Origin of the sequence: Parablautia muri (assembly GCF_009917485.1) — a bacterium.
GTDB classification, from domain to species: domain Bacteria; phylum Bacillota; class Clostridia; order Lachnospirales; family Lachnospiraceae; genus Suilimivivens; species Suilimivivens muri.
In genome coordinates this window covers 1-57,671 of the sequence record NZ_QZDT01000019.1, presented here as the reverse complement: position 1 = coordinate 57,671, position 57,671 = coordinate 1, and the positions used below count along the sequence as shown (strand labels likewise).

Here is a 57,671-nt window from a genome sequence, read left to right as displayed (position 1 = left end):
AGGGCTTAATATTATTGCAAAAGAGTACAAAAAGCCGATTCCTTATATTAAGACAGAAATTTATCCTGGTTTTCCCACGGATATGCAGTCTCCGCTTATGGCAGTTTTGTCTACCTGCGAGGGGGAGAGTGTTATTGAGGAAACGATTTTTGAAGACCGTTTTCGGATTGTGGAACAGCTTCGAAAAATGGGAGCCTCCATTGAATTAAGAGGAAGGCGCCAGGCGGTGATTCAAGGTGTGGACAGTCTCTTAGGATGCGAGGTGGCGGCTGAAGAACTCAGGGGAGGAGCGGCCCTGGTGATTGCAGGTAGCATGGCGCTTGGAGAAACAGTGGTAAAGAACTGCCATTTCATTGAGAGAGGATATGAAGATATCTGCAGGGATTATCGAAATTTGGGGGTTCATATATTTGGGAAATAAATGTAACAGCTAAAAAGAAAAGACACTGGGTAAGCGGTTTTATGGCTAAGGTGAAGCAAAAAAAGAAAAAACAAATTGATAGGTTAAGAATGGAGCCGCCTGTAAGCCGTAAGGCACAGGAACCGGGGGCGTACTTTAGGAATCACAAAAGCCTGTTTATGATTGGAGGGATGCTTTTGGCCCTTGTAATCGGATTGGCGGCGGCGTATTCTTATATTATTACAAATTATGCGGTTACCACGGTATATGTAGAGGGGACGATTCATTATACCAATGATGAGATCATAGACATGGTAATGGAAGGGCATTATGGGAATAATTCCCTTCTTTTATCTTTGAAATACAAGGACAAGAGTATTACTGGGGTTCCTTTTGTGGAAAAGATAGATGTTTCTGTGGAGGACCCCCATACAATTAAAATTGAGGTTTATGAAAAGGCGCTGGCAGGGTATGTGGAATATTTGGAAAGGTACATGTACTTTGATAAAGATGGTATTGTGGTGGAGAGCTCCTTTGAAAAGACGGAAGGGGTGCCTCTGGTGACAGGACTTCGCTTTGACCATGTGGTTTTGCATGAGCCGCTTCCGGTGGAAGATCCGGGGATTTTTCAGTCTATCTTAAATATTACGCAGCTTGTCAATAAATATAATCTGGTGACGGACAGGATTTATTTTGGCAGTGATGGTTCGCTTACGCTGTATTTTGAAGACGTGAAGGTAGCCCTTGGAATGGGAGAGAATCTGGATGAAAAAATGATGGGATTGCAATATATGCTTCCGGAGCTTGAAGGAAAAAAAGGAACTTTGCGGATGGAAAGCTATACGGAGGGAACAAAAAATACTTCCTTTGAGCCGGAGGCAGCAGATGGGTGATGAAACGTTTGAAATAATTCAAAAAAAGTTTTTAAAATTTCTAGTTGCTAATTCAAAGAAAAGATTATATGATAGTCTATAATGAGTTTAATATGCTGGTATGTTTATGTGTAGTTTTGATAGCGGAATGGTGAAGGAGGAAATACTTTGCTGGAAATAAAGACGAACGATGCTGAATCTGCTGCCAAGATTATTGTTATTGGTGTGGGTGGCGCAGGTAATAACGCTGTAAATAGAATGGTGGACGAGAGTATTACCGGAGTTGAGTTTATTGGAATCAATACGGACAAGCAGGCCCTGCAGCTTTGCAGAGCGCCGAAACTCTTGCAGATTGGCGAGAAGCTGACCAAAGGACTGGGTGCAGGGGCAAAGCCTGAAATCGGGGAAAAAGCAGCTGAGGAGAGCAGCGAGGAGATAGCAGCCGTACTCAGAGGCGCGGATATGGTGTTTGTAACCTGCGGAATGGGAGGCGGAACCGGAACCGGCGCAGCCCCTGTTGTTGCCAAGCTGGCAAAGGACATGGGGATTTTGACGGTAGGGGTAGTAACCAAGCCCTTCCGTTTTGAGGCAAAAGCCCGTATGGTGAACGCCCTTAGCGGTATTGAGAAGATTAAGGATAATGTTGATACTTTAATCGTAATTCCTAATGATAAATTACTTGAGATTGTGGACAGAAGGACAACCATGCCGGATGCCCTTAAGAAAGCGGATGAAGTGCTTCAGCAGGCAGTGCAGGGAATCACTGACCTGATTAATGTTCCTGCGGTTATCAATCTTGACTTTGCGGATGTACAGACGGTTATGAAAGATAAGGGAATTGCCCATATTGGAATTGGTACTGGAAAGGGCGATGATAAGGCGAGCGAGGCAGTTAAGATGGCGGTGGAAAGTCCGCTGCTTGAGACCACTATTTCAGGCGCAACCCACGTGATCATCAATGTGTCCGGTGATATTACGCTGGCGGATGCATCGGATGCGGCAAGCTATGTACAAGAGTTGGCGGGAGATGAAGTAAACATTATCTTTGGTGCCATGTATGATGAATCCCAGGGCGATAGTTGCCGGATTACGGTGATTGCTACAGGATTGGAGGACGCTACCCTGCCTACCAATAAGCCCATATCCTCACACAGTGCTTTTACCAATAAATATATGAAGCCTGTGACGCCTAATATTACGATCAGGAATCAGGGGGGAAGTGCGCCGACAGGTGTAAATAATGCTCCTAATACCTTTACAGGTCAAAACCAGACGGCAGCGCCGCACAGGCCTGTCCAGGGAATTACCAATCCAGGAGAGATTAGGAGCAATGTGGTGGACAAGCATTTGGATATTCCTTCTTTCCTGCAAAAGAAATAAGTGTGTATAATTTATGGGAGAGTGTTTAGGCTGTATACCAGAGGGTGTGCAGCCTTTTCATTCGATAAGCTGGCCTGCGAAGGGTGATGATGCTTGATGTAGTTTTTCACAAGTGGGCTTTTGACAGCTTGCGGTAGAGAATCTGGATAGTTTGCGATAGGCAGGAGGTATCATAATGGAAAAAGTAAATTTGGAGTGGGCTGAAAAATGCCTTGCATTTATTGATAAAAGTGTAAGCTGCTATCATGCGGTAGAACAGGTAGAAAAGCGGCTGTCTGAAAATGGATTTGTGCAGCTTGATGAGAGAAGTTTGTGGGAAGTTGTTCCAGGAGGAAGTTATTATGTGAAGCGCGGTGATTCCTCTCTGGCAGCCTTTCAAATTCCCGATTTGAGTTTAAAAGGTTTTCATATAACTGCCTCCCATAGCGACTCCCCCTGCTTTAAAATAAAAACAAACCCGGAGATGATGCTGGAAAATAAATACCTAAAGCTCAATGTTGAAGGGTATGGCGGCATGATACAGTCTACTTGGTTTGACAGATGCCTTTCGGTAGCCGGGAGAGTGGTGTGTACTGGCGAAAATGGACTTCAGACCGTGACTGTGAATGTGGACGAAGACCTCCTTGTGATCCCCAACCTTGCCATTCATATGAACCGGAGCATCAACAAGGGTGTGGAGCTTAACATACAGACAGATTTACTTCCCTTAATGGGAGGCCCTGGGGCGAAAGGAAAGTTAAAGGAAAAGCTGGCATTTCTTGCAGGGGTAGAGGAAGATGAAATTCTAGGAAGCGATTTATTCTTGTATGTGAGGGAAAAGGGAAAGATTGCCGGGGCAGAAAAAGAATGGATGATCTCTCCAAGACTGGATGATTTGGAGTGTGTTTTCGCATCTGTGGAGGCCTTGCTTTTGGCCGAGCCTAAGGAATATTGTAATATGTGTGTCATTTTTAACCATGAGGAGGTAGGCAGCCACACCAAGGAGGGCGCAGCATCCACATTCTTGAGGGATACACTGGAAAGGATTGGGGAGAGCCTTGGTAAAACGAGAAGTGATTATTTAAGATTTTTGGCAGATAGCTTTATGATTTCTGCCGACAATGCCCATGCCCTTCATCCCAATCACCCGGAAAAAGCAGATCCGGAAAACCGTCCGTTGTTAAATGGGGGCATTGTGATAAAGCATCACGGCGGGCAAAGATATACCACTGATGGAGTCTCTGAGGCTGTTATGAAGTCCTTATGCAGAGAAGCGCAGGTTCCCTGTCAGGATTATCATAACCGTTCCGATATAGAAGGCGGATCAACGTTGGGAAATGTTTTGGCAGGACAGGTGTCTGTTTTGTCAGCGGATATTGGTCTTGCGCAGCTTGCCATGCACTCAGCCGTGGAAACTGCAGGAAGCGGGGATGTGGAATATCTGATACGGGTTCTTAAGAGGTTTTATGAAAAATAGATATTTCTTGACCAGTAAATATATTTGAAAAAATAAAAAGGGGTCGGCAGGAATGCCGGCTCTTTTTATTACAATAAGCTGGAACCCGAGGCGAGGCATAGTTTGTGATAATAAGTCGTCCGGCGAAGTGTGCCGGCATTTATTGTTAAAAGGAATGAGAGATTGATGCGATATTTAACGAATGCAAAGTCAAAATTTAGAGGATTTTACCGTATTGCTGCGATGAATGAAAAGGTATGGGACAATGTTTTGACAAATTATGAATACATTAATGTTTATAATGAACAAGTACAGAATGTACTCGTACAGAATGTACTCATACATCATATACTTGTACATGGGAAATGGAGGTGAAGAATTGCAAGGTGCAATTACAGGGTACCATTTATATTGACAGCATTTTTTTATTAAATATGGTTATGGATTTATACCTGCTTTCTCTTACGGCAAGGGTGCTTGGGAAAACTGCCACTTGTTCAAGAATTTTTGCGGGAAGTGTTACAGGGGCGGCAGGCTACTGCATTATGTTGTGCCTGCCGAAAATACCATATGTGCTGAAGGTACTTTTGGGGATGGTTCCAATCGGAATGCTTATGATAAGAATTGCGTGCAGAGTCAAAAGCTTTGGGGAATTGCTAAGAGGGCTTGGATATCTTTATTTCTTTTCCTTTCTGTTAGGTGGGTTCATAATTTTTCTGAATGGAAGGAGCAATATATTTACAGAATATGGAGATTCCACCATGGTGCTTGCAGGCCTGGGATTTGTGGGATTTGCAATCTGCAGAAGATTGATTACAGTCTGCCAGGGAAAGCGGAAGGAGCATTTTTGCAGGGTCAGCATTCCGGGAGACCAGGGACCTATCACAGTTGCAGCTTTGATTGATACAGGGAACGGGCTGGTGGAGCCCGTAAGCAGGAAGCCGGTGGCCATACTGGAGGCAAAGGAATGGGAGAACTTAAAACTGTGGATGAAACCGGAAAAATATAAAATAATTCCCTATCACAGTATTGGAAAAAACAGCGGCTTGCTGGAAGGATACGAAATAGACATCATGAACGTGCAAGGGAGCATGGGCGAAAAACAGTACGAGAAAGTGATTGTAGCAGTGTTTCAAGGAAAGATTTCCCAAAAGGGCAGTTACCAAATGGTACTGCCTCCGGAATTATCAATATAAAACGATAGAGATTATGAAATAACAAATCATAAAGGAAAAATATAAAAAACAGAGATTGCTAAATTCAGAAACAGGAGGAAATCATAAATGGTGTTTAAAGTAGCAATTCCAGGTAAGCTGCAGTTTAAGCTGTACCGGCGAGAGCCGGGATTTTTATTGACAAAGCAGGGGGATGTGCACTACATAGGCGGTTCGGAGGTGCTTCCGCCGCCCCTTGAAGTGGAGAAGGAAAACGAAGTGATTAACGATCTGGGAACGGAATATGAGGATGAGGCTAAATCCATACTGATTGAGCATAATCTGCGTTTGGTGGTTTACATAGCAAAGAAGTTTGATAACACAGGGGTGGGAGTGGAGGATCTGATATCCATAGGAACAATCGGACTGATTAAGTCTATCAACACCTTTAATCCGGGGAAAAATATTAAGCTCGCCACCTACGCATCCAGATGCATTGAAAATGAAATATTGATGTATCTGCGCAGAAACAACAAAACCAAGCTTGAGGTGTCCATCGATGAGCCCTTAAATGTGGACTGGGACGGAAATGAGCTGTTGCTTTCCGATATCCTTGGGACGGACGAGGATGTTATATACAAGGATATTGAAAACGAGGTGGAACGTAAGCTTTTGCTAAAAGCCATTGATAAGCTCACCGAAAGGGAAAAAACCATTATCAATTTAAGGTTTGGGCTTGGGACACCTGACGGAAAGGAAATGACCCAGAAAGAGGTGGCAGAGCTTCTTGGAATTTCCCAGTCTTATATCTCCAGATTAGAAAAAAAAATTATGAAAAGGCTTAAAAAGGAATTGATTCGGGAAAGCTATTAAAAAATGGAATCCCAAATAAGCCGGGCTGCCGTAAAATGCAGATGCTCCACAAGATGAGAGTAAGTCTTTTGCATTTTACGGCAGCCTTTTCAATTGATAACAAGGGCCTTCCTGTACATGTTTTAACAGCGTATGTCCACAATAATGATATCAGGTCCGATTTGTTTGATATCCTTGTATGGGATGCAGATATCCGGTTCCGTACAGAGTAAATTGAAAAATTTATTGCCGCTGGGAATAAAGACCTTGCAGATTTGTCCACTGCACTGGTCAAATTCCAGATCAGAAATCCTTCCAAGCTTTTTACAGTCCCGCATATTGATTACATCCTTGCACTTTAACTCAGAAAAAAGCATATTTTACCTCATTTCTGCAAAGAGAGCTTTATTCACCTTTGCTTGATTTGTGTATCTTTTCTTTGTCGGCATAATTTATTTTATGCAGAGGAAATAAAAGGGTTCAAAAAGTATGAATATTTTCCGGCTGTTTTGTGAATTATTTTTATTATAAGTCCGGTAAGGAATTATAAATGAAGCAGGAGGAAAATAAAACATGGCCCAGGGAAAAGTTGAGATATGCGGCGTGAATACGGCAAAGCTGCCTCTTTTAAAATCAGACGAAAAGGAGAAATTATTCGAGCAGATAGAATCGGGAGATATGGAGGCAAGGAAAAAGTATATCGAAGGGAATTTGCGGCTTGTTTTAAGCGTAATCAAACGATTTTCAGCCAGCAATGAAAATGTGGACGACCTGTTTCAAATAGGATGTATAGGATTAATTAAGGCGATTGACAATTTTGATTCTTCGCTGAATGTAAAATTCAGTACCTATGCGGTGCCTATGATTATCGGTGAGATCCGCCGTTTCCTTCGGGATAACAACACAATTCGCGTAAGCAGATCCCTAAAGGATACGGCCTACAAAGCAATTTATGCCAAGGAGAACCTGATGAAACAAAATATGAAAGAGCCTACGCTCAATGAGGTTGCATCGGAAATCGGCATTTCCAAGGAGGATATTGTCTATGCGTTAGATGCCATTCAGAATCCCATGAGCCTATACGAACCGATCTTTACAGACGGCGGAGATACCCTTTATGTGATGGATCAAATCAGCGACAAAAAGAATAAAGAAGAAAACTGGGTGGAACATTTATCCTTAAGCGAGGCGATGAAACGGTTAGGAGAGCGGGAGCATGAAATTATAAGTCTCCGATTTTTCGAAGGAAAAACCCAGATGGAAGTAGCAGACATGATTGGAATTTCCCAGGCCCAGGTGTCAAGATTAGAAAAAAATGCATTAAAGGTGATGAAGAATTATTTGACAGCATAATAAAATACGAAATAACGCCGTATATACTGCCCAAAAAGCATTTTTCAGATATGCTTTGGTTGACATGATTTGCAAATCGGAATATAATGGTATTGTTATCAGAATAATGTACAGAAAAATATGCGCTAACCAGTCAGAGAAAAGGACTGGTAGTATGGAGGATTCATATGAAATGTCCGTTTTGCGGTCATGAGAATACCAGAGTCATTGATTCAAGGCCGGCAGATGATAATAATTCCATCAGGCGGCGCAGAGTTTGCGATGAGTGCAGTAAGCGGTTTACCACCTATGAAAAGGTAGAGACCATCCCACTTATTGTAATTAAAAAGGATGACAACAGAGAAACCTATGACAGGTCTAAGATAGAAGCGGGCGTGCTTCGCGCTTGTCATAAGAGGCCCATTAGTGTCAGCCAGATTAAGCAGCTGGTGGATGAGGTGGAAACCGAACTCTTTAGCACGGAAGAAAAGGAAATCTCCAGCCGCGTAATCGGCGAGCTTGTGATGAACAAGCTCAAGGACTTAGAAGCGGTTGCGTATGTGCGTTTTGCTTCCGTATACAGAGAATTCAAAGATATCAATACTTTTATGGATGAGTTGAAAAAAGTATTGGAATGAGGTAAATGATACAGAGCAGTGTTTGAAATGCTTTTGCTCTAGATGGGCAAGAGCTTTTTCTGCTGTCCGGATTGAAAATATCCCAAAGCTGTCCGCAGGCTGTGTTAAAGAGCGATAGAAAGGAATTTGAATCAGATGGAGATGAATCATAATATGGACGAAGTGGTCAGGATGCTGGATGCGCTTACGGCCAATGAAGTAAGCCGCATCAAAGTGGAAGCCTCTGAACAAATGGAGGAAGGACAGGCAAAGAAGACTTATCATCATGGAAGATGCGATGTGGGAAGTCCTTATGCCACCGGGAAACTGTATGATTTAGAGGAGCCGATGTGCTAAAATGTGTTTTGCACATATTATGGAAGATAACACCGGAAAGGAGCACCTATGCTGGAGAGGTTTTATCCTGATATTTATATTAGCTCTACATACAAAATAGATTTTGGCAAATATTATAATGCTGGTTATAGGGGAATTATTTTTGACATTGATAACACTTTGGTTACCCATGGGGCGCCGGCAGATAAAAGAAGCAGGAAACTGATAAAGAAGCTGCAGGATATGGGATTTAAGATTTTATTTCTATCCAATAATAAGGAGCCCAGAGTCAAAATGTTTTGTGATGCCGTTGGAGGCAAGTATATTTTCAAGGCTGGGAAACCAGGAAAAAAAGGATACATGCGGGCTATGGAAATGTTAGGAACGAGCAGGGAAACCACTCTTTTTATAGGAGACCAGCTGTTTACGGATGTGTGGGGAGCCAGAAATGCAGGAATTTTTTCCATTCTGGTCCGGCCAATTAATAAAAAAGAGGAAATCCAGATTGTCTTAAAGCGTTATCCGGAAAAAATTGTACTTGCTTTTTACAGGCATAAATGTCAAAAACAGGGAAAAAAATATTTAGAGGAGGGAACAGATGGAGATTAATGGTCATACGAGAACCTGTGGATTGATTGGGAATCCGGTGGAACATACCATGTCGCCGCTTATCCACAATACCTTAGCCCAAAAGCTTTCCCGGAATCTTGTTTACGTTCCTTTTCATGTGGAGCAGGGACAGGTGGCGGATGCCGTAAAGGGTGCCTATGCCCTTAATGTTTTAGGGCTTAACGTCACAGTGCCCTACAAAAGTGAAGTGATAGCCGGACTTTCGCAGATTGATGAGCTGGCACAAAAAATCGGGGCAGTCAATACGTTGGTGCGGGTTGAAGATGGATTTAAGGGGTACAACACGGATATGCCCGGGCTGTATCGCGCCATGTGCAGTGAAGGGATAGAGCTTGAGGGGGAAGATGTGGTTTTGCTGGGAGCGGGCGGCGCGGCCAGGGCAGTTGCCTTTTTGTGTGCCTCCAAAAATGTTTCCCGGGTTTACCTTCTAAACCGCTCTGTGGACAAGGCCCAGGCGGTTGCAAAGGAAGTCAACGAAAAAACAGGAAAAGAATGCATTTATCCAATGGCCCTTGCAGATTACCGCATGCTGCCGGATAAAAAATTTCTGGCAATCCAGGCCACCAGCGTTGGTTTGTATCCGGATGTAGATAAAGCGGTGATTGAGAACCGGGATTTTTATCAAAAAATACATACAGGTTACGATTTGATTTATAAGCCCTTGCAGACTAAATTTATGAAACTGGTGAAAGATCAGGGAGGCAATGCCTTTCACGGGCTTAAGATGCTTTTGTACCAGGGAATCATTGCGTATGAGCTTTGGAATCAACTGTCGGTTTCGGAAGAAATGGCTTTGGAAGTATACGAAATACTAAAGGAAAATTGGAAATAAAGACATGAAAAATAATGTGATATTAATTGGTTTTATGGGCAGTGGTAAGACCAGCGTGGGAATCAGACTGTCTTATCATCTGAAACGGACCATGATTGATACGGATAAGTGGATTGAGCAAAGACAGAAAATGTCAATATCCGATTTGTTTGCAGAAAAGGGCGAGGCGGCCTTTAGGGAGATGGAGACAGACTGCCTGAAAGAATTAATCCGTACGGCTGACCATCAAATTATTTCTGTGGGAGGCGGCCTTCCCATGAGGAAAGAAAACCATGCTTTGCTAAAAGAATTAGGGAAAGTGTTTTATCTCAAAATAACACCCGAAGCGGTTTATGAAAGGTTAAAGTCAGATACCACAAGACCTCTTTTACAGGTGGAAAATCCAAAAGAAAAAATCCGGGCATTGCTTGAAGAAAGGGCTCCTGTATATGAGGCCTGTGCAGATGTGGCAGTGGAGGTTTCGGACAAAACCTTTGAACAGATTATAAAGGAAATATGCGCTGAAAGTAGGTAAAAAACGAAATGGAATGAGAGAAAGGAAAAGCAAAAATGAAGCTGCTGGTTATAAACGGACCTAACATTAATTTTCTTGGAATCAGGGAAAAAAGTGTTTATGGTACACAGGACTATGATTCTTTATTAAAGCTGATTGCGGAAAAAGGAAAGGCATGCAATGTATCGATAGATGTTTTTCAAAGCAACCATGAGGGGGCTGTGATAGACAGAATCCAGGAGGCTTATTTTGACGGAACGGATGGAATCGTAATCAATCCGGGGGCCTATACCCATTATAGCTACGCCATCAGGGATGCGCTTGCAAGCATTACGGTACCAAAAGTGGAAATTCATATTTCAGATATTACAAAACGGGAAGAATTTCGGAAAACGTCTGTGACTGCGCCGGCATGTGACAAACAGATCTACGGGCATGGTCTTGACGGATATTTGGAAGCAATTGATTTTATATTAGAAAATGGTTGAAAAATATCATTTTTTATATTACACTGGTAAAGAATTATAACGTGAAAATTTGAGGAGGAATATTTTATGATTTCTGCAGGTGATTTCAGGAATGGTATTACGATTGAGTTAGATAATAATGTTTACCAGATTATTGAGTTTCAGCATGTTAAGCCTGGCAAAGGCGCGGCATTTGTTAGAACGAAACTGAAAAACATCAAGAACGGCGGCGTAGTGGAAAAAACTTTCAGGCCTACTGAAAAATGTCCACAGGCACGTATTGATAGAAAAGATATGCAGTACTTATATTCAGATGGAGAACTGTATAACTTCATGGACGTTGAAACATATGATCAGATTGCACTTAATGGTGAGGCCGTTGGGGATGCACTCAAATTTGTAAAAGAAAACGAGATGGTCAAGATTTGTTCCCACAATGGAAGCGTTTTTTCCGTAGAGCCGCCTTTGTTTGTGGAGCTGGAGATCATTGAGACTGAGCCAGGATTTAAGGGTGACACAGCCACAGGCGCTACCAAGCCCGCGACAGTGGAAACCGGCGCAAATGTAAACGTACCTTTATTCGTTGAGACCCATGATGTGATTAAGATCGATACCAGAACAGGTGAGTATCTTTCCAGAGTATAAGCCAAAGTAAGATCCTATCAGTAAAAGCTTGAAAGACAATGAGAAGTCATTGTCTTTTTTTGCGCAATTTATTTATACTATTAGGGGAATCTTTAAGACAAATTTCACATCGGAAGCCTGCCGTAAAATCTAATGGAAAATGTCCAATCAAAAATGAATAAAGTCTAATAGAAAATTCACAATCAAAACGATTCATAAAATCTAATGGAAGATTTCTAATTGTAAAATTAGTAAGAAACGAAAAAAAGAAAACGAGGTATTTATGAACAACACATCTATGAATTTCAAATCTTTTACCCAGGCGATATTAGAAAAATTACAGGAAATGCTTGGGGATAATTATTCTGTTTTTTCCCAAAAAGTTAAAAAAAATAATGGAATTGAACTGACCGGAGTAATAGCAAAAAGAAAAGAGCGCAATGCCGCCCCGACAATTTATATCAATGAATTTTATCATGAGGGCATGACGGAGGAGGAAATGAATAAAATTGGGGATCTGTTATATCATGATTTCCAGGCGGCTGAATTTGAGGATAATGTGGATTTGTCAGGATTTACCGAATTTGAAAAAGCAAAAAAGCAGCTTGTTTTTAAACTTGTACATGCTCAGCGGAACGAAGAATTGCTTAAACTGATTCCCCATAAGTTATTTCACAATCTTGCCGTGGTATTTTATTATACGGTTCAGGAACCTCCCTTTTATGGAAAAGCGGCTATTTTGGTCTACAACAGCCATATGCAGCAATGGGGAACAAATTTAGAGCAGTTGTATCAGGCCGCAATGGAAAACGCGCCGGTCTTATTTCCAAGTACGATTGACAGTATGCAGAAGGTCATGGTCGGTATTTTGGAGGAAGAACTGAAGGAAGATATTCTGTCTGATGAAAACAGAAAAGATGACGGTTTGTTTGAGGAAAACTGGGTGGAGGAACTTGCAGGGCAGATGATAGAGGATATGAAAGAAATGAAAATGCCTATGTACGTGCTCACCAACCAGCAAAAGCTTTATGGAGCTGCCTGTATGCTCTATCCGGGCGTGTTAAAAGCCTTCGGTGAAAAAACAGGACAGGATTTTTATGTACTTCCCAGCTCTGTTCATGAAGTGATCCTGGTACCGGCCACGCCCGGCACAGATGAAAGAACGCTTTGGGCAATTGTCACAGAAATCAACCGGACTCAGGTAGCGGAGGATGAAATTTTAGCTGATTCCATCTATTATTATAGTAGAAACATGGACAAGATTCTCCGGATTTCTTAAAAATAATTCTTTTGATACAAAAAACGCTGCGACACGCCACAAGTTGGCCTATTGCATATTAAAACATAGCCCGGCGCCGTACTCCTTATGACGAGGCACCGGGCAGAGGGTATAAAGGATCCTATTTTTTACTTTACATATTTTTTATAAATGACAGACTAGACAATTTGTGTAAGTTATGTTATTATGTTCACGGTGATGTAACAAATTTGTAATATTTTTATGTATGCACCCGTAGTCTAACGGATAGAACGAAGGCCTCCGACGCCTTTAATGCAGGTTCGATTCCTGTCGGGTGCATTTACATCGCCTTTTATGAGGCGGCCGGTCATCTCCGGCTTTTATATTTTAAAAAAGCAGCAGAAAATGTTGTCCAGACATTGGCTAAGCGCTATGCAAATCATTATCAGAAAGGAAATTTATGAGTCATTCAGATCAGAACAAAACGCATGGAATGAAAGAAAAGTTCATATCAGCTGTTAACTGGATTATGGATCATAGTAAGATGATAATGCCACTTGTTCTTGTTTTTTGTGTCATAATTACAATTGTAGTGGCAGTAAATGCAAATCAAAAAAAGGCGCTTGAGAAAGAAGCGCAGCAGACTGCCGTGGCAGTAACTTCCGGGGAAGGCGGATCTGCCCAGGAGGGAGAGGAGGTTCAGATTCCTGAGCTTGAAAAGAATGCATATCCGGAATTGAACCAGTTAATCTCTGACTATTATGATGCTCAGGCATCAGGGGATATGGAAACAATTACTTCATTGAACACCTATTTGAATGAAATTGAGACAATACGTGTGCAGGAATTAAGTAAGTATATTGATTCCTATTCGGTACTGGATGTGTATACAAAGCCTGGAATGGAAGAAAATACCTATGTGGCATATGTTTGCTCTGAGGTTAAGTTTACAGATGCGGATCAGGCGCTTCCAGGAATGCAGACCTACTATATAGGGATTGATGACAATGGAGAATATTTCATAAATGACGGTACTTATGATGATGTCATCTGGAATTATATTAAGGAAGCTACGCTGCAGGATGATGTGGTAGACTTAAATAATAAGATTGTAGTAGAGTACAATGAACTGCTGGCGGAAGATGAAGATCTAAAAGAGTTTATTGCTTATCTGAAAGAAAAGATCAATGAGGATGTAGGAGAAATTTTGGCAGCCGCAGAGATTCCTGAGGAAAATGAGGAGGAGACGGAAGCTGAGCAGGAAACCCAGGAGGAGGAGCAGCCGCAGCAGACCGTAATCCGCACGGTTCGGGCAACAGATGTTGTCAACATCAGAAAGTCTGATAGTGAAGAAGCGGATAAGATTGATAAGGCACAGGTGGGGCAGGAATTTACGCTGCTTGAGGAAAGAGGTAACGGATGGAGTCAGGTTGAATATAATGGCGGCAGTGCATACATTAAAAGTGATTATCTGGAGGTAATCTCTGAGGAGACAACAGATACGGATACTTTAGTGGCAAATAATGAGCAGCCCAGCCAGGAGCCGGAAACGGCACCGGCACCGGCATCTACAACAGCCAGCAGCGGAAGTAATGGTAAGGTCAAAGTAAAGGAAAGCGTTAAGGTACGTAAAAGCGCAAGTACAGATGCGGAAGCCCTTGGCACAGCTTACACAGGGGATGAATTAGAGCTGGTGATGAAACAGGCCGATGGCTGGACCAAGGTTAAGTATAATGGCCAGACAGCTTTTGTTAAGTCCGACTATGTGGAATAAATCAATTGCTTTTACGGTGGAAATTCAGGAATAAAAATGAAATAATCGGTAATAATAAGACAGGGTGGCAATGTCCATCCTGTTTTTTGTAACATAAGGATATTTCGTGAGGCGCGGCATCCGTTGTTATAAACAGATATTCTTCGTACAGATTTATGACGCTGCAATACAGCGGCGTGGAGGTTAATGTGAAAAGTGATGATGTGAGAATCCTGCAGGAAGTTCAAAAAAATACGAAAATGGCTATAAAGGCAATTGATACCATCAGTGAAAAAGTTTATGACGATGACTTATCCATGCATATTACAAGGGAGTCCATGCGGTATGCAGATCTTTATAATAAGGCAACTGATCGGCTGTTGAATGGGAAAGCAGCTTCCTTTCGGGAAACGGGATTTCAGGATATGATGCTCAAAGGCAGCGTGCGGGCAAATACCTTGCTAAATACCAGCACAAGCCACATAGCAGAGCTGATGATACAGGGCTCAAACAGGGGCCTTACCAGTATGTGGAAGGCTGTCAACCATCATGAAAACGCAGGAAATATTTCTATGGAAGTGGCAAAAGAGCTGATGGATTTTGAAGAAAAAAATATCGAACGGCTGAAACAATATCTGTGATGCAATTCATTGAACCATAGAAAATAAGGGGCAAAAAAATGCTAAATGAAAAGAAACTGGGAAAAGGTTATACAAATTATATAAAATATTCTCTGAAACTTTTATCATTTACTTGCTTAAAGTATATTGAGATTTTTGCAAACGCGTTATATAATATTTATGGAAAAGAAAATAAATATGCAGGACAGAGTATCTGTATGTTTTTGTATGGTATTCGGAAATGGTGGAGCCTAAACAATATTGTATACAAGAATACTGTACTACAATTATACTAAACTAAAGGAGGACATATTGTATGTCATATGTTGATGAAGTATTACAGATGGTAATTGATAAGAACCCGGCGCAGCCCGAGTTCCATCAGGCAGTAAAAGAGGTTCTTGAATCTCTCAGAGTGGTAATTGAAGCAAATGAGGAAGCGTACAGAAAAGACGCATTACTTGAGAGGCTGGTTACACCGGAAAGACAGCTTTTATTCAGAGTTCCCTGGGTGGATGACAAGGGACAGGTTCAGGTAAACAATGCTTTCCGTGTACAGTTTAACAGTGCAATCGGACCTTACAAGGGGGGACTTAGATTACACCCCAGCGTAAACCTTGGCATTATCAAATTCCTGGGTTTTGAGCAGATCTTTAAAAATTCTTTGACAGGTCTTCCGATTGGCGGCGGAAAAGGTGGATCTGACTTTGACCCGAAAGGAAAATCAGACAGAGAGGTGATGGCTTTCTGTCAGAGCTTTATGACAGAATTAAGCAAGTACATAGGAGCTGATACGGACGTTCCTGCCGGAGATATCGGTACGGGTGCCAGAGAAATCGGCTATATGTTTGGACAGTATAAGAGAATCAAGGGCGTGTACGAAGGCGTTCTGACCGGCAAGGGACTATCCTATGGCGGTTCTCTGGCAAGAACAGAAGCAACCGGCTATGGCCTGCTTTATCTCACAGAGGAAATGCTAAAATGCAACGGCAAGGATATTGCAGGAAAGACAATTGCCGTTTCAGGCGCCGGGAATGTAGCAATATACGCAATTCAAAAGGCGCAGCAGCTGGGCGCTAAGCCGGTTACGTGCTCTGATTCCACAGGTTGGATTTATGACCCTGAAGGAATTGATGTTGCGCTTTTAAAAGAGATAAAGGAAGTAAAACGTGCAAGACTGACAGAATATGCTGCTGCAAGACCAGAGGCTCAGTACCATGAGGGCAAAGGCGTATGGTCCGTAAAGGTTGATATAGCACTTCCCTGTGCAACACAAAATGAGCTTAACCTTGAGGATGCTAAGACACTGGTAGCAAACGGCTGTTTCGCAGTGGCAGAGGGTGCAAACATGCCTAGTACCATTGAAGCAACAGAGTATTTACAGGCAAAGGGCGTTTTGTTTGCGCCTGGTAAGGCTTCCAATGCAGGTGGTGTTGCTACCTCCGCACTGGAAATGAGCCAGAACTCCGAGAGACTGAGCTGGACTTTTGAGGAGGTTGACAGTAAGCTGAAAGGAATTATGGTGAACATTTTCCATAATATGGATGACGCTGCCAAGAAGTATGGCATGGAAGGCAATTATGTTGCAGGTGCAAATATTGCAGGATTTCTGAAGGTCGCTGATGCTATGACCGCACAGGGTATCGTTTAATTAAAATATAGAAAGATTTGGAATGCCGCATTCACTGGTTTGTTGTGTTTGCGGCATTTTTTATTGAGAGTTTTCAAATTGCGATTGCAGTAGTAAAGCAGGTATGGTAAGATTGCTACACAGAAGTTAGTAATTTTTGCCATATCCAATTTAAGGGATTAGCAATAGGGAGGATGGATTGAAAAATCAGAGATTTTTCAATCAACAAATTTGTGCTTTCGCTCAAATTTAAGGGCGATTGGAAGCATGGAGGACTTGATATGGAGAATAAGCATTTTGCGCTGCTCATCGATGCGGATAACATTTCAGCAAAGTACATAGGAGATATTTTGGAGGAGCTTTCTACCTATGGAATCACCACTTACAAAAGAATTTACGGAGACTGGACCAGCACACAGGCCACCAAGTGGAAGGGGGAGCTTTTGGAAAATTCTGTTATCCCGGTACAGCAGTTCAGCAATACGGTTGGTAAAAATGCTACGGATTCCACTTTGATTATTGATGCCATGGACATTCTTTATACCGGAAATGTGGACGGCTTTTGCATTGTTTCCAGTGACAGTGACTTTACCCGGTTAGCAAGCCGGCTGAGGGAATCTGGAATGGAAGTGATTGGAATGGGCGAGGAGAAAACGCCCCGCTCTTTTAGAGTTGCGTGTACACGATTTGTCAATCTGGAAAACTTAGGGAATCAGGACGAGGATAAGGCAGGGAAAGACAGCAAGGATAACACCATCAGCCGGGAAGTTATTTACAATGCAATTACCAATATTATCAACGAAAATGAAAATAAAGGCAAAAGCGTTGAGCTTGCATCGGTTGGAAACAGGCTGGTGAATATGTATCCTGATTTTGACGTGAGAAATTATGGCTACAGCCTGCTTTCAAAGTTTGTGGAAGATGCAGGGCTGTTTTTATTGGAAAAGAGACAGAATGTGATTACGATTTACTTGAAAGATAATAAACAGTCACAGGAAGAAATAAGAAATTATGTAAAAGAAATTGTCCGTAAGGCAGGTAAAAAGGGAATTGGCATCAGTGAGCTCAGTAATCTGGTGTATAACAAATATGCGAATTTTAATGTGAAGGATTTTGGCTACAGCCAGTTTTCCAAGTTTGTCCAGGGGATTGAAAATGTAGAATTATATCAGGATAAGAACGACAGAAAAAGGGCACGGGAAAAATAGTAAAAAAAATAGTTATGAAAAAATATTGTATCTTTTAATCAAATAGTATATGATAGATCTGTTTAATGTCCATCAGCAGTGGTATTTTACCGCTGCTGATTTCATGCTGGCAGCAGGAGGGAGAGGCTTATGGGAAACATTTTGTATCTGGTGATTCCCTGTTACAATGAGGAAGAAGTACTGTCTGAGACGGCACTTCGTCTGGAAAATAAAATAAACGATTTAATCGGGGAAAAAAAGATTGATGAAAAAAGCCGCGTGATTTTTGTCAATGATGGTTCCGGGGACAGGACATGGGATGTGATTCAAGCGCTGCATCAAAAGAATAAGCTGTTTGGCGGCATTAATCTGAGCTTAAACAGAGGACACCAAAATGCCCTTCTTGCCGGTCTTATGACTGTAAAAGAATATGCTGATATGGTAATTTCTATGGATGCGGATTTGCAGGATGATATTAATGCCATTGACGAGATGATTGATAAATATGTACAGGGAATGGATATCGTATATGGCGTGCGCAGCAGCAGGCAGAAAGACACTTTTTTCAAAAAGGCTACCGCAGAAGGTTTCTATAAAACAATGAATATGATGGGGGCTAATACTGTGTTTAACCATGCGGATTACCGTCTTATGAGCAAGAGAGCGCTTTTGGGGCTTTCCCAGTTTGGAGAGGTAAATCTGTTCTTGCGTGGCATTGTGCCTATGATTGGATACCCTACGGACGTGGTTTACTATGAAAGAGGAGAACGATTTGCCGGGGAAAGTAAATATCCTTTGGGAAAAATGCTGTCTTTTGCAGTAGAGGGAATAACTTCCTTTAGCACGAAACCTCTCAGGATGATAACGTTGCTGGGATTTTTCATTTTTATTGTGAGTATTGGCATGCTGTTATACAGCCTGGTCCGGCATTTTACAGGAGAAACGATTGTTGGATGGACAACGCTTATGGTATCTGTGTGGGCAATCGGCGGACTGATTTTACTCGCTCTTGGCGTAGTGGGGGAGTATATTGGGAAAATATATCTGGAGAGCAAGGGGCGCCCCAGATATATCATTGAACAGTTTTTAAATGATGATAATTGAATTGAAAGGAATGGATGTTAAGAAAGTGGAAGAAAGAAAAGAAATAACGGGAAGTAAACTTAAGTATAGCGAATCGGGAATCTGCCCTGATATTTTAAGAGCTGTGGAGGAAATGGGATTTGAAATCATGACCCCCATTCAGGAACAGGCGATACCGATACTTTTAGAAGGAAAGGATGTGATTGGACAGGCCCAAACCGGTACAGGTAAGACAGCGGCATTTGCAATTCCCATGATTCAGGGGATTGACCCCCAGTTAAAAAAACCCCAGGGCATTATTCTGTGTCCCACCAGAGAGCTTGCAATGCAGGCGTCAGAGGAAATCAGAAGGCTTGCTAAGTATATGCACGGCATTAAGGTGCTTCCGGTTTATGGCGGGCAGGAGATAGGAAAGCAGATCAGGGCCCTTAGCCAGGGGGTTCAGATTATTGTGGGAACACCAGGACGGGTTATGGACCATTTAAGACGCCATACCATTAAAACAACCTATGTGAAAATGATTGTGCTGGATGAAGCGGATGAAATGCTGGACATGGGGTTCCGGGAGGATATCGAAACAATTTTATCCGATATGCCCGAGGAACATCAAATGGCATTGTTCTCCGCTACTATGCCCCAGGCGATTTTGGATATTACAGGAACTTATCAGAAAAATGCGGTGTATGTGAGAGTAACGCCTAAAGAAATTACGGTGGCGGCTATTAAGCAGGCTTACTACCGGGTGGCGAAGAAGGATAAGGTGGCGGCTTTGTGCAGGCTGATCGATTATTATCGTCCTTCCCGAAGCCTGATATTTTGTAATACTAAGAGAATGGTGGACGAGATTACAGGAACCCTTAAAGGGAAAGGATATGAGGCGGAGGGGCTTCACGGAGATTTGACCCAGTATCAGAGAGATACGGTCATGCATCTTTTCAGAAACGGCGGATGTGCTATTTTGATTGCTACGGATGTAGCGGCAAGAGGCATTGACGTAAGCGGCGTGGACGCGGTGTTTAATTTTGATGTGCCGGAGGACATAGAGTATTATGTACACCGGATTGGAAGAACCGGACGGGCAGGGAGAAAGGGTAGATCCTTTACTTTGATATCTGGAAGAGAAATATTTAAAATCCGGGATATTGAGAGAATGTGCCATACAATTATCCGGGAACGCAGTCTGCCTACGGCAGCAGACCTTACCAAAGTGAAATCGGACAGATTGTTTGCACAGGCGGGAGATGTTATAGCGAATGATAGGGAAGAAAATAGGCTGTCCGAGCTTAAGAGCGCGATTGAGCTTGCGGCGCAAGAACAAAATTGCTCCGTGCTTGATTTGACTGCCGCATTTATGCAGATGCATTTGGGAGATGTGCCGGAGGAGATTGAGGAAGAAAAGCCATATTTTGAGAGGAAGAAGTTAGGGAGAAGGGAAAAAGGCAGAGGAAGCGACAAGACTGGAAGGTCTGAAAAAGGCAGAGGTGAAAAATTTGGAAGAAGCGGCAAAGGCGATAGGTTTGAGCGTTTTGGCAGAGCCGGAAAAGGTGAAAAAGCAGAAAATTCCGGCAGACTAGGAAAAGGCGAAAGGACGGATAAAGCAGCCAGGGGCGCTAAGGGAGAAAGAGAGCGCAAGGCGGGTAAAAGGAGCAAGTCTGAAAAAGGCGGAAAATCTGCCAGAGAAATCATTGGGAGAGGATTTCTTACAAAGAAGAAATAAAAAGAGCTGTTTTTGTGGTAAACAGCGATAATTGAAATGATAAATTGAATGAAAACAGCGAAAAAGGGTTTGTCAAAACAGTTTTATATATGTTACTATATTTTGGTGTTTGAACTTATACTTAATTTACAGACTTGGTTAGGAATGAGGAATTTTAAGTATGGACAAAAAAGAAATAAGAAGAAGGAAGATGGCTAAAGCGGTAAGGATACGAAGGAAAAGGCGCAGAAAGAAAGTGGTGATGATAGGCCGCATTGCAGCAGCCGTTTTATTGACTGCTGTGGTAGGAGGGGGAGGCGCCCTTATCTATCATTCTATGCCTGAGACGAAAATTGCAAGACGGTTAGAAGCAGCAGGTGAATTCGTAGAGACCCAAGCCTATGAGGAAGCGATTGCCTCCTGCGAGGAAGCCTTGCAGATTGATTCCAATTCGGTGAAGGCGTACCGGGCTATGGCAGGTGTTTACCTGACCAAGGAAGATCGGGAAGCGGCGGAGCAGGTTTTGTACCGTGGCTGGGAGACCACCCAGGATGAAGGCCTTTTACAGGAATATTGCATACATCTTTTAAATGATGCTGTGGCTGATATTAATGCCGGGAACTGCAATCTTCAGACGTTGGACAAATGCGTTTTAGCGCTTGAACAGGATCAGACGAATCCTGACAGCTATACTTTATTGGATGCATGTTATGAAAGGCTGTTTGAAGGTGAGGAGACAGAGCTTTTTTGCAGTATCCAGGAGGATGGAAGCAGTAGCTTTGATAAGTATTTGGAGCTGATGAACAGGATGCTTGCCATCTACAATACGAATCCGCTTCAGGAGCTGAGAGGAGAAATCATCAAATTTGCGGTCCCGAACAATGCAGCGGTGTGGTTTGAAACGGGACGTATGCAGGACTACCAAAATCTCCTTGGGCAAGTGGCGGCTATTGGGGACGATGGGAAATCAGCCGGGCTTTTGGCCTGTTTGGAAAAGGCAGTGTGGGCACAGGAGACCTTTGCGGAAGCCTTTCGTATTTTTGAGAGCGGTGAATTTGCGCCGATTAAGGACTTTATGCAGTCAGAAGTTTATATCTCAATCCGCGACCAGTTCATTGCAGGAACAATGGAATACTGGGATGGGAAAACATACATACCAGTCAGTAAGGAAAAAGTAAAACTGACCCAGGCAGATGGGCAATGGAAATTTTCTTTCGCAGGCTTTGATGAAAATCCGCAGGCAGATGGCGTCATTAAGGTCTGGGGAGCAAAGCAGGAGGATGCGGGGGTACAGAGAATCTGTATATCCTACGAACCATCACCTGAAAATAGTGAAGAATATCCACATTATAATTATGAGTTTGTGTACCTTTACAGCAATGTAAAGATTAATGGGGTAGATGTTCCACAGATGAATTACCGTTTTGAAACCAGAATTACCACTGAGGAGGGAACCGTATCAGAGTTGATTGGCGACTGGGGCGGTGAACACGAATGGTCAATGGAGTATTAAAAAATGCCGGCATCTTTTCATTAAGATGCCGGTTTATTTATCTAAGGTCAGACTGCCAAGCGCAGGGACCGTTGTTGTGAAAAAAGTTATGCTCTTAGAGTATGCCTTCCGCCATCTGCGCTGTGTGAAGCTTGTAGTAAGCGCCTTTTTTGGCAATCAGTTGGGGGGCGGTGCCTTCCTCAACAATTCCCCCTTTATCAATTACGAAAATGCGGTCAGCTTTTTGAATGGTAGATAACCTGTGCGCAATCACAAAGGAAGTGCGGCCCGCCAAAAGGGCATCAATACCCTCCTGAATGAAAAGCTCTGTCTGTGTGTCAATGCTGGAGGTGGCCTCATCCAAAATCAGGATATTAGGCTTGGAAACCATAGTCCTTGCAAAGGCAAGGAGCTGCTTCTGGCCTGCGGAAAGTCCGCCGCCCCGCTCCGAGAGAAAGGTATCATAGCCTTTTTCTAACTTGGAGATAAAGTCATGGGCGTGAACCGCCTTGGCAGCATCTATGATTTCTTCGTCCGTAGCATCTAGCTTGCCATATCGGATATTATCCTTGATCGTACCGGTAAATAAAAAATTATCCTGGGTCATGATACCCATCTGGCTGCGTAGGCTTTCTATGGAGACGGTCTTTATGTCGTGACCGTCTATGGAAACCGTTCCGTCCTGCACATCATAAAACCGGCTAATCAGATTGACGATAGTGGTTTTCCCTGCACCGGTAGGCCCCACTAAAGCAATGGTTTCTCCTGGGGTTATCTGAAAGCTTACATCGTTTAGCACCTTAGTGCCCTGGTCGTAGGAAAAACATACATGGGAAAATGAAACCGCTCCCTTGATGGGAGGAATCTGGATAACATCATCCGCGTCTATTATTTTGGCCGGCGTATCCATAATTTCAAAAACACGTTCGGCAGCGGCAATATTTGTAATAATCTGGTTATAAAAATTGCTCAGATTCATGATAGGGTTCCAGAACATTCCAATGTAGCTGCCAAAGGCCAAAAAGGTTCCAATGGAAACAGCCTCCACACCTAAAATTTTTATTCCGGTAAAGTAAAGGGCGGCAATCCCTATGCCCCAGGATAAATCAATGACGGATCCCATACCGTCCCCCAGTCGTACAGCACCTACAAATGCCCTTCGGTGAGCATAAAGCAATTCGTCAAAGGTCTGCCTGGTTTCCTCCTCTGCAGTAAAACTTTGGATAATGCGCATACCGGACATATCTTCGTGGATGAAGGCGTTTAGGTTGGAGGATTTTTTGCGGAATTCCTGCCATTTTTTATGGGAATAATACTCAATCAGCCACACGCACACAGCCATCACCGGAAGACTGCACAAAGAAGCGGCGGCAAGAACAGGATTTTTTACAAACATGATAACAGCAACGGCAATAACCGTTGAAAAGTCCGGTATCAGGGTTGTGACAAAGTTGTTAAGTACTTCTTTTAAGGAATTGATATCCCCGATAATGCGCGCAAGGATTTTCCCGGTAGGACGGCTGTCAAAAAAGTGCAGATCCAGGGTCTGAATATGGGAATAAAGCTCCTGTCGTATGGTCAGAAGGATACTGTTGCACACCTTAGCCATAATATACATACGAAGCTTAATTCCGCCAATCATAAGCAGGTTTAAGACAAGCGCAAAGATAACCAGCCTAAGAAGGCCCTGCAAATTACCCTTGGAAATATAGGTGTCAATGGCTTCCTCTATCAAAAGAGGATTTAGTAAGGAGACCAGGATACCAAAGGCTATAATAAGCAGTACCAATATAAGCTCCTTTTTGTAAGCAAAAAGATAGGAGAGCATGCGCAGCAGAGTGCGCACTTTACTTGTTCTTACTATCTCCTCATCTTCTTTATAGGAATTAAAGCTCATGCTGTGATTTCCTCCTTCGGTTTACCGTACTGTGCAAGATAGGTCTGATAGTACAGGCCCCTATGGGCCATCAGACTTTCATGAGTGCCACGCTCGGCAATTCTGCCGTTTTCTAAAATGATGATTTCATCTGCATGACAGACTGCGCTGATACGGTGTCCAATAATAATTTTAGTAGTGTCAGGGAGATCGCGCAGGGTTTCGTGGATAGACTGCTCGGTCTCCATATCAAGGGCGGAGGTGGAATCGTCAAGGACCAGGATAGGTTTTTTCTTGGCCAGCGCCCTTGCAATGGTGATACGCTGTTTTTGACCGCCGGAGAGCCCAACCCCACGTTCCCCAATGACGGTGTCATACTGTTTGTCCATTTTTTCGATAAAACCATTGGCCTTTGCCCGTATGGCGGCATCCCGTACTGCCGGATAAGAAAGATGGCTTTTCTGGCCCAGCTTCACATTTTCCATAATCGTATCCGAAAACAGAAAGACATCCTGCATTACCAGGGAGATGGAGCTGCGCAGCTGCTTTAAGGAAAGCTTTTTGACATCTATATCATCCAGAAAGACGGTGCCGTCTGTGGCATCATAAAGACGCTGCATGAGATAGACAAGAGAGCTTTTACCTGCTCCTGTAGCCCCCATAATACCGATTGTTTTGCCAGGCTCCACGGTAAAGGAGACATCATGGAGAATTTCATGCCGATCCGCCTTGTGGAAGGAAACATGGGAAAAGGTAATCTTTCCCTTAACCTTTGGCAGAATGTAAGGCGTATCGGGATCCGTAATCACCGGTTTTTCCTGGTAGACTTTCCGGATGCGCCTGTTGGAAGCTATGGCGGAAGAAAGGGAGTTGGTAAGCCAGCCCAGCATTTCCATAGGCCATACAATGTTCATGGAGTATTGGATAAAGGCGCTTAAATCGCCCAGTGTCATATCATCTGCCATCACCAGATATCCGCCGATAAACAAAACCACAATAGGCAGAAGTTTGGTAATCATAGACAGGTAAGGGTGATATTTCACAAATAATTTTGACTGCTGCATATTCAGGTCATAGTATTTTTGATTGTGGGAAAGGAATTTGCCTATTTCATATTTTTCCCGGGCAAAGGCCTTTACCGTTCTTACACCTGCCAGATTTTCCTCGGCAACGGTGTTCAGGGAAGCATTTTCTTCGCTGATGGCCTCGTAAACGGCATCTAACTTGTTTTCCATAAAAATAGCAATAGCGGCGGTAACTCCCATGCAGACAGCAGGCAGGATGGAAAGACGCCAGTTTAAGCTGAACATGCAAAACAGTATGATACAGGCGTGTACAATCACCTCAATCAGGAGCATGCCCACATAGGTAAGGCCATCCCAAATTCTGTCCACATCATCCTTTACGCGGCTCATCAGCTCGCCAGTGCTGGTGCGGTCAAAAAATTCCGGGCTCAGGGATTGAATATGGTTGAATAAATCCTGTCTTATTTTAGCGGCAATTTTTGAGCCGGCAACGTCAAAAGTAAATTCTTTGGTATATTGAAATAGAAATCTTCCGACACCCACGCAGAGAATCCCAAGGAGCATAGGAGTCAGTTTTTCAATTTGACCGCCTAAAATCACATCATCCACAATGCGCCGCGTAAGCTGGGGCGAGAGCATATCTAAGGCAACGCTGATGACCATGGAAATGATGGCGAATAGAAAGGGAAATTTGTACTCCCAGATGTAGGTTGTTATCTTTTTCATAAATTCTAATCCTCCCATAAGTGCAAAACAGATAACATAGACGCAATAAATGGATACAAAAAAACAGCCATGGAAATTACCATGACTGTCAGCTTTACAAAGTATATTAAGGTAAGGATTTACGCCAGCTGTCTTAAGAGATAATTATGTACAGGGTAAATCCGACCTAAGCGGAGTAAAACGCAGACCGACAGGTAATTTCACATTTTTGACAATTAAATTTTTGGAGAATCCTGATAAATTGGATACAATTGCTGTATTTTGATGGAACATCTAAATTACCTCCTTTCTGCTGCGCAAATCAACTGATACCAGCATATAATACGCCTTTATGAATCATTCGTCAACTATATTTTTATTGTTTTTTTTTGATAAATGACATAGAATAGTTATTGCTTACACTGCAAAGCTGATGACCGCCTTTCAAAACAGGCATTCTTCATTCGGATTTGTGCTGCCGCCTGGCATTGATGGGGGAGTCAGTTTGAAATATGAAATAAGATATGAAAGTGGAGATAGAGATGGTTTCAATTTTGGCGAAGTTGTTGATTAAGGACTATAAAAGTACGGCGGATATAAAGGTGCGCCAGGCTTATGGTATGCTATGCGGGGCAGTGGGAATTGTCCTTAATATTTTTTTGTTTCTGGTAAAATTTACCGCCGGACAGCTTTCCGCTTCAATTGCAATCACGGCGGATGCGTTTAACAATCTTTCTGATGCCGGATCTTCTATTATCACACTGGTCGGATTTCGCATGGCCGGACAGAAACCGGATCATGACCATCCTTTTGGACATGGAAGGATAGAATACATAGCAGGGCTTTTGGTAGCTGTGATTATTTTGCTTATGGGAGTGGAGCTTTTCAAGTCCTCTTTGGATAAAATTCTGCATCCTGCTCCGGTTGACGCCAGTGCGCCCGTACTTTTTATTCTGGCGGTTTCTATTGGTGTGAAGCTGTATATGTTTGGGTATAACAGCCGGATTAGCAAAAAGATTGACAGCGCTGCCATGATGGCAACGGCGAAAGACAGTATCAGCGACAGCATTTCTACCTTGGTGGTTTTATTGACTACCCTGCTGACATTTTTGACGGATATCCAGATAGATGGATGGTGTGGTATTTTAGTGGCTGCCTTTGTGTTTTGGACAGGGGTGGGAGCTATGAGGGACACAGTAAGCCCATTACTTGGGCAGCCACCGGAACCTGGATTTGTGAAAAGAGTGGAAGAAATTATCATGGAATATAAAAAAGAAGGGGTGCTTGGGATTCACGATCTGGTGGTACACAATTATGGGCCGGGCCGGGTGATGCTTTCAGTGCATGTTGAGGTGCCCTCTAGTGGAGATATATTGGTTTTACATGATATGATTGACCTGATTGAACACAGGCTTGCGCATGAACTTAACTGCAGCGCTGTAATCCATATGGACCCTGTATGCGTGAATGATGAACGAACGAATCAGATTAAAGAGGATGTGGCTAAAATAGTGAATGAAATGGAGGGAAATGTGACCTTTCATGACTTTCGTATCGTACATGGTCCCACTCATACAAACCTGATATTTGACGTGGTGGTGCCTTTTGATTATACACTGTCGGATGGTGAAGTGGTGGATTATTTGAAAAACAAAATTAATCAAATAAATAAAAAATATATTGTTGTGATCGAGGTGGATAAAGCATATGCATAGCTTAAAGCATATGCATAACCTGGTGTGAATAAAACTTTACATGTAGGATAGTAGAAAGATATAGAGTCTCATAAAAGACAGATGACAGGATAAGAAAGATGGGATTAGGAAAGGTTATATTTTTCGTGGCATGTTTTGCTTTCGCAATAAAATATGTACAGTTCGGTTATTGGAAGGCGGGCATGGTTTACGGTCTTTTGTTTGGTGTATCTCAGACCTTAGGGAAGATGATTTTAAACAATTATGTAGGAAATATTTCATTGGATGGGGTAAGATTTGCGAAAGAGTATGCCGTTTCCTTTATTGTGGTGACAATGGGAGCAGGCGGTATGGCGGCGCTTGCCTTTGCTTTTTTTGAATGGGTTGGTAAAAGACAGAAGAAACCGGCGTATCAAGAAAAAAAATATAAAGAAAAAGGACTTAAAACCCAAATAAGCTTTCCACTTATATATGCTGCTATGCTGTTATGTTATCTTCCCTGTTTGATAGCATATTTTCCGGGATGTATGAGCTACGATTCCTGGTACATAACCCTGGAAGCTTTGGGGATAATCGGTTTTGATAACCATCATCCTTTTTTACATACATTTTTATGGAGCATTTTTGCGCATATGGACGAATGGCTGGGAGTAAAACAGATTGGAATTGTGCTGTATACCATTACGCAGCTGCTTGTTATGGGAGCAATTTATGCCTATACATGTGTATGGATTTCCAGAAGAAATTTACCAAAGCCTTTCATGAAAATTGCGTGTGTTTATTATATGTTTAATCCGGTGTTCCATATTTTCACGCTGATTTTAACAAAGGATGTGCTGTTTTCAGGGCTTTTTTTATTGTTAAATATTGCGCTGGTTGATTTTACTGAGGCGGTTTGCGGAAAGGGAACGGTTCATATGGAACGGTATCTGCAACTTAAGCTGACAATTTTGCTTCTATTATGCTGTCTGTTCCGCAACAATATGATTTATGTGGTAATTGCTTTTACAATCTTTTTATGTCTTGGTTTCCGTGTATCTTTTTTCCATTGTAAAAGTTTTTTCGTTGCCATTTGTCTATTTTACCTTATTACTAAGGTAGTGTATCCGGGAGTTGGCGTGGCTAAGGGAAGTATCAAGGAAATGCTGTCGGTTCCATTAAGCCAGATAGCATTGGTATATCATCACAACGAAGGTGATAGCATAGGGGCAGAGGAAAAAGAGCTGATTGTAAAATATATGCCCAGTGTAGAACAGTATGACCGGTTCTTTGCGGACCCCATTAAGTCGGATTTTAATGAACATGCATTTGAGGAAAATAAGGGAGAGTTTTTCCGATTATGGGGAAGGCTTTTCAAAAAATATCCGGTTGTTTATGGAAGGGCGTTTTTGGCATTAAATTTACCCTTATGGTATCCGCAAATGGAATCTGTGAGGGAGTATATTGAAACAGATAATTACAGCCAGGATTATCCTGTGGAGAGAAAAGGATGGCTGCCTCAGGTATATAGCTGGTATGAGGATGTTTCTGAAAATAAAGCCGTATGGATGCATCTGCCAGTTTTGAGGCAGTTATATGCAATTGGTGTACCGATCTGGGTTTTGCTCTTTTTCAGTATGTGGTTTGGAATGAGTAAAAGAAAAGCTGCGGTATCGGTGGTTGGTTTAAGTATTTTATTATGGATGACTTACCTGTTAGGCCCTGTCAGCAGCTTTAGATATGCAGAGCCGTTGCTTTTGACATATCCTTTGTGGTTTGCACTTGGTACGATACCTTAAAAGGCGAGTATTCTTCATCTGTATTATGCTGCCGCGAAACGGCAACATGGAGGTTTGAATGAAAAATTTGAAAATAAATATGGTCAGATTTTGCCTTAGCCTATGTATGATTCCGATTCTGTTTATGCTGGGAAGTGTTTTTGTGTGGTCAATGGAATCACTTTGGTGGATTGCCTGTGCAGGGGTTGGAGGAGTGTTTGTTTATTTACTTTATGTGGGCAGCAAAAAGGAGAACTTTTTTGACCGGAACTATCAATACATAGTGATTTCTTTTTTGATGGTTATTGGAGCTTTTCAACTTTCAAAGGCGCAGGAGCTGCGCTTTATACCAAGTTTTGATTTGGATGCAATTTATGGAGGCGCGCTAGAGTGGTTAAGAACAGGAACCTTTGCGGGATATTATGATTATTTTGACTGGTTTCCCAATAATCTGGGCGGGTTGTCACTGCTATATTTTTTCTTAAGGGTAGGCTCACTTTTCTCCTCCGACTATTTTTGGATTGCGGCCTGCGGCAACGAGATACTGCTTTTGCTTACCTACCTGTTTATCAGTTTATCGGCGCGGAAACTTTGGGGAAGCTGCTGTGGGGTGATTGGGCTTATAATGGCCGGATGTATGGTGCCGCTGCTTTTTATGACAGATGCCTTTTACACAGATTCCCTGTCCATTTTGTTTCCGGTTTTCATATTTTATCTATCACTTAAAATAGAAGAATCTAAAGGCAGTAGAATTTGGGGATGGTGCGCACTTTCAGGATGGATCGTTATCTTTGGCACGTTGGTAAAGTCAACAGTGCTTATAATAGCGGTGGCAATTTTAATGTCTTTTCTGATTAGAAAAAAGTGGTTAAAGGCCGGTGCGTATTTCGCCTGTGTGGGTGTTATCTGCACGGTGGTTACTTTCTTATTTCACCAATATATATATACCTATCATTTAGACCCAGCATTGGCCCAGGTGAAAAATACGCCTTATAGCCATTGGATTATGATGGGACTTAATGGAGAAGGTGGATACAATCCGGAGGATTATGAATTTACCCGTTCTTTTCATGATCCGGAAAAAAGGAATCAGGCGATTAAAAAAGAAATTCAAGGCAGAGTTTCTAAGAAGGGAATAAAAGGTATGGCTGAGCTCTATGCGGTAAAGCTTTACAGATGTTTTGGGGATGGAACGCTTGGCCTTTCGGATTTTTTGGATGATTCTCCCGAAAAAGAATCGGTGCTGCACGAATTTCTTTTGTATGGCGGGAAACAGTATGGATTGTACCATGGCTTTTGCTGTTGTATTCTTTATGCTTTTTTACTTTTAGGCATCATTTATGTGTGGATAGTCTGTATAAAAGGGGGCACAGGCACAAAGGAGTGTGCGGGCAGCGCCATTGCTTTGCCGATTGCTCTGTGCGGTTTAATCCTTTTTTTGATGAATTGGGAGGTTAGCCCTAGATACATTACAAATTATGTGCCTGTTCTTTTGCTGTTAGCAGCAGGTGGAAGTAAAGAATTGGTTTGTATGGCACAGGAAAGAAAATGGAATAAAAAGGGAATGGCTGTTATGGATAAGTATGGGAAAGAAATAAAAATTTTTACGACAGCAATTTTATTTCGGGTGTTAGTCTATCTGTTTTCCGTGTGTATGATGGCAATTTTGGGAGATTTTTCAGAAGGGATTGCTTTTTCCGATTTTTTGGAAGCTTGGAAAAGATGGGATTCTGCCCATTACATCAACATTGCGGAAAACGGATATGGAGGGGCAATTGAAAATGGCGAACATATTTTTCTTGTGTTTTATCCTCTGTACCCCTGGCTGATGCGGACATTGAATTTGGCAGTGGGCGATATCCGTCTGTGCGGTATTTTGATATCTATAATAAGTTATGCTGTTGGCTGCGTTTTTTTCCGCCGGATTGTGAAGACGGAATATGGTGAAAAAGCGGCAGGGAATGCGCTGATACTGCTTAGTATTTTCCCGTTTGCATTTTTCTTTGGTTCTATTGCAACCGAGTCTTTGTTTTTTGCAATAACGGCTGCTTTTTTTTACTGTCTGAGGAAACATGAGTGGGGAATGGTAGCATTATTGGGCTTTTTTGCCTGCCTGACTAAAGTACAGGGATTGTTGCTGGCATTTTCGGTATTAGTGGAATTACTTTATGCGGAAAAGGGATTTTCCCTTTTAAGAGATAAAAGATGGAAAGACTTTTTCGGCAAAGTAATTTGGCCGGGGTGCATCTGTGCGTTGATGCTGGGAGGTTTTTGGATTTACCTTCTCATCAATTATCTTGTGGAGGGTGATTTCCTTAAATTTATGTATTATCAGAAAAACCATTGGGGAAACGCATTGTGCCCTATATGGAAAACCATTGGATATATAAAGGATAACGCTTTAGGAGGCTGGTACACTTCCACGGGAATGAGCCTGTGGGTGCCGGAGCTTTTCCTGTTTGCTGTGTATCTGATTGCAATTGTGTACGGAGTATGTAAAAAGCTTCGGCCTATGTATCTGGTCTATCTGATAACCTTTTTCATGCTGACCTATTCTTCCACATGGCTAATAAGCGCTGGCAGATATACGTTGAGTGCACTGCCAATCTTTATGCTTGCGGGAGAAGGGGTGGAAAAAAAGGAAAAGTGGAAAATTCCGGTGGTGACAGCTTCGGCTATGGCAATGATGCTTTATATGACGGGCTATTACAGCTGGAAACAAATCATGTAAAAATAATTTATGCGGGGGTTTTCCAAGCGTCCTCTGGCCAATATATGAAAAGTAACCGGCTGTTACCATTTAATAGTAACAGTTCAGCCCAGGACTTTGCATTTACTGCAAAGTCCGTGAGAACATGTAAATACAGCCAAGAGGGAATCTGCCCCTCGCTGCAGGCGACTTGGAATGGGCAGATTCCGTAACAGGGAAGCCGAAAGGCTGAACTGTTACCATTTAATAAAGAAAATTGCCGGGAAATTCTTGCAAGGGATAGAGATTGTGTGTATAATTTCTAATGAAATTGTTTTTACAATAACAAAATGGAGATAGATGAAAAATAAAAAGGAGAACAGCGATGAAAAAACCTACAGTATTAATGATTTTAGACGGATACGGTTTAAACGACCGCAAAGACGGCAATGCCGTAGCCCAGGCCAATACCCCGGTTATGGATAAGCTTATGGCGCAGTGCCCTTTTGTGAAAGGAAATGCAAGCGGCATGGCAGTAGGACTTCCTGAAGGACAGATGGGAAATTCTGAGGTTGGCCATTTAAATATGGGAGCAGGGCGTATTGTGTACCAGGAGCTTACAAGAATTACAAAAGAGATTCAGGACGGCACTTTTTTTGAGAACCCCGCCCTTTTAAAGGCTGTGGAGAATTGTAAGAAAAATGATTCCTCCCTTCATATGTTTGGACTTCTTTCAGATGGCGGCGTTCACAGCCACAATACACACTTGTATGGACTGCTTGAACTTGCCAAAAGAAACGGCCTTTCCAAGGTGTATGTACACTGCTTTTTGGATGGACGGGATACCCCTCCGGCAAGCGGCAAGGGATACGCCCAGGCGTTGGAAGCTGAGATGCAGAAAATCGGCGTAGGGGCCATTGCGTCCGTTACAGGCCGTTATTATGCAATGGACAGGGATAATAACTACGATAGAGTGAAGCTGGCATACGATGCCCTTACCAAGGGAGAAGGTCTGCAGGCGCCAAGCGGCCCGGAGGGAATTCAGGCATCCTATGACAGGGAAGAAACGGATGAATTTGTAAAGCCCACTGTGGTTGTGAAGGACGGCAGCCCAGTGGCAACCATAAAGGACGGAGATTCCGTTATATTTTTCAATTTCAGACCTGACCGTGCAAGAGAAATTACCAGAAGCTTTTGCGATGATGATTTTAAGGGCTTTGAGAGAGGCAAAAGGCTTGATCTTACTTATGTGTGCTTTTCCGATTACGACCCAACGATCCCCAACAAAGAGATTGCGTTCCATAAGATTTCTGTCACCAATACCTTTGGCGAATGGTTAGCGGCTCACAACATGAAGCAGGCAAGGATTGCGGAGACTGAGAAATACGCGCATGTAACCTTCTTCTTTAACGGCGGTGTGGAGGAACCTAACGAGGGAGAAAACAGAATTTTGGTAAATTCCCCTAAGGATGTGGCGACCTATGATTTGAAACCGCAGATGAGCGCATATGAGGTTTGCGATAAGCTGGTAGAAGCAATCAAATCAGGAGAATATGATGTTATCATTATCAATTTTGCAAATCCTGATATGGTTGGACATACCGGTGTGGAGGCAGCTGCCATCAAGGCAGTGGAGGTAGTGGATGAATGTGTGGGAAAAACGGTTGAGGCAATCAAAGAAGTGGACGGACAGATGTTTATCTGTGCGGACCACGGAAATGCGGAACAGTTAGTTGACTATGAAACGGGAGCGCCCTTTACCGCACACACCACAAACCCGGTTCCCTTCATTATTGTAAATGCGGATCCGGCCTACACGTTAAGAGAGGGCGGATGCCTGGCGGATATCGTTCCTACTTTGATTGAGATGATGGGAATGGAACAGCCAAAGGAAATGACAGGAAAATCTTTATTGAACAAAAAATAATCCAATCCAGGATGTTGAAACAGCAAACCGGAATGAATGAAATATAAAAAGAAATATAATAAATTAGCCGTCTGCTTTAGAGATATCTATCAGATATGATATCCAAAAGCGGGACGGCTATTTTTTATAAAAGTTCCGGGCAAACTGTTAATATTTTGTTAAGCTGTGTTTTTTTACTTGACGGTGGAGCCGTATCATTATAATATAAGTGTATTAATAATGTTAGTACACTAAAGACTGCAAATTGAAAAAGTCGGCTTCGCTGTATCAACAAGCGGCAGATGAATGATACCATTGCAAAGCAGATTTGGTAGTACAACAGAAAGGAATGTGCATGATACTCATAGATTACAGAGACACAAGACCCATCTATGAACAGGTAGTGGAGAGGTTTAAAATGCTGATTCTGCACGGTGTGCTCACTTCAGACGAAAAAATACCTTCCGTCCGCAATTTGGCAGTTGAATTATCCATCAATCCCAATACGATTCAGAGAGCCTATGCGGAATTAGAGCGGCAGGGTTATATTTACACTGTGAAGGGAAAAGGAAATTTTGTTTCGGACAGTGGGCAATTACTTCTTAAGTATAAAGAAGAAATATTTGCAGAAATCCTTAAAATTTGTAAGGCGGCCTTCGATATAGGGATTACGGAGGAGGAGCTTATTCAAACGATAAGAGGGGGAAAGATTTATGATTGAGATTAGGAATGTAACCAAGTCCTATGACAAAATAAAGGCGGTTGATGATGTCAGTGTGTCTATCAAAGAAAACACGGTGTTTGGCTTAATTGGAACAAACGGTGCCGGAAAAAGCACTGTGCTTCGGATGGTTGCCGGAGTTTTGGAGCCGGAACAGGGTGAAATCGCGATTGACGGGCTTCCTGTATATGACAACATGGAGGCAAAGAAAAAGATTTATTTTATTGCAGATGAACCGTACTTTTTTGCAAACAGCAATGCAGTTGATATGCAAAAGTATCTTTGCAGTGTTTACCCGGAATTTGCAGTGGAGGATTTTTATAATTATCTGGTAAATTTCGGACTGGATAAGAAAAGGAAAATCAATACATATTCCAAGGGTATGAAAAAGCAGCTGGCTTTAATATGCGGCGTGTGCAGCGGAACAAAGTACCTGCTTTGCGATGAAACCTTTGACGGCTTAGACCCGGTTATGCGCCAGGGAATCAAAAGTATTTTTGCCAGCGAGATAGAGCGGCGGGGGATGACACCGGTGATTGCCTCCCACAATTTAAGAGAACTTGAGGATATATGCGACCATGTGGGGCTTTTACACAAGGGAGGCGTCCTATTGTCCAAAGATTTGGAGGACATGAAATGTAATATTCAGAAGATACAGTGTGTTTTTAAGACAATCGATGACGAGGCGAAGGCAATCAAGGCGCTTGACATTATGAAAAATGAAAAGAGAGGTTCCTTAAATGTCCTTACGGTGAGAGGGAATAAGGCTGAAATACTGGCGGTTTTTGCAACTGTCAACACCATTTTCTTTGAGGCGCTGCCCCTTTCCCTTGAAGAAATATTCATCAGTGAAACGGAGGTTGTAGGTTATGACGTCAAAAAGCTCATTCTTGGTTAGTATGAAGGAGAATAATAAAAGACGCCTGTGGGTATGGGTGATTGCAGTTCTTATGTTTGTGTTGGCACTTCCTTTGGTGACGGCCTTTGGGTTAGGCGGTGTGGCAAAGAGCACCGAATGGATATGGGAGGCCACCGATACGGCAACGGCGCAGCAGCTGGTTCATCAACAGAAAGCGGAGGTAATGATTGGTATGCTGGGCTTTTCAGGTCCTATCGTTTTTTTTAGCGTGATTCTTGCGCTGATAAGCGGAGTGCAGGGATTTTCTTACCTGTACAGCAGGAAAAAAATGGATTTTTACCTGGGAATGCCGGTTAAGAAAAGAAAAAGATTTTTGATAATATGGCTGAACGGCATTTTGCTTTATGTCATTCCATATCTGGCAGGAATGAGCATCAGTCTGCTGATTGGAGCAGGCAATGGGGCGTTAAACGGCGGCGTGGTATACAGTGCGGTGGCAGCATTTTTCGTAAACATATGTTTTTACCTTGGCATATATCATCTGGCAATTTTAGCGCTTATGATGACCGGCAATATTGTGATCACCGGTTTTGGGTTCATGGTCTTTTGTCTGTATGAATTTATGGTGCGGTATATGGTGATGGGATATAAGCAGGAATTTTTTGACTATTTCTCCTATTATGGCACAAGTGAGACGCCCTTGCTCTCCCCCTTTAGCATGTATGAGAAACTGGTATATACTTTTGATGTAAAAAATGTGATTGACATTAAAAATTTGCTGTTTTTATTGTTGTTTGTGCTGGTTGTGGGGCTGGTTTCTTATGGATGTTATTTAAAACGCCCGGCTGAAGCCACAGGAAAAGCCATGACCTTTGAAATCACAAAGCCCTTTATCAAGGTGCTTTTGACTGTACCTATAGCCCTCATATCGGGACTTGTGATTTTTGAAAGGGTGAACATGGATTTTAACAATGCAACGGAAGGAATTGGATGGGTAATATTTATTACTGCCCTTGCAGTGGTGCTTGGGAGCGCATTGATTCAGGTCATTTATGAGTTCGATATAAAAGGGGCCCTTCATAAGAAACGGGATATTTTCATAAGCGGCGCGCTTACGGCATTTATTTTCTTCGCCTTCCAATATGACATATTTGGATATGATTCTTATATTCCGGATCCGGATAAGATTGAAAGCATAGCTTTCGTACCGGAAAATTATGAGCAGGGCAACAGCAGTATATATTTTGACAGTGACGGTACGCACCTGACTGCGGCAGCATATGCAGAGAAATATATGTATCTGAAAAACACAGATGCTTTTTGCGAGCTGGCAAAGCGATCCATGGATGCTCATAATGAAGATGTCAAAAAGGGAGATGATGTGGATGAAAATAAGTGGTATTCCTATAACACAGTGATTTACCGTCTAAAGAACGGCCGTACCGTATATCGGGCTTTGTGGGTTGATGTGGAGGATGAGAGAAGCGGTCAGCTTCTGGATGAGATTATCGGTTCCGAAGAATTTAAAAAAGGCTATATGATTGGCACCTCCAATAATTTAAACAGGATGTTAGCGCAGGATAAATATAAGTTAACCGTCTCCTATGGAAATACCGTATACATGGAAAGAATGAGCCTTGAGGAGTTTAAGGAACTTTTGGAAATCTACCAAAGAGATTTGGAATTGGCTAATTTCAGCAATGTGAAAAACAGTGTTCCTGCAGGGATGATACAGCTGGCGGTTACGGAGGAGCTTCCATGGTCTGTTTATCAGGGAGCATCAGGTATTGCAAGGGCTACCAGAGGATGGGATATGAGTATTAATATTTATCCTTTCTATGAAGAAAGCCTCTCTTATCTGAAAGAGCACGGTTATTATATGGATATGCAGCTTAAAACAGAGGACATAGCCAGCATTCAGGTAGTAAATAATAATTACGAGGCGGCAAGAAAACTGGCGGAAAAACAACAGGCCGTGGAAGATGGGGAAATGGATAGAGAGATCTATACGACTGCATCAAGTACGTACGCAGGCTATGGCAATGTGGAAACGCGGGTTTATGCGGATTATACGGAAGAAGTACAGCTAAAAGAAATTGCGGAGTGCATTTATCCACAGGATTTGGTTCTGGCGGACTGGGATAAAGGAAAGAGGCTCGAAGGGGATTACAGAGTGATTGTCAATTTTAAAGCGGACAGCGCGATAACGAAATATTATGGAACCAGCGCAGACTATGGATTCGTAGAGGGACAGGTTCCTGAATTTGTAAAAGAAGACACTGTTTACAAAGAGTAGATTGAAAAATATTATCTTTTTTCATGACGATTTGTACCGTCAGCGTCAGCGGCGGAATAGATGATGAGTGAGGAAGAAATAGCAAAAGAGAGCCTTTCGTACAGGCTCTTTTTTGCTATAATAAACGCTTCACTGTAGCAACTGTGTAACAGTCAGCCTGGCTGACTGTTACTTGCAAAATCCATTTAAAATCGCCTTCAGCGATGGGATTTTGCACTCCGTAATCATATTCTGACGGTCTGTGCAGTAAATGCACAGACCTGGCTGAATAGTTACGCAACTGTTACCGCATTGAATTGTTATGGTTGCCGATAAAAAGAGTGTCTGGTAAAATAAAACTGTATTTTAGAAAATGAGCCGGATAGGAACAACTGGAGGATATCATGGAGGAGCGTATCATAGATAAACTGATGCTAAAAAGAATCAAATCAGGAAGCATTGAATTTAAAGTGGTAGATTTACTGTTTATAGGATGCCTTTTCTTTTTTGCATTTATGATAAGGTGGAAACTGATGCCCATTGAATCGGCCGATTATTGGGGATTTTTGGAAGATTGGATGGGACAGATTCGGGAGGCAGGAGGATTTCCTTCTCTTGGAAAGCAGATTTCCAACTACACATCCCCCTACATGTATATTATGTGTCTGCTTTCCTATGTAACAGATAACGACCTTTACGGACTAAAGATGGTATCGGTTTTGTTCGATTATCTGGCGTCCATGGCCGTTTTTCTGATTGTATACAGACTGACATACAGCAAGGGGCGGGCGATTATGGCAATGGCCGGACTGCTTTTGTCCCCAACGGTGATTTTAGACGGAGCGTACTGGTGCCAGTGCGATATCATTTATACAACATTTATTCTTTATGCACTATATTGCTTTTTGAAAGGGAATAGTGAGGGATGCCTGATTTTAATTGGTGTATCTTTTGCTTTTAAGCTGCAGACAATTTTCATAGTTCCTTTTCTCCTGATCATGTGGCTTAAGAAAAAGACCATTTACCTGAGACATTTTCTCTGGATTCCGGTTATCTATATAATAAGCGCTTTGCCAGCGTGGAGGTTTGGACGTGATTTTAAGGAGCTGATGCTGATATATTTTGAACAATCAGAAACCTATCCCTGGGGAACTTTGGAATATCCCAATATATATGCGCTGCTTGGAGAAGCAATGCCTGACCTGCGCCATGCGGGAGAGGTTGGCGGTGCGGGAACCTTTATGACCATCATGCTGCTAGGCTGCACCGCTTATTATCTTTATACCAAAAAGGTAAGACTGACAGGAGAGCTGATGGTGACTCTTGCCCTTTTTACAGTGGCCATAACGGTATACTCGCTGCCGCATATGCATGACAGGTATGGCTTTTTGATTGATCTGCTTGCAATTATATATGGCACCATGAATGTAAAAAAGCTGCCTGTAACCTGCGCCTTTATGCTGGTATCTGTGCTGACCTTTATGCCCTACCTGATTGCAGTGCACATTGTGCCCCTGCAATATGTGGCAATTGCTCTGTTTGGACTGATTGTCTATGTAGGGCATGATTTGCATGCCCAGATCAAAAAGCAGGAGATGGCGCCGCCTTAAAGTACCAGAATCCATTCTTTTAGCCATCTGAGCCTAAGCCCGTATTCCTTGTCTACAGGAAAACCGGAAACCACGGGATAAAACAGGAAAAAGCAAAGTACGGCCACAAGCAGATAGGCAGTAATTGCCCTTTTTCCCCAGGAGAAATGCTCTTTTATGTGAAGCATTGTATATCCCATCATCAAAATCACAAATAAAATCGCAGGAAAATAGTGATAGATAAAGGTGATTCTGCTGATCGGCATCCAGGGAACATATTGGGCCAGGTAGGCAATACAAAGGAAACCGGCTTTCTTGTCTTTCTTAAAAATCCAGCGGAAAAATACATATAATTCACATAAAATGCCGATCCACCAGATGGCGGGATTACCCATACAGCTGACAGAGCTTACTTTCGAGGCGTTTACGGTATCATTTGCGTCTAACAGCGGCATCCAGATAAAAGGCCATTCATAAAAAGGAGAGCTGTAATAGTGCTCAGCCTCCAGATTGGAATGGTAATCAAACATGCTGATGGTTCCCTGTAAGGCTTTGTCTATCAAATTATCATATTGTTCATAACCTACCACAGGAATGAAACATAAAACATAGACCAAAAGTGGAACAAGCACAAAGAATGCACAGCAAAATCCGAACAGCCGAAGAACCTGCTTCTTAGGAAAATGAGTAATTGTGTACCAGATAAAAAGGACTGCCAGGCCAAAACCGGCGTAGACTCCGGTCCATTTGGTTGCGATGCCAAGAGCCATACTGATACCGCTCAGGGCAAGGGGCAGGGCCACATTTTTAGGAGGAAACAAATCTGTGCGAGAGGCCTGCTGGCTGCGGTAAAGAGCATCTTTGGTAAAATACTGATACATATAGTAATACATTAACAAGATAAAAAATGCCGCAAATATATCTATGGTGGCAATTCTGGAAAGGGTGTAATGCATGCAGTCAAAGACCAGCAGGCAGGTGGTGGCGGTGGCAATAAAGGAGCTCTTAAATAACCTCTTTGCAAAAAGGTACATAAGCGGGACGATAAAAATGCCGAAAGCTACCGACATAAACCGCCATCCAAAGGGATTCATGCCGAAAACAAGAATGCCTAATGCAATCAGGATTTTTCCCAGATGAGGATGGGTGGTCTCATAGGCGGTGATGCCGTGTATAAATTCGTAGGCAGTGCGTCCGTGGTATACCTCGTCAAACATGGTGGAGTCCAGGTAGGTTTTATCGTCAGGAAACATATACTGTTCATCAAAAAGGGCAGAATATTCTTCTGCATTGATCGGCGTTAAAATGGAGCCATCGGTGCTTTGGACCACCATTTCATTTAAGATGGCCGTATCATCGGTGGAAACGATTCCTAAGTAGCGCAGCCGGTAATTTACGTCTATTTTGTTCCATGCAAAAACCGACTCGGCAATGGTATCTCCGTTGCAAATTTCCCAGGCGCCGGTGACCTCGTTGAAAGCGGAAATGGAAAAATGCCTTGTGTTGAGATTTCCCAAAAAGATGGAAATAGAACCAATATCCAAATAGTCTCCGAAATCAAGAACAATATCCCTGTTATCCGTATCCGTGCTGTAGCTGGTGGAAGGAGCGTAGTTATTACCCAGCCTGTAAAAAGCCAGCAGGGTAAACAAGTAAATGAAAAGAAACATACACAGGAAATCTTTTTGAGAGAGTAGCTTTGCATCGGAATCTGTATTCAAATGTGAAGCTGTTCTTTTTATGAATTGTAATATCCGGTTCATTGTTGAAAACCTCCGTAAATATTATTGAAAGCAGAACCAAAGATAGTATAGCAAGTTACAAAAGCGGATACAATACTTATTAAATTTTTGTTTAGGAGGCTTTTGTAATGAAAACATATATGCAGATTACCAATATTCACGGCAGGGAGATTTTGGATTCAAGAGGAAACCCAACTGTTGAGGCGGAGATTACACTGACAGATACCATGACAGGTAAAAGATATGGCGGACGGGCCTGTGTACCGTCCGGCGCCAGCACAGGACGATTTGAGGCGGTTGAGCTGCGGGATGCGGAAACCAGATATTTTGGTCTTGGGGTAAAAAAGGCGGTAAATAATATTAACACGAAAATAAAGGAAGCGGTTGCAGGAAAAAACGGTCTAAATCAGGTGGAAATTGACCGGATATTGATTGAAACAGACGGCACGGACAATAAGGGAAATCTAGGGGCGAATGCAACACTTGCAGTGTCCATGGCGGTTGCCAGAGCGGCTGCTAAGTCACTGAATATTCCTCTTTATCAATATTTAGGCGGCGCTTATACCAGATTAATGCCGGTTCCCATGATGAATATTTTAAATGGCGGGAGACATGCGGCCAATACGGTGGATTTTCAGGAATTTATGATTATGCCGGTGCAGGCGGAGTCCTTTGCGGACGGACTGCGCATCTGTGCGGAAATCTATCATTTCCTGAAAAAAATTCTGGAAGAAAAGGGCCTTGCCACCAGTGTAGGAGACGAGGGCGGATTTGCGCCGGACTTACCGGATGCGGAGGCTGTGCTTGATTTGATTGTGGAGGCCATTGAAAAAAGCAATTATTTTCCAGGTCAGGATATTAAAATTGCACTTGACGTGGCGTCCAGCGAATTATACAATGAAAAAACAGGCATGTATCATTTCCCGGGAGAGAGCTCCTTAAAGGGAAACGAGATTGTGCGGGATACGTCTGAAATGATTGCTTATTATGAAGATTTGATTTCCAAATATCCAATCCTTTCTATTGAGGATGGATTGGCGGAGGACGATTGGGACGGCTGGAAACATCTGACAGAAAGACTAGGTGAGAAGATCCAGTTAGTTGGAGATGACTTATTTGTAACCAATACCAAAAGGCTGGACGCTGGAATAAAGCTTCATGTGGCAAATGCAATTCTAGTGAAAGTCAACCAGATCGGTACGGTTTCAGAGGCCATGGAAGCAATTGAAATGGCGCAGAAAAACGGATACAAGGCAGTTATCTCCCATCGTTCAGGGGAAACAGAGGATACCTTCATCGCAGATTTGGCCGTGGCAGTTAATGCGGGCCAGATTAAAACGGGTGCGCCTTGCAGAAGTGATCGTGTTGCCAAGTACAATCAGCTTTTGCGTATAGAGGAAGAACTGGGGACAGTTGCGGCTTACAAGGAGCCCTTTAATAAGATATAGTCAATAGACTGCTTATGAAGGGTGACGATGTTGCTTAACATGAGGATGTATGAAAGGTTGACAGACACGGAAAAAAAGCTTGGTGAGCAGGCAAAAATACTTTAAACAGGCGAAAAGCGGACCAAAACACGGAATGAACACAGGAAGAAAGAGGAAAAGAACGAATGAGAAAACAATGGAAAAGAGTCCTAGGCAGATTTTGCGCAGGGCTGCTTACGGTGGCAATGCTTGGCATGGTACCGGCAGGTGAAGTGTCTGCTGTTACCTCAAATGGAGCAATTGCTCAGGGAATTGACGTATCCAAGCATAATGGTGCGGTGAACTGGGGACAGGTAGCGGCATCCGGCATGAAATTTACTTTTATCAAGGTGGGAAGCACTAACAGTGGAGTGGATCCACAGTTTGTGGCTAACATTACAGGAGCCCAGGCAGCAGGGCTTAAGACTGGTGTTTACCTTTACTCTTATGCAACAACGCCGGAACAGGCAGCCAATGAAGCCAATCTGGTTTTGCAATGGATAGCGCCCTATACCGTAAATTTTCCTATCGTCTTTGACATTGAGGACAGCTGCCACAAGGGGCTTTCCAACCAGCAGCTGATTGATATTGTGAACGCTTTCTGTTCGGTTATAGACGCGGCGGGGTATTACCCAATGGTATACTCTAACCGTAATATGTTTGTAGATAAGATGGCGAACGCAGGATGGGACAAATGGGTTGCCCAGTACAATTCCAACTGCGATTATAATAACAATGTTTGCTTTTGGCAGTATTCCAGTCAGGGAAACGTGAGCGGCGTTGGCGGACGGGTAGATGTTAATTACCAATATAAAGATTACAGTCAATTGATTATTCCGGAAGGATTTATCGAGCATAACGGAAATGTGCGGTTTTATAGCAATTGGAAAATGCAAAAGGGGTGGGTGGCATACAATGACACGAAATATTTTTTGGATGGCGCAGGAAATCTGGTAAGAGGCTGGCTTACAGACCAGACAGGAGAATATTATTTATCTCCCCAGGATGGAAGCATAGCAAGAGGCCAGTGCCGGATTGATGGCGGAGATTATTATTTTACGGCCGATGGAATCAAAACCGCAGGCTGGGTGAATATTGGTGAGGCAAAATATTTCTATGACCCTACCAGCAACGGAACCATGAAACGCGACTGGCTCAGCGATGATAAGGGTAATTTTTACTTCTTTGACAGAACGGACGGTCATATGTTGACGGGCGGACAAGTGATTGACAATGTGGAATATCTTTTCAGCCCTGATGGCGTTCGTCAGCATGGTTGGGTAAGCCTTGAAAATGGAACCTTTTATTATGATCCTTCCACAGGCGGTAAGGTGAAAGGCTTTTTAGATGATGCCAAAGGCCGCCATTATCTCTCACCTGATGACGGCCACATGGTCACCGGAGCAATTGTAATTGATAAACAGAATTATTTCTTTAACGCAGAGGGAATTATGGCAACTGGAAGGGTAGAAAGAGAAGATGGCAGCTACTACTACGATCCGGCAAATGGTCAGATGGTTACCGGTTGGTTTACGGCAGCGGACAAGACCTGCTATGCAGATGCAAGCGGTCATATTGTAACAGGCGTTTATGAGATAGACAAGCAGCCTTACTACTTTGACGCCACAGGCGCCTTGGTAAGAAACCAGGCGATTGAAATCAATGGCGCCGCCTATGTCACCACTCCGGATGGAATTCTGACAGAAGTCGTGGAAGATGCGTCCCCTGAAAATACGGTAGCTGCTGCACCTTCAGTCGCATAAGATACAGGAATTTTGAAATATGGATCAAATTATTTCTGTATTAAGTTAAACTTGTCCTGGGGGTTCGTATTTGTTGTAAAGTTCGCAACAAGAAGATAAAAACACTTGAAATATATTTCGTAATATGTTACACTAATTTTTGTTTGGCATTAGGAAAAAGTGGAGGCTAAAGATGGGTGTACTAAGAATCGTACTTCAAATTGTTTTTATAATTATATGTATCGGGTTAACGGTACTTGTTTTGATGCAGGAAGGCAAATCAGCAGGCTTAGGAGCCATAAGCGGTGCGGCAGAAACATACTGGGGTAAGAATAAAGGGCGTTCCATGGAAGGAAAGCTTGTGAAAATTACCAAGTATCTTGCCATTGGTTTTATGGCGCTGGCGATTATTTTGAATCTCAATGTATTTTAGGGCTTAAGGCATTCTTGTAAGAGAATGCCTTATTTATATAGTTAGTCAGCAAGCTGATTCACGAAAGGGAATCGTATTTCATTAAGCAAGCAGCGGGGAGAAAATTTGAAAAGTAATAATAGAAAGGAAAATCGCCACAAGCGAAAAAAACTGATATGTGATCTGGTGGAAGGGGATTTCTATGTTCCCATGAAGGAAAAAGAATTAGCCCTTTTTATGCAGGTAGAACCGGAAGATAGGCAGGAGCTTAAAGAGTTGTTGAAAGAACTGCTTGAGGAAGGAAAGCTGCAGGTTACCAAGCGAGGGAAATATATCAAAGGCAGCGGCAGGGCGGCAGGGTTAACCGGCACCTTTATCAGCAACGCAAGAGGCTTTGGCTTTGTGGAGATTGAAGGACGGGAACAGGATCTTTTTATACCGGAGGAGGAAGTAAACGGCGCTTTTCACAAGGATAAGGTAGAGGTGGAGCTTTTAAAGGAGCAACGGGGGAAAAGACAGGAAGCAAAAATTACGTCTATCCTTTCTCATGGTCTTACACAGATTGTGGGAACCTTTGACAGAGCTGGAGGCTTTGGATTTGTGATTCCTGATAACGATAAAATTACTTCTGACATTTTCGTGCCGGGGGAGCGTTCTAAAGGGGCGGTCACAGGTCATAAGGTGGTGGTGGAGCTAACAGATTACGGGGACAATGTGCATAAACCGGAGGGAAAGGTGCTTGAAATATTGGGACATGTAAATGATCCCGGCGTAGATATCCTTTCCATTGCAAAAGGCTATGACTTGCCCATGGAGTTTTCGGAAAAGGTGTTAAACCAGGCGGTGCGCGTGGCGAAGCCTGTAAGCTCTAAGGATATGGAAGGGAGAAAGGATCTGCGAAAGGTGCAGATGGTAACCATTGACGGTGAGGACGCAAAGGATTTAGACGATGCTGTCAGTCTTTCAAAAGAAGGCGATAAATATTTTTTAGGCGTGCATATTGCAGATGTAGCGAACTATGTGCAGGAAAACTCGGCCCTGGATCAGGAAGCCTTTAGACGGGGAACCAGTGTTTATTTGGTAGATAGGGTGATTCCAATGCTGCCCCATACCTTGTCTAATGGCATATGCTCTTTAAATATGGGGGAAGACAGGCTTGCCTTAAGCTGTCTGATGACCTTAGACCAAAAGGGTGAAGTGATTGATTACGAGATTGCGGAAACAGTTATTTGTGTAGACCAGAGAATGTCTTATATAGATGTCAACAAAATTTTGGAACAGGATGCGGATACACAGCAAAATTTTGAAGCGCTAACGCCTATGTTTTTTTTAATGAAGGAACTGGCAGATCTGATTAGGAAAAAAAGAAAAAAGAGGGGTTCCATAGACTTTGATTTTCCGGAAAGCAAAATTATTCTGGATAAAAATGGGCAGCCTGTCTTGATAGAGCCCTATGAACGGAACGCCGCCACAAAAATAATAGAGGATTTTATGCTGATTGCAAATGAAACGGTGGCGCAGCATTACTACTGGATGGAAGTGCCTTTTGTGTATAGAACGCACGATTATCCGGATCCGGAAAAGATTTTGAAGCTTGGTACCTTTATCAACAATTTCGGATATTATGTGAAAGTAAAAAGTGGTGATAATGAAATACATCCCAAGGAAATACAAAAGCTCTTAGGAAAGATAGAGGGAACGCAGGAGGAAGCCTTAATCAGCAGACTTACCCTTCGCAGTATGAAACGGGCTCAGTATGCAGTGGATTGTACCGGACACTTTGGACTGGCGTGCCAGTTTTACTGTCACTTTACTTCTCCAATCAGAAGATATCCGGATTTGCAGATTCACCGGATTATAAAAGAGCAGCTCAGAGGCAGGATGGGAGAAGACAGGATGGAGCACTATCGGGCAATTCTCCCGGAAACAGCAAAGCATTCTTCTGAGACAGAACGCCGTGCCGATGAGGCGGAGCGGGAGACAGATAAGCTGAAAAAAGTGCAATTTATGGAGCAGAAAATCGGTGAGATTTACGAGGGCGTTATATCAGGAATCACCGCATGGGGAATCTATGTGGAGTTAGCCAATACCGTAGAGGGAATGATTCATGTATCCCGCCTTGCTGGAGATTATTACGATTATAATGAAGAAGCCTATGAGATGAGAGGCAGAGATACAGGCAGAAGCTTTAAGTTAGGACAGAAGATTCGGATTATGGTAGATGGGGTGGACTATCTGCAAAAGAGTATAGAGTTTGTATGGGCGCCTGACGATAAGGAAAGTTTTGAAGTTTAGAATAGGCTGAGAAAGGAATAGCTGGTCATGGCAAAAGAAGATAAGAAGCTGGTGGCAAATAACAAAAAAGCATACCATGATTTTTTCATAGAAGAAAAATATGAGGCAGGACTGGTTTTGCACGGAACAGAGGTCAAATCTTTGCGGATGGGAAAGTGCAGTATCAAAGAGGCATTTATTCGGCTTGAAAATGGAGAAGCATTTATTTATGGTATGCACATAAGCCCTTATGAGAAAGGAAATATTTTTAACAAGGATCCCTTAAGAGTAAAAAAACTGCTTTTGCACAAACAGCAAATCCGAAAACTGATTGGAAACAGCTCAGAAAAAGGATATACAATCGTTCCCCTGCAGGTTTACTTTAGTGATGGCAGGGCCAAACTTGAGATTGGCCTAGCGAAAGGTAAAAAACTCTATGATAAACGGCAGGATATTGCCAAGAAGGACCAGAAGCGTGAGGCAGAAAAAGAACTTAAGGTGAGATTAAGGGCGTAAGGAGGTTGCATTTTTGGCATTTCTCCTTTATAATAAAAGAAGCAGGGGATAGTAAAGGTTTCGACAGGGGTCTTGCAGCTGGAGAAGCTATCCGCAGGCGATGCGACAAATCGCAAAAATAAATATAAACGCTGAAGATAATTTAGCATTCGCTGCCTAAGGGCAGCTGTCCGACCTTGTGCACCTACACATAAGGAATCGGGCATCGATTATGTAGGAAACGACATGGGCTAAGCTTTGCACCTGTGGGCGTATGATGAAGCTACTAAATGAACCGGGGTGTCGGTTTCCTGGTTCAGGAGGGAATGAGGGTTTCCCGAAATAATCGACTATGATAGTAGAAGGACAGGGAATGGGTCTTTGGACGCGGGTTCGACTCCCGCCTATTCCAGTAGTAAGAAAGTTCTTAAAAGCTTGATATCTGGCTTTTGAGGACTTTTTTGTGTCCACCCAAACCCATCTTCCGGTTTTGGGTGGAGGTATTACAAAGCCGGATCGTGGAGCGTGACGGCCTTTGATTGTCAAACCATTTTAGATTATGATCCTGCAGATTTATATTTGCGTATTCCCAATTCGAACAAAGCCCGGCACGGCAAAATAAAAAGAAGCGAAAAACAGGGAAGAAACATTCTGGCCGGGTGGGCGGTTTCATCCATTAAGAACTGCAAAGGATAATATTGAATCAACGCTAAAGGAATGCAAAAGGTTAAAAGGTAGAGAATCTTTTTTCCATAAACAGAAAAAGGATATCTGCCAAATTGGCGTGCACCATAGGTAAAAATATTCAAAAAATCCAGGCTGTTCATGGTAAAAAAGGCAAAGGAAGCCTGAAACATAAACAGACAGAAGAATAAAATAGCTCCGCAGATAATCATCAACACCAGCCCCGCGATTTTATCAGCCTTCCATGTGATCCCGCTTAAAGGAATCGCCAGTCCTAATACAATGGCACCCTGAACCAAAAGCCCAATACGTGTGAAATCAAAATAAGGAATCATCACCTGCAAAATAAGATTTCTGGGTCTGGTTAATATGCGGTCAAATTCTCCAATATTCACCATTCGCGGGAAATTTGCCAGGCCGCCTCCCACCGCTTCCCCAATAGAAAAGGAAAGCGTCATAACGGAAAAACAAAGTAATACCTGTTCATATGTGAACCCACCAACGGCATCTATCTGCATAAAAATAAATTTAATACTGAAAAATGAAGTAAATGCTGTAATAAATTGTCCCAGACAGGACAAAAACAGAGAAAATTTATATCGCATTTGACTTTTCAGGTTTAAACCAAATAATCTTATATAAAATTTCATAAGAGATAGTTTCCTTTCCAGGGAGAATTCCTGTTACCCGCCTTGCACCACGACTCGTTTTAGAGTGTGATTCATGGCGTAATATCCGAATGTAATTAAAACAGCTATCCAGAAAACCTGCAGCCCCATGGCAGATACGGCGTCTTTGCCGGTCAGGGAACCGCTGTAAATTAGTAACGGTGTGCTTTGAGTCGATGCAAAGGGCAATAGACTTACCACCTTTTGAAAAATTTCCGGGAAATAGGGCAGAGGAATCAGGCCGCCCGCAAAAAAGCCAACGACTGCACGCCCAATGATTTTCATTCCCCGCTGTGAGATGGTGTAAAACATGGTAATATGCATCAGCACAGCAATAGCGCCTACCACGTCAAGGGCCAGCACGGTTGATACAAGAAACAGTATGACCGTGTTCAGGTCAGGGAGGCGAAGACGGTATGGGGCGGGAATCAGCATAGCCAATATCAGCACTGGCAGGCAGTTTAACATGGTAGGCGAGAGCCTGTTAGCCAAACATTGGGTAAACCAATTCCCGTACAAATTCATGGGAAGGGCCAGCTGATAAGCAATAGAACCATTGTTAATGGAAGCTTCGATTTCCTGATCGTTGTCAATCACATTGTACATTAGGATAAAGGCCTGCTGCATCCAGATGTAGGATGCCGTCTGGGAAAAGGTCATAGCGAAATTCTCTCCGGATTCATGGATTGCAAAAAAGGCCAGAATTTCCATAATGCCCCAGCAAAACCGGGTAAGAATAGAACCTATTGCAACAGCACGATACTGCAGACCATTTATCATGCGGATGCGGAAAAGCGATAAATAAGATTTCATATGGATACCTCCTGCATTGTATCGCAAGCTGTGCTTGCAATACTGCGTTAATAGAAAGTTTGGAAGTTTACCTTCAAACTTGATACTCCTTATAAAGGGCGGCCACCACTTCCTCAGTGGAAACATCCGTAACGGAAACATCTAACAGGTCGGTCTGTGCAGCGATTATGGCAATGGCATCAGATACCGGCAGAATATGAGGATTAAGAGAGATAGTCAGTTGATTTTCTTTGGACTCGTTAAGCTTCATTCCAGGGGAAATGGCGGGAGTGCTGCCTGTGTATTTAACGGTTATTTTTTTATCCGTGGAAGTGTGCTTTTTCAGTTCATCTAAATTCCCATCTAAAAGAATTTTCCCATGTCCAATTAATAAAACGCGCTTTGTCAAAGCCTCAATATCCATCATATCATGAGTGGTAAGTACAATGGTGGTGTGCTTTTGTGCATTGATTTTTTGGATAAACTGCCGAACTGCAATTTTGGAAACCGCATCAAGTCCGATGGTTGGTTCATCCAAAAAGAGAACCTTAGGATCGTGAAGCAGCGGCGCTGCAATTTCGCATCGCATCCGTTGTCCTAAGCTCAAATTTCTTGCAGGGGTCTTCAAAAGTTCAGAAAGGTCTAAAAGCTGAGTGAGCTCATCTAAATTGTGCCGATAGCGCTTTTCATCAATTTTGTACATATCCCGCAGAAGCTCAAAGCTGTCAATTACCGGTACATCCCACCAAAGCTGGCTGCGCTGTCCGAACACTACACCAATGTCTTTTACATGGGCAGCCCTTTCCTGCCAGGGAATCTTTCCATTTACCCGACAAATGCCACTGTCCGGCGTGAGAATACCGCACATCACCTTTACGGAGGTGCTTTTCCCGGCGCCATTGGGCCCGATATACCCTATGATGTCGCCGTCTGCAATAGAAAAGCTTACATCATCTAAAGCGCGTATGGTCTCATACTCTCGGAAAAACAGTGACTTTACGGCATTCTTAAAGCCGGCCTGGCGTTTTGCAACACGATAGGTTTTGCAAATGCTTTGAAATTCAATCATAGTAATCCTCCATTTTTGTTGCTGCCTGTAAATAAAGGCTGTTATCCTGGTTACAAAAAAAGTATAGCAAAGGAATAAAAAAAGACTAGACTTATATTTTAGAATATGGTATGTTATATACTATCTACGGCATAAAATGGAAAGCGGATGCACTTTTAAAGCTGCATCCTTTTTTGCGCACAAAAAAAGCGATACCTTTTCTTGTATCGCTTTTAAAGTCAACAACTCCAATGCAGGCAATGTAATAGCAAACTTACCATGCTGCTGAGCAGCCTGGTTTATAAAATATGAAAAGAAAACTTATGGCAGCAGCTTCGCACACTTGCTGCGCTGAGCGTACATGAGTTATGCAGCTTGCCTGCCTGCATTCGATACTTGCACTGTATATTTCATGGAAATTTGTATCGGGAAAAACAGGGAGGTGCAAGTATGAAAGCATAGAATGGAGATAGGGGGACTCGAACCCCTGACCTATGCGTTGCGAACGCATCGCTCTCCCAACTGAGCTATATCCCCAAGTACAATGTAAATAATGAATTTCCCCAAAATGGAAGCAATGGGGCTCGAACCCATGACCTCTCGCGTGTGAGGCGAACGCTCATCCCGGCTGAGCTATGCTTCCATGGAATTTATTATAGCACAGTGGGGCAGGATTGCAAGGGAAAATCTAAAAGAAACCAGTGTCATGTTGACGTGGTTTTGCCTTAAAGGTATAATACATAAAGTGGATTAAGCATAATTTGCATACATATAATTTGCGGCATGTTAGCGGCGAGGAGGACTATTATGTCAGATCAATCAGAATTTTTTGCATATGGATATCGATTTGCAGCGCTTGATGATGTGAAACAGGCACAGCTAGAGCACCAGGAACAGGTGTACTTTGAAACAAAACTTCCCAGAGAAGACGCACATAAAATGTTAGCTATTTATGATAAGATTTTGGACGAAAAAATATTTGTAACACCGGTAGGATGGAGTTTTTTGCTAAAAATGCAGGAGAATTTGCGCCACTTAAATGTGGAGGAAGATAAAATAAGACCGATTCCTGTATATGCCACTTTTACGCACAATCCGAACAGTGAGAACAGTGCTTTAAGGCAAAGAATTACTACACCAGAAAAGCGTAAGGAGGGGAATGCGGGCATCAGAATTTCTATATTTTTGAATGTAGCTCTATGTATTCTTGTGATTGCAATGTTTGTGATTTCCCTTAACAGCAATAACCCGAATATTTTAAATTATAAAAGTAACCTTGAGAATAAATACGCAGCTTGGGAGCAGGAGCTTACAGACAGGGAAAGAGTGGTTCGGCAAAAGGAAGCGGATCTTTTAGAAGGGCCAGAAGCTGAATCAGGGGAAAAGGCGGAGACAAACGAATAAAGAGGCAGGCTAAAGAGCCGTTTGGCCCTGAAAATTAATTTTAAGTTGGGAGGGCAAAATAGTGGAAAGATTGAAAATACTTGTGGTGGATGACGAATCCAGAATGAGAAAGCTGGTAAAAGATTTTCTGGTAAAAAGCGGTTATGAGGTAATAGAGGCCCAGGATGGCAGTCAGGCGCTGGATTTCTTTTATGAACAAAAGGATATTGCGCTTATCATCTTGGATGTGATGATGCCTAAAATGGATGGCTGGGAGGTTTGCCGGGAAGTAAGGCAATATTCCAAGGTGCCTATTATTATGCTTACCGCCAAATCAGATGAACGAGATGAACTGCAGGGATTCCAGCTTGGCGTGGATGAATATATTTCCAAGCCCTTTAGCCCTAAGATATTGGTTGCAAGGGTGGAGGCTATTTTACGCCGGACCAACCAGCTTATAAAAGAAGAAAATCTTGAAGCAGGTGGTATTGTGGTTGATAAGGCAGCCCACAGTGTGACAATTGACGGAAAATCTATAGACTTAAGCTACAAAGAATTTGAGCTTTTGTCTTATTTCATGGAAAACAAAGGCATTGCACTCTCCAGAGAAAAAATTTTGAATCATGTCTGGAATTATGATTACTTTGGGGATGCCAGAACCATTGATACCCATGTAAAAAAGCTGCGCAGCAAAATGGGAGAAAGAGGAGAGCTTATTAAAACCATATGGGGAATGGGCTATAAGTTCGAGAGTGAATAAATGCAAGCGATTGGAAGCGCGGGAGATTTATGAAATATTCGATACGAAAACAATTTGCATTGGTATTTGGCCTGCTGATGGCAGGAACCATCCTGCTGTGCTGGTTTATTAATAATACATTTCTTGAAAAATACTATTTAAACAATAAGCAGAAAGCAATGATGAGCGCATATTCCATCGTAAATAAGGCATCTAATGAGGACGCCATTGGAACGGAGGCGTTTGATATTGAATTTCAAAAAATATGTGGAAAGAATAATATAAATATTATTCTATTGGATACGGAAACAAGAACCATCAAAACATCTATGAATGACTACGAAATATTGAGCAGACAGCTTTTGGACTATTTATTTGAGAGGGAGAGAGATTTTGACGATAAACTTCTGAAGAAGAAGGAAAATTATGAAATGCGTATGAAGCTGGATGAGAGAACACAGCTTGAGTATGTGGACATGTGGGGGGTTCTGGATAATGGAAATCTTTTTTTGTTCAGAAGTCCATTAGAAAGTATTAAAGATAGTGTGGCGCTGGCCAATCGTTTCCTGGCTTATGTGGGAGTTGGTTCTGCAATTTTCAGTGCGCTTATTATTTTACTGGTTTCACGTAAAATAACGGAGCCCATTATGGAGCTTACCAGAATTTCCGAACGAATGAGCCATTTGGATTTTGACGCTCAATACACAGGAAACAGCAAAACGGAAATAGCGCTTTTAGGACAAAATATCAACGAACTGTCCAGAACGCTGGAAGCGGCCATATCAGAGTTAAAGAGCGCTAATAATGAATTAAAAAGAGACATAGAAAAGAAAAATAAGACGGATGAAATGCGCAAGGAATTTTTGTCCAACATTTCCCATGAGTTAAAAACGCCCATTGCGCTTATACAGGGATATGCAGAGGGACTTATGGAGGGAATCAATGAAGATGAGGAGAGCAGAAATTTTTACTGTGAGGTGATTGTGGATGAGGCCTCCAAAATGAATCATATTGTAAAAAAGCTGCTCACTTTGAATCAACTGGAATTTGGAAATAATACTGTCACCATGGAACGCTTTGACATTACGGCGCTGATTCGAAATTATCTTCAATCTGCTGCAATTTTGTGTAAGCAAAAAGAAATTAATCTTCAGATGGATAACTACCCGCCTATCCACGTATGGGCAGATGAATTTATGGTGGAGGAGATTTTTAACAATTATTTTAGTAATGCATTAAATCATGTTGCGGAAAGTAAAGTAATTGATGTAAAATTAACTCAAAAAGAAAATACAGTGAGGGTTTCTGTTTTTAACACAGGGATTCCAATACCAGAGGAAAGCGTGCCGCATATTTGGGAAAAATTTTATAAGGTGGACAAAGCAAGAACAAGAGAATACGGCGGCAGCGGAGTCGGCCTTTCTATTGTAAAGGCGATGATGGAATCCATGAACCAGGAATATGGCGTGCTTAATTATGAAAATGGAGTTGAATTCTGGTTTGAACTGGAAAGGTCATAGAACTGGCCTTGACTTGTGGGCAGCTGGAAGTATAGAGGATTGGAATGAGCGAACTGGTCAAAAAGAAGAATCAAAATATAGATGAACTGAATGAGGCGAGAAGACTTCGCCAAAGGGCAGGGCTTTTAGAACAAAAATCCCATGTGAGGGCAAGACTGCGGCAGCTTATGGAAGTGTCGAAAGACCCCTATTACGATCGTTACCTGGCACAGATGATGAAAGATCTGGAGAGCGGGAAGGCTACTCCAGAACAGGTGGAGAGGGAGGCACAGCGAAGCTATTATAAGTACAGACAACGGATGGCGCAGATAGAACAAAAGAAAATAATGGATTATCCACCACCCGGGACAGCAGCGGATGTGGCTGCCATATCTGGACAGAATTTGACCCGTATTGCCAATCCTGTTGTGGAACCGTCAACCTGGCGGCATGAATCCCAGGAGAGGAAATCTATAACAGCTGTCAGTGGCGCAAAAAGGGCGGAAAGTGAACGGAAGAAAAATATAGAGTTTAAGGTAGGCGTGCATGTTTTTAGTATGCTCGGCGCTGCATTTGTGCTGATGGCCTTTGTTATATTTGGTTTTTATTTTTTGAATGGATTGGTACAGGGATTGTGTCTGTATGGAACTGCACTTGTTTTGACTATCATATCACAACTAATTTTGTGGAAGAAAAAGGGCAATCAGTTTTCTTATAAATTTTGGCATGTGATAACAGGAATAGGAATTGGAGGGCTTTATGCCGCTAATCTTATCAATTATCTTGCGCTGCATACAATAAATGGTGTGACTGCCATGGTGATTACACTCGTGATTGCAGTAGGTGCGTTATTCTTAAGCAGGAAAAAAGATTCCACAGCAATCCGGATAATTGGGTTGATGGGATGCTACATTTGCTTTTTACCAGTGCAGGGCATTCAAACAGATTTTGAGTTTTTGATGATTTCCGCCATGCTGCTTTTTATAAATGTATGGAGCGTTTTTGCAGAAAAGCGAAACGGGCAATCGATGGCAGATATAGTCCATTTAGCGCTCAACCTTGTCTTTACATTTATTTTCATGAGAGTAACATGGAGTGAAGACATATCCGTTGTTTATCGGGTATTGTATGTAATTACTTCCTTTGCTTTTGTAAATATTCTTAGTCTGAAAAAATGTATACAGGGAAATACTTTTCTATTTTCCGCCGGATGTATTGTCAATGGTATTTATATCTATCTTCTTTTTATGCTGGGGAATTTTGCCTTGGAGGTGAAAGGACAGCCGGAGATGGCCTTGTTTGTACATTTGATAATGGAAGCTTTGGTTATTTCAATTTGTGGAGTGATTTTTCTGCTTTGGCCAAAGGACAGTGGCAGAAGATGGGCGCAACTGTACTATGGAGTGAGCACAGTGCTGCTTTTAGGGTCCTTTTCAAATTATCCTTTGGAAATTGTATTATGTCTTCTCGTTTCACTTTTGATTACAAAAATTTTTGCAGGCCATAAAGAGATGATTGTTCTGGACTGCATAGTTGTTTTCTGGGTTGGAATAAGAGGATTTTTACTGATGGATTCATGGTATTGCTGGCTGCTTGCCATAGCGCTTATTTTATCAGCAGTGAGAATAAAATATATGTATCTTTACCACGAGATTGTAATTACAATCAGTATTTTACTTATATGCTGGAGTGCGTTTTCGTTCTATCTTTATAAAGAGTATGATTTAGGGCGTGGCTGGCTTTATCCTGTTAGTGCCGGCCTTCTATTGATTTTGTTTTTGCTTTTCAATCATTTACCAGGACTTAAGGACAAAAATCAGCAAGTTTATAATAGGATTAATCTTGTATTTATGTTATTATACTATTTAGGAGTCTGGTTTTGCCAAAGTTACGTTTTGAGTTCCATCATGATGGTTATGGGCGCGGCAGCCATGATAATTGTGTTTAGAAAGCGCTATTCAATGGAACTATCAGGAAAATATTTAATTCTGGTAGGGTTCCTCACCTATTTCACCTTGACAGGACACTATGGCTCACCGGTTATTGTCAGTATATTTCTTATGGTCATCTCACTTTTTTGCGTGGGAGTTGGCTTTAAGTTTTCTGACAAAAAAGAGAGAATATGCGGTCTGGTGATGGCGGCTTTTGTTTGCCTTAAGCTTATTGTGTACGATTTCAGAGAGGTGGGAGCAGCATACAGAGTGATCGTGTTTTTTGCGGTGGGGATCATTGCCCTTCTTATCTCCTTTATATATGTAAAACTGGAAAAAATAAGTAATAACTTGGGGGAATCAGTGGGGGTGGAGACCGGAACGCAAGAGTATGAGGCAAAAAAAGATGAATGTTGATTTTGTGGGTGCGCTGTATTCACAAACGCTACTATGTATCAAAACAGCGCAGAAATGAGGGAAGATGATGAAGAAAAATAAAATTGCATGTGGTGTAATTGCTTTACTTTTAACGGGACTTACGGCAGGCTGTGGAAATCAGATACCTGAGCTCAGCGAACAGGAACATGATTTGGTTGTGGAATATGCAGCAGATGTAGTATTGGAACATGACAAAAATTATCAGAGCAAATTGGTTGATCTCAGCCAGGTCCATGAAATCGTTCATGAGGCAGCGCCTGAGGATATAGCGGAGGATGAGAACACGGAGTCTGCCAATGAGGACGAAACAGGTGCGGATGATGTAACTGTTACGGATAATACCCAAGAGGCAGAGGTTCAGAATGTTACGATGGAGGACTTCTTAAAATTAGAAAATGTAAAGCTTACATATACTGGCTATGAGATAGATGATTTTTATCCGCGGCAGGGAGATGCGCTTTATTTTATAATGGAAGCAACTGAGGGAAGTAAGCTTCTTGTTTTAAAATTCCTTGCAGAGAATACCTCCGGATCAGAGCTGAATTTGGATATTGCAAAAACGGAAACAAGATTTAGAATAGCAGCAGATGGTATTGAGAAAAATGCTTTGACTACAATGTTGTTAAACGACCTGGCCTATTATCAGGGGACGATTGCACCGGGAGAAAGCGTGGAATTGGCGCTTGTTTGTGAGATACCTGAGGAACAAACAGAAGTTTCAAACCTGGAGCTGACGATGAGAAGTGTAGATGATTCGGCTACAATTTCATTGGATTAAAGTGATAAATTATTTCCTGCGGCTCTAAAAGGCCCATTTTATGAGACTTTTTACATTTTTTCTTAATATATAAAAAAATTCAACAATTTTTTAAAATAAGTGTTGACATTATGTGGAAGTAATGTTATAGTAAGATTCGTTGCGGGTGATAAATTCGCAGATGCCTGAAATTAAAAATTATGTAGTATGTAATAATGATAGAGTAAGGCGAGAACCTTGACAAATAAACAGCAATGCAACCCTGAAAATTCAAAGAGGAACATTCAGGTGGAAGTAAGAGGGAGAGAAGCCCAAAGTACATTCATCAGAAGGGAATCGTAAGAAAATTCAGAGAAAAGAGGAAGCTGTCAAAAAAGGCA

47 protein-coding genes, 3 tRNA genes and 1 other RNA gene (1 of these 51 running past the window's edge) are annotated in these 57,671 nt (G+C 42.4%); 42 read left to right on the top strand and 9 right to left on the bottom strand.

Going from position 1 to position 57,671, the window contains the following annotated elements; all coding sequences use genetic code 11:
- The 6 genes from murA to sigE form a co-directional block, all read left to right on the top strand.
- On the top strand, window positions 1-421 hold the end of the coding sequence (gene murA / locus D5281_RS12590) for a UDP-N-acetylglucosamine 1-carboxyvinyltransferase (protein ID WP_160560501.1). The gene continues 833 nt to the left of window position 1, outside the view; 421 of the gene's 1,254 nt are visible here — the last part of the coding sequence; its start codon lies beyond the left edge, outside the window; it ends in the stop codon at window positions 419-421.
- A gap of 41 nt (window positions 422-462) precedes the next feature.
- Entirely contained in the window at window positions 463-1,293 is an 831-nt protein-coding gene (locus D5281_RS12585; RefSeq protein WP_160560500.1) for a cell division protein FtsQ/DivIB, read from the top strand.
- Window positions 1,294-1,440: 147 nt separating this feature from the next.
- A complete protein-coding gene (gene ftsZ / locus D5281_RS12580) occupies window positions 1,441-2,652 on the top strand; it encodes a cell division protein FtsZ (RefSeq protein WP_160560499.1) in 1,212 nt (403 codons plus the stop codon).
- A gap of 175 nt (window positions 2,653-2,827) precedes the next feature.
- The gene (locus tag D5281_RS12575; protein WP_160560498.1) at window positions 2,828-4,108 is read left to right on the top strand and encodes a M18 family aminopeptidase; all 1,281 of its coding nucleotides are present in this window, start codon (window positions 2,828-2,830) and stop codon (window positions 4,106-4,108) included.
- Between the two features lie 365 nt (window positions 4,109-4,473).
- Window positions 4,474-5,283, top strand: a complete 810-nt coding sequence (locus D5281_RS12570; RefSeq protein WP_160560497.1) for a sigma-E processing peptidase SpoIIGA — start codon at window positions 4,474-4,476, stop codon at window positions 5,281-5,283.
- Between the two features lie 87 nt (window positions 5,284-5,370).
- Complete coding sequence (gene sigE, locus D5281_RS12565) at window positions 5,371-6,114, top strand: RNA polymerase sporulation sigma factor SigE (protein WP_160560496.1); 744 nt, start codon at window positions 5,371-5,373, stop codon at window positions 6,112-6,114.
- 122 nt (window positions 6,115-6,236) lie between these two features.
- Here the strand turns inward: sigE and D5281_RS12560 are convergent, their stop codons facing one another.
- Window positions 6,237-6,470, bottom strand: a complete 234-nt coding sequence (locus D5281_RS12560; protein ID WP_120471147.1) for a YlmC/YmxH family sporulation protein — start codon at window positions 6,468-6,470, stop codon at window positions 6,237-6,239.
- A gap of 196 nt (window positions 6,471-6,666) precedes the next feature.
- On the opposite strand from D5281_RS12560, the gene sigG reads away from it, so the two are divergent.
- The 17 genes from sigG to D5281_RS12480 all read left to right on the top strand — a co-directional run bounded on the left by sigG (window position 6,667) and on the right by D5281_RS12480 (window position 22,146).
- On the top strand, window positions 6,667-7,446 hold the full coding sequence (gene sigG / locus D5281_RS12555; RefSeq protein WP_160560495.1) for an RNA polymerase sporulation sigma factor SigG: 780 nt from the start codon (window positions 6,667-6,669) through the stop codon (window positions 7,444-7,446).
- Window positions 7,447-7,613: 167 nt separating this feature from the next.
- Window positions 7,614-8,063 carry a transcriptional regulator NrdR gene (gene nrdR, locus D5281_RS12550; protein ID WP_160560494.1) on the top strand — a complete coding sequence of 150 codons (450 nt, stop codon included), beginning with the start codon at window positions 7,614-7,616 and terminating at the stop codon, window positions 8,061-8,063.
- A 135-nt stretch (window positions 8,064-8,198) separates the two neighbouring features.
- Window positions 8,199-8,399, top strand: a complete 201-nt coding sequence (locus tag D5281_RS12545) for a hypothetical protein (protein ID WP_160560493.1) — start codon at window positions 8,199-8,201, stop codon at window positions 8,397-8,399.
- Window positions 8,400-8,447: 48 nt separating this feature from the next.
- Complete coding sequence (locus tag D5281_RS12540; RefSeq protein ID WP_160560492.1) at window positions 8,448-8,987, top strand: YqeG family HAD IIIA-type phosphatase; 540 nt, start codon at window positions 8,448-8,450, stop codon at window positions 8,985-8,987.
- Window positions 8,977-9,840, top strand: coding sequence for a shikimate dehydrogenase (aroE, locus tag D5281_RS25700; protein WP_277935341.1), 864 nt, complete (start codon window positions 8,977-8,979; stop codon window positions 9,838-9,840). The genes D5281_RS12540 and aroE overlap by 11 nt, the downstream gene beginning before the upstream one ends.
- A gap of 4 nt (window positions 9,841-9,844) precedes the next feature.
- The gene (locus D5281_RS25695; protein ID WP_277935340.1) at window positions 9,845-10,354 is read left to right on the top strand and encodes a shikimate kinase; all 510 of its coding nucleotides are present in this window, start codon (window positions 9,845-9,847) and stop codon (window positions 10,352-10,354) included.
- Between the two features lie 35 nt (window positions 10,355-10,389).
- Window positions 10,390-10,821, top strand: coding sequence for a type II 3-dehydroquinate dehydratase (gene aroQ / locus D5281_RS12530; protein ID WP_160560491.1), 432 nt, complete (start codon window positions 10,390-10,392; stop codon window positions 10,819-10,821).
- A 66-nt stretch (window positions 10,822-10,887) separates the two neighbouring features.
- Window positions 10,888-11,445, top strand: coding sequence for an elongation factor P (gene efp / locus D5281_RS12525; protein WP_160560490.1), 558 nt, complete (start codon window positions 10,888-10,890; stop codon window positions 11,443-11,445).
- A 262-nt stretch (window positions 11,446-11,707) separates the two neighbouring features.
- Window positions 11,708-12,703 (top strand): DUF5688 family protein, encoded by a 996-nt coding sequence (locus D5281_RS12520; RefSeq protein WP_160560489.1) that lies wholly within the window; start codon window positions 11,708-11,710, stop codon window positions 12,701-12,703.
- Window positions 12,704-12,931: 228 nt separating this feature from the next.
- Window positions 12,932-13,003 (top strand) — tRNA-Arg (locus tag D5281_RS12515).
- A 121-nt stretch (window positions 13,004-13,124) separates the two neighbouring features.
- Entirely contained in the window at window positions 13,125-14,438 is a 1,314-nt protein-coding gene (locus D5281_RS12510) for an SH3 domain-containing protein (protein WP_160560488.1), read from the top strand.
- Between the two features lie 188 nt (window positions 14,439-14,626).
- Complete coding sequence (locus tag D5281_RS12505; RefSeq protein WP_330585001.1) at window positions 14,627-15,058, top strand: hypothetical protein; 432 nt, start codon at window positions 14,627-14,629, stop codon at window positions 15,056-15,058.
- A gap of 295 nt (window positions 15,059-15,353) precedes the next feature.
- Entirely contained in the window at window positions 15,354-16,688 is a 1,335-nt protein-coding gene (gdhA, locus tag D5281_RS12500; RefSeq protein WP_160560486.1) for an NADP-specific glutamate dehydrogenase, read from the top strand.
- A 260-nt stretch (window positions 16,689-16,948) separates the two neighbouring features.
- Window positions 16,949-17,875, top strand: a complete 927-nt coding sequence (locus D5281_RS12495; protein WP_160560485.1) for an NYN domain-containing protein — start codon at window positions 16,949-16,951, stop codon at window positions 17,873-17,875.
- A gap of 129 nt (window positions 17,876-18,004) precedes the next feature.
- A complete protein-coding gene (locus D5281_RS12490) occupies window positions 18,005-18,958 on the top strand; it encodes a glycosyltransferase (protein ID WP_160560484.1) in 954 nt (317 codons plus the stop codon).
- A complete protein-coding gene (locus D5281_RS12485) occupies window positions 18,945-20,654 on the top strand; it encodes a DEAD/DEAH box helicase (protein ID WP_277935339.1) in 1,710 nt (569 codons plus the stop codon). The genes D5281_RS12490 and D5281_RS12485 overlap by 14 nt, the downstream gene beginning before the upstream one ends.
- A 160-nt stretch (window positions 20,655-20,814) precedes the next feature.
- A complete protein-coding gene (locus tag D5281_RS12480) occupies window positions 20,815-22,146 on the top strand; it encodes a tetratricopeptide repeat protein (RefSeq protein ID WP_160560483.1) in 1,332 nt (443 codons plus the stop codon).
- 94 nt (window positions 22,147-22,240) lie between these two features.
- Here the strand turns inward: D5281_RS12480 and D5281_RS12475 are convergent, their stop codons facing one another.
- Both D5281_RS12475 and D5281_RS12470 read right to left on the bottom strand, forming a co-directional pair.
- Window positions 22,241-24,022, bottom strand: a complete 1,782-nt coding sequence (locus tag D5281_RS12475; RefSeq protein WP_160560482.1) for an ABC transporter ATP-binding protein — start codon at window positions 24,020-24,022, stop codon at window positions 22,241-22,243.
- Entirely contained in the window at window positions 24,019-25,752 is a 1,734-nt protein-coding gene (locus D5281_RS12470; protein ID WP_160560481.1) for an ABC transporter ATP-binding protein, read from the bottom strand. The genes D5281_RS12475 and D5281_RS12470 overlap by 4 nt, the downstream gene beginning before the upstream one ends.
- Before the next feature lie 521 nt (window positions 25,753-26,273).
- Between D5281_RS12470 and D5281_RS12465 the strand changes: the two genes are divergently transcribed.
- The 8 genes from D5281_RS12465 to D5281_RS12430 all read left to right on the top strand — a co-directional run bounded on the left by D5281_RS12465 (window position 26,274) and on the right by D5281_RS12430 (window position 39,242).
- Window positions 26,274-27,446 carry a cation diffusion facilitator family transporter gene (locus D5281_RS12465; protein ID WP_160560532.1) on the top strand — a complete coding sequence of 391 codons (1,173 nt, stop codon included), beginning with the start codon at window positions 26,274-26,276 and terminating at the stop codon, window positions 27,444-27,446.
- Between the two features lie 98 nt (window positions 27,447-27,544).
- Window positions 27,545-29,203 (top strand): DUF6020 family protein, encoded by a 1,659-nt coding sequence (locus tag D5281_RS12460; RefSeq protein ID WP_160560480.1) that lies wholly within the window; start codon window positions 27,545-27,547, stop codon window positions 29,201-29,203.
- Between the two features lie 58 nt (window positions 29,204-29,261).
- Entirely contained in the window at window positions 29,262-31,913 is a 2,652-nt protein-coding gene (locus D5281_RS12455) for a glycosyltransferase family 39 protein (protein ID WP_160560479.1), read from the top strand.
- A gap of 343 nt (window positions 31,914-32,256) precedes the next feature.
- On the top strand, window positions 32,257-33,798 hold the full coding sequence (gene gpmI, locus D5281_RS12450; protein ID WP_160560478.1) for a 2,3-bisphosphoglycerate-independent phosphoglycerate mutase: 1,542 nt from the start codon (window positions 32,257-32,259) through the stop codon (window positions 33,796-33,798).
- 307 nt (window positions 33,799-34,105) lie between these two features.
- Window positions 34,106-34,498, top strand: a complete 393-nt coding sequence (locus tag D5281_RS12445) for a GntR family transcriptional regulator (protein ID WP_330584999.1) — start codon at window positions 34,106-34,108, stop codon at window positions 34,496-34,498.
- Window positions 34,491-35,396 carry an ABC transporter ATP-binding protein gene (locus tag D5281_RS12440; protein ID WP_160560477.1) on the top strand — a complete coding sequence of 302 codons (906 nt, stop codon included), beginning with the start codon at window positions 34,491-34,493 and terminating at the stop codon, window positions 35,394-35,396. Before D5281_RS12445 ends, D5281_RS12440 begins: the two co-directional genes overlap by 8 nt.
- Window positions 35,368-37,653 carry a DUF6449 domain-containing protein gene (locus D5281_RS12435; RefSeq protein WP_160560476.1) on the top strand — a complete coding sequence of 762 codons (2,286 nt, stop codon included), beginning with the start codon at window positions 35,368-35,370 and terminating at the stop codon, window positions 37,651-37,653. Before D5281_RS12440 ends, D5281_RS12435 begins: the two co-directional genes overlap by 29 nt.
- 383 nt (window positions 37,654-38,036) lie before the next feature.
- On the top strand, window positions 38,037-39,242 hold the full coding sequence (locus D5281_RS12430; RefSeq protein WP_160560475.1) for a hypothetical protein: 1,206 nt from the start codon (window positions 38,037-38,039) through the stop codon (window positions 39,240-39,242).
- Here D5281_RS12430 and D5281_RS12425 read toward each other — a convergent pair.
- Window positions 39,239-40,984 (bottom strand): phospholipid carrier-dependent glycosyltransferase, encoded by a 1,746-nt coding sequence (locus D5281_RS12425; protein WP_160560474.1) that lies wholly within the window; start codon window positions 40,982-40,984, stop codon window positions 39,239-39,241. The genes D5281_RS12430 and D5281_RS12425 overlap by 4 nt on opposite strands.
- Window positions 40,985-41,091: 107 nt before the next feature.
- On the opposite strand from D5281_RS12425, the gene eno reads away from it, so the two are divergent.
- The 6 genes from eno to ssrA all read left to right on the top strand — a co-directional run bounded on the left by eno (window position 41,092) and on the right by ssrA (window position 47,767).
- Window positions 41,092-42,411, top strand: coding sequence for a phosphopyruvate hydratase (gene eno / locus D5281_RS12420; protein ID WP_160560473.1), 1,320 nt, complete (start codon window positions 41,092-41,094; stop codon window positions 42,409-42,411).
- Window positions 42,412-42,575: 164 nt separating this feature from the next.
- Window positions 42,576-44,192, top strand: a complete 1,617-nt coding sequence (locus D5281_RS12415) for a GH25 family lysozyme (RefSeq protein WP_160560472.1) — start codon at window positions 42,576-42,578, stop codon at window positions 44,190-44,192.
- A gap of 172 nt (window positions 44,193-44,364) precedes the next feature.
- The gene (gene secG, locus D5281_RS12410) at window positions 44,365-44,604 is read left to right on the top strand and encodes a preprotein translocase subunit SecG (RefSeq protein ID WP_160560471.1); all 240 of its coding nucleotides are present in this window, start codon (window positions 44,365-44,367) and stop codon (window positions 44,602-44,604) included.
- A gap of 105 nt (window positions 44,605-44,709) precedes the next feature.
- Window positions 44,710-46,878, top strand: a complete 2,169-nt coding sequence (rnr, locus tag D5281_RS12405) for a ribonuclease R (RefSeq protein ID WP_160560470.1) — start codon at window positions 44,710-44,712, stop codon at window positions 46,876-46,878.
- 27 nt (window positions 46,879-46,905) lie between these two features.
- Complete coding sequence (gene smpB, locus D5281_RS12400; protein WP_160560469.1) at window positions 46,906-47,373, top strand: SsrA-binding protein SmpB; 468 nt, start codon at window positions 46,906-46,908, stop codon at window positions 47,371-47,373.
- A gap of 45 nt (window positions 47,374-47,418) precedes the next feature.
- Window positions 47,419-47,767: a transfer-messenger RNA gene (gene ssrA, locus D5281_RS12395) on the top strand.
- 142 nt (window positions 47,768-47,909) lie between these two features.
- Here ssrA and D5281_RS12390 read toward each other — a convergent pair.
- From D5281_RS12390 to D5281_RS12370, 5 genes are all read right to left on the bottom strand, one after another.
- A complete protein-coding gene (locus tag D5281_RS12390) occupies window positions 47,910-48,686 on the bottom strand; it encodes an ABC transporter permease (RefSeq protein WP_160560468.1) in 777 nt (258 codons plus the stop codon).
- 33 nt (window positions 48,687-48,719) lie between these two features.
- Window positions 48,720-49,517 carry an ABC transporter permease gene (locus tag D5281_RS12385; protein WP_160560467.1) on the bottom strand — a complete coding sequence of 266 codons (798 nt, stop codon included), beginning with the start codon at window positions 49,515-49,517 and terminating at the stop codon, window positions 48,720-48,722.
- Between the two features lie 73 nt (window positions 49,518-49,590).
- Window positions 49,591-50,565, bottom strand: a complete 975-nt coding sequence (locus D5281_RS12380) for an ABC transporter ATP-binding protein (protein ID WP_160560466.1) — start codon at window positions 50,563-50,565, stop codon at window positions 49,591-49,593.
- 443 nt (window positions 50,566-51,008) lie between these two features.
- Window positions 51,009-51,081 (bottom strand) — tRNA-Ala (locus D5281_RS12375).
- A 32-nt stretch (window positions 51,082-51,113) separates the two neighbouring features.
- Window positions 51,114-51,187: transfer RNA gene (locus tag D5281_RS12370), tRNA-Val, on the bottom strand.
- A 164-nt stretch (window positions 51,188-51,351) separates the two neighbouring features.
- Between D5281_RS12370 and D5281_RS12365 the strand changes: the two genes are divergently transcribed.
- The 5 genes from D5281_RS12365 (at window position 51,352) to D5281_RS12345 (ending at window position 57,312) form a co-directional block, all read left to right on the top strand.
- On the top strand, window positions 51,352-51,948 hold the full coding sequence (locus D5281_RS12365; protein WP_160560465.1) for a hypothetical protein: 597 nt from the start codon (window positions 51,352-51,354) through the stop codon (window positions 51,946-51,948).
- Window positions 51,949-52,009: 61 nt separating this feature from the next.
- Window positions 52,010-52,687: a response regulator transcription factor gene (locus D5281_RS12360; protein ID WP_330584997.1), complete on the top strand. Its 678-nt coding sequence runs from the start codon at window positions 52,010-52,012 to the stop codon at window positions 52,685-52,687.
- Between the two features lie 29 nt (window positions 52,688-52,716).
- Window positions 52,717-54,186 carry a sensor histidine kinase gene (locus D5281_RS12355; protein ID WP_160560464.1) on the top strand — a complete coding sequence of 490 codons (1,470 nt, stop codon included), beginning with the start codon at window positions 52,717-52,719 and terminating at the stop codon, window positions 54,184-54,186.
- Between the two features lie 44 nt (window positions 54,187-54,230).
- Entirely contained in the window at window positions 54,231-56,513 is a 2,283-nt protein-coding gene (locus D5281_RS12350; protein WP_160560463.1) for a DUF2339 domain-containing protein, read from the top strand.
- Window positions 56,514-56,577: 64 nt separating this feature from the next.
- Window positions 56,578-57,312 carry a hypothetical protein gene (locus D5281_RS12345; RefSeq protein WP_160560462.1) on the top strand — a complete coding sequence of 245 codons (735 nt, stop codon included), beginning with the start codon at window positions 56,578-56,580 and terminating at the stop codon, window positions 57,310-57,312.
- Window positions 57,313-57,671 lie beyond the last annotated feature (359 nt).

Bases quoted from the DNA above. Each gene is read 5' to 3' on its own strand.
- D5281_RS12475 (WP_160560482.1), bottom strand. From the start codon at position 24,022: ATGAGCTTTAATTCCTATAAAGAAGATGAGGAGATAGTAAGAACAAGT.
- D5281_RS12585 (WP_160560500.1), top strand. From the start codon at position 463: ATGGCTAAGGTGAAGCAAAAAAAGAAAAAACAAATTGATAGGTTAAGA.
- D5281_RS12520 (WP_160560489.1), top strand. From the start codon at position 11,708: ATGAACAACACATCTATGAATTTCAAATCTTTTACCCAGGCGATATTA.
- D5281_RS12430 (WP_160560475.1), top strand. From the start codon at position 38,037: ATGGAGGAGCGTATCATAGATAAACTGATGCTAAAAAGAATCAAATCA.
- D5281_RS12490 (WP_160560484.1), top strand. From the start codon at position 18,005: ATGGGAAACATTTTGTATCTGGTGATTCCCTGTTACAATGAGGAAGAA.
- D5281_RS12510 (WP_160560488.1), top strand. From the start codon at position 13,125: ATGAGTCATTCAGATCAGAACAAAACGCATGGAATGAAAGAAAAGTTC.
- sigE (WP_160560496.1), top strand. From the start codon at position 5,371: ATGGTGTTTAAAGTAGCAATTCCAGGTAAGCTGCAGTTTAAGCTGTAC.
- D5281_RS12435 (WP_160560476.1), top strand. From the start codon at position 35,368: ATGACGTCAAAAAGCTCATTCTTGGTTAGTATGAAGGAGAATAATAAA.
- D5281_RS12465 (WP_160560532.1), top strand. From the start codon at position 26,274: ATGGTTTCAATTTTGGCGAAGTTGTTGATTAAGGACTATAAAAGTACG.
- D5281_RS12440 (WP_160560477.1), top strand. From the start codon at position 34,491: ATGATTGAGATTAGGAATGTAACCAAGTCCTATGACAAAATAAAGGCG.
- D5281_RS12455 (WP_160560479.1), top strand. From the start codon at position 29,262: ATGAAAAATTTGAAAATAAATATGGTCAGATTTTGCCTTAGCCTATGT.
- D5281_RS12380 (WP_160560466.1), bottom strand. From the start codon at position 50,565: ATGATTGAATTTCAAAGCATTTGCAAAACCTATCGTGTTGCAAAACGC.
- nrdR (WP_160560494.1), top strand. From the start codon at position 7,614: ATGAAATGTCCGTTTTGCGGTCATGAGAATACCAGAGTCATTGATTCA.
- D5281_RS12495 (WP_160560485.1), top strand. From the start codon at position 16,949: ATGGAGAATAAGCATTTTGCGCTGCTCATCGATGCGGATAACATTTCA.
- D5281_RS12575 (WP_160560498.1), top strand. From the start codon at position 2,828: ATGGAAAAAGTAAATTTGGAGTGGGCTGAAAAATGCCTTGCATTTATT.
- gdhA (WP_160560486.1), top strand. From the start codon at position 15,354: ATGTCATATGTTGATGAAGTATTACAGATGGTAATTGATAAGAACCCG.
- D5281_RS12540 (WP_160560492.1), top strand. From the start codon at position 8,448: ATGCTGGAGAGGTTTTATCCTGATATTTATATTAGCTCTACATACAAA.
- D5281_RS12355 (WP_160560464.1), top strand. From the start codon at position 52,717: ATGAAATATTCGATACGAAAACAATTTGCATTGGTATTTGGCCTGCTG.
- sigG (WP_160560495.1), top strand. From the start codon at position 6,667: ATGGCCCAGGGAAAAGTTGAGATATGCGGCGTGAATACGGCAAAGCTG.
- D5281_RS12480 (WP_160560483.1), top strand. From the start codon at position 20,815: ATGGACAAAAAAGAAATAAGAAGAAGGAAGATGGCTAAAGCGGTAAGG.
- eno (WP_160560473.1), top strand. From the start codon at position 41,092: ATGAAAACATATATGCAGATTACCAATATTCACGGCAGGGAGATTTTG.
- D5281_RS12415 (WP_160560472.1), top strand. From the start codon at position 42,576: ATGAGAAAACAATGGAAAAGAGTCCTAGGCAGATTTTGCGCAGGGCTG.
- D5281_RS12460 (WP_160560480.1), top strand. From the start codon at position 27,545: ATGGGATTAGGAAAGGTTATATTTTTCGTGGCATGTTTTGCTTTCGCA.
- D5281_RS12345 (WP_160560462.1), top strand. From the start codon at position 56,578: ATGATGAAGAAAAATAAAATTGCATGTGGTGTAATTGCTTTACTTTTA.
- efp (WP_160560490.1), top strand. From the start codon at position 10,888: ATGATTTCTGCAGGTGATTTCAGGAATGGTATTACGATTGAGTTAGAT.
- D5281_RS12485 (WP_277935339.1), top strand. From the start codon at position 18,945: ATGATGATAATTGAATTGAAAGGAATGGATGTTAAGAAAGTGGAAGAA.
- smpB (WP_160560469.1), top strand. From the start codon at position 46,906: ATGGCAAAAGAAGATAAGAAGCTGGTGGCAAATAACAAAAAAGCATAC.
- D5281_RS25695 (WP_277935340.1), top strand. From the start codon at position 9,845: ATGAAAAATAATGTGATATTAATTGGTTTTATGGGCAGTGGTAAGACC.
- aroQ (WP_160560491.1), top strand. From the start codon at position 10,390: ATGAAGCTGCTGGTTATAAACGGACCTAACATTAATTTTCTTGGAATC.
- D5281_RS12385 (WP_160560467.1), bottom strand. From the start codon at position 49,517: ATGAAATCTTATTTATCGCTTTTCCGCATCCGCATGATAAATGGTCTG.
- secG (WP_160560471.1), top strand. From the start codon at position 44,365: ATGGGTGTACTAAGAATCGTACTTCAAATTGTTTTTATAATTATATGT.
- D5281_RS12350 (WP_160560463.1), top strand. From the start codon at position 54,231: ATGAGCGAACTGGTCAAAAAGAAGAATCAAAATATAGATGAACTGAAT.
- D5281_RS12560 (WP_120471147.1), bottom strand. From the start codon at position 6,470: ATGCTTTTTTCTGAGTTAAAGTGCAAGGATGTAATCAATATGCGGGAC.
- gpmI (WP_160560478.1), top strand. From the start codon at position 32,257: ATGAAAAAACCTACAGTATTAATGATTTTAGACGGATACGGTTTAAAC.
- aroE (WP_277935341.1), top strand. From the start codon at position 8,977: ATGGAGATTAATGGTCATACGAGAACCTGTGGATTGATTGGGAATCCG.
- D5281_RS12390 (WP_160560468.1), bottom strand. From the start codon at position 48,686: ATGAAATTTTATATAAGATTATTTGGTTTAAACCTGAAAAGTCAAATG.
- D5281_RS12425 (WP_160560474.1), bottom strand. From the start codon at position 40,984: ATGAACCGGATATTACAATTCATAAAAAGAACAGCTTCACATTTGAAT.
- D5281_RS12365 (WP_160560465.1), top strand. From the start codon at position 51,352: ATGTCAGATCAATCAGAATTTTTTGCATATGGATATCGATTTGCAGCG.
- D5281_RS12470 (WP_160560481.1), bottom strand. From the start codon at position 25,752: ATGAAAAAGATAACAACCTACATCTGGGAGTACAAATTTCCCTTTCTA.
- D5281_RS12545 (WP_160560493.1), top strand. From the start codon at position 8,199: ATGGAGATGAATCATAATATGGACGAAGTGGTCAGGATGCTGGATGCG.